General features: G+C 69.9%; 42 protein-coding genes, 1 tRNA gene and 2 pseudogenes (1 of these 45 running past the window's edge). 12 read left to right on the forward strand and 33 right to left on the reverse strand.

Annotation, left to right across the window (positions count from 1 at the left end):
- Window positions 1-416: the final stretch of a site-specific integrase gene (locus tag HH310_RS19925; protein ID WP_169177086.1), read on the forward strand. It extends 658 nt beyond the left edge of the window; the window shows 416 of its 1074 coding nt (coding positions 659-1074); the start codon falls outside the window, past its left edge; it ends in the stop codon at window positions 414-416.
- A 91-nt stretch (window positions 417-507) separates the two neighbouring features.
- Here HH310_RS19925 and HH310_RS43915 read toward each other — a convergent pair whose 3' ends face one another.
- Window positions 508-1161 carry a hypothetical protein gene (locus tag HH310_RS43915; RefSeq protein WP_248294170.1) on the reverse strand — a complete coding sequence of 218 codons (654 nt, stop codon included), beginning with the start codon at window positions 1159-1161 and terminating at the stop codon, window positions 508-510.
- A gap of 54 nt (window positions 1162-1215) precedes the next feature.
- Here HH310_RS43915 and HH310_RS45425 point away from each other — a divergent pair, with 54 nt between their 5' ends.
- Both HH310_RS45425 and HH310_RS19935 read left to right on the forward strand, forming a co-directional pair.
- Entirely contained in the window at window positions 1216-2181 is a 966-nt protein-coding gene (locus HH310_RS45425) for a restriction endonuclease (protein ID WP_312034218.1), read from the forward strand.
- 1636 nt (window positions 2182-3817) lie between these two features.
- A pseudogene (locus tag HH310_RS19935) lies at window positions 3818-6036 on the forward strand (ATP-dependent RecD-like DNA helicase).
- Between the two features lie 242 nt (window positions 6037-6278).
- On the opposite strand, the gene HH310_RS19940 reads toward HH310_RS19935, so the two are convergent.
- From HH310_RS19940 to ald, 16 genes and pseudogenes are all read right to left on the reverse strand, one after another.
- Window positions 6279-7397: a hypothetical protein gene (locus tag HH310_RS19940; protein ID WP_169177088.1), complete on the reverse strand. Its 1119-nt coding sequence runs from the start codon at window positions 7395-7397 to the stop codon at window positions 6279-6281.
- Between the two features lie 454 nt (window positions 7398-7851).
- Window positions 7852-8565 carry a hypothetical protein gene (locus HH310_RS19945; RefSeq protein WP_169177089.1) on the reverse strand — a complete coding sequence of 238 codons (714 nt, stop codon included), beginning with the start codon at window positions 8563-8565 and terminating at the stop codon, window positions 7852-7854.
- 96 nt (window positions 8566-8661) lie between these two features.
- Window positions 8662-8886, reverse strand: a complete 225-nt coding sequence (locus tag HH310_RS19950; protein ID WP_169177090.1) for a helix-turn-helix domain-containing protein — start codon at window positions 8884-8886, stop codon at window positions 8662-8664.
- 200 nt (window positions 8887-9086) lie between these two features.
- Window positions 9087-10274 (reverse strand): site-specific integrase, encoded by a 1188-nt coding sequence (locus HH310_RS19955; RefSeq protein WP_169177091.1) that lies wholly within the window; start codon window positions 10272-10274, stop codon window positions 9087-9089.
- 168 nt (window positions 10275-10442) lie between these two features.
- Window positions 10443-10519 (reverse strand) — tRNA-Pro (locus tag HH310_RS19960).
- 52 nt (window positions 10520-10571) lie between these two features.
- Window positions 10572-11954, reverse strand: a complete 1383-nt coding sequence (der, locus tag HH310_RS19965; RefSeq protein ID WP_169177092.1) for a ribosome biogenesis GTPase Der — start codon at window positions 11952-11954, stop codon at window positions 10572-10574.
- Complete coding sequence (gene cmk / locus HH310_RS19970; RefSeq protein WP_169177093.1) at window positions 11951-12625, reverse strand: (d)CMP kinase; 675 nt, start codon at window positions 12623-12625, stop codon at window positions 11951-11953. Before cmk ends, der begins: the two co-directional genes overlap by 4 nt.
- A 96-nt stretch (window positions 12626-12721) precedes the next feature.
- A complete protein-coding gene (locus tag HH310_RS19975; protein ID WP_169177094.1) occupies window positions 12722-13462 on the reverse strand; it encodes a pseudouridine synthase in 741 nt (246 codons plus the stop codon).
- Window positions 13449-14507, reverse strand: a complete 1059-nt coding sequence (gene scpB, locus HH310_RS19980; RefSeq protein ID WP_169177095.1) for an SMC-Scp complex subunit ScpB — start codon at window positions 14505-14507, stop codon at window positions 13449-13451. Before scpB ends, HH310_RS19975 begins: the two co-directional genes overlap by 14 nt.
- Window positions 14485-14598 carry a hypothetical protein gene (locus tag HH310_RS45820; RefSeq protein WP_396027530.1) on the reverse strand — a complete coding sequence of 38 codons (114 nt, stop codon included), beginning with the start codon at window positions 14596-14598 and terminating at the stop codon, window positions 14485-14487. Before HH310_RS45820 ends, scpB begins: the two co-directional genes overlap by 23 nt.
- A 117-nt stretch (window positions 14599-14715) precedes the next feature.
- Window positions 14716-15682 (reverse strand): annotated as a pseudogene (locus tag HH310_RS19985) (segregation and condensation protein A); the annotation flags it as partial.
- A 96-nt stretch (window positions 15683-15778) separates the two neighbouring features.
- Window positions 15779-16042, reverse strand: a complete 264-nt coding sequence (locus HH310_RS19990; RefSeq protein WP_169177096.1) for a hypothetical protein — start codon at window positions 16040-16042, stop codon at window positions 15779-15781.
- Between the two features lie 116 nt (window positions 16043-16158).
- The gene (locus HH310_RS19995; RefSeq protein ID WP_169177097.1) at window positions 16159-16827 is read right to left on the reverse strand and encodes a hypothetical protein; all 669 of its coding nucleotides are present in this window, start codon (window positions 16825-16827) and stop codon (window positions 16159-16161) included.
- 3 nt (window positions 16828-16830) lie between these two features.
- On the reverse strand, window positions 16831-17763 hold the full coding sequence (locus HH310_RS20000) for a ParA family protein (protein WP_169177098.1): 933 nt from the start codon (window positions 17761-17763) through the stop codon (window positions 16831-16833).
- 141 nt (window positions 17764-17904) lie between these two features.
- Window positions 17905-18870: a site-specific tyrosine recombinase XerD gene (locus HH310_RS20005; RefSeq protein WP_396027532.1), complete on the reverse strand. Its 966-nt coding sequence runs from the start codon at window positions 18868-18870 to the stop codon at window positions 17905-17907.
- A complete protein-coding gene (ald, locus tag HH310_RS20010; protein ID WP_169177099.1) occupies window positions 18813-19928 on the reverse strand; it encodes an alanine dehydrogenase in 1116 nt (371 codons plus the stop codon). Before ald ends, HH310_RS20005 begins: the two co-directional genes overlap by 58 nt.
- Window positions 19929-20090: 162 nt before the next feature.
- Here ald and HH310_RS20015 point away from each other — a divergent pair, with 162 nt between their 5' ends.
- Genes HH310_RS20015 through HH310_RS20040 form a run of 6 tightly spaced genes read left to right on the forward strand, consistent with a single transcriptional unit; the run spans window position 20091 to window position 24979 of the window.
- Window positions 20091-20879, forward strand: coding sequence for an SAM-dependent methyltransferase (locus HH310_RS20015; protein WP_169177100.1), 789 nt, complete (start codon window positions 20091-20093; stop codon window positions 20877-20879).
- Window positions 20876-21715, forward strand: a complete 840-nt coding sequence (locus HH310_RS20020; RefSeq protein WP_169177101.1) for a tetratricopeptide repeat protein — start codon at window positions 20876-20878, stop codon at window positions 21713-21715. The genes HH310_RS20015 and HH310_RS20020 overlap by 4 nt, the downstream gene beginning before the upstream one ends.
- 17 nt (window positions 21716-21732) lie before the next feature.
- On the forward strand, window positions 21733-22311 hold the full coding sequence (locus tag HH310_RS20025; protein WP_169177102.1) for a hypothetical protein: 579 nt from the start codon (window positions 21733-21735) through the stop codon (window positions 22309-22311).
- Between the two features lie 48 nt (window positions 22312-22359).
- A complete protein-coding gene (locus HH310_RS20030) occupies window positions 22360-23859 on the forward strand; it encodes a M20/M25/M40 family metallo-hydrolase (RefSeq protein WP_169177103.1) in 1500 nt (499 codons plus the stop codon).
- Between the two features lie 44 nt (window positions 23860-23903).
- The gene (locus HH310_RS20035) at window positions 23904-24581 is read left to right on the forward strand and encodes an NUDIX domain-containing protein (protein ID WP_169177104.1); all 678 of its coding nucleotides are present in this window, start codon (window positions 23904-23906) and stop codon (window positions 24579-24581) included.
- A 38-nt stretch (window positions 24582-24619) separates the two neighbouring features.
- A complete protein-coding gene (locus tag HH310_RS20040; RefSeq protein ID WP_169177105.1) occupies window positions 24620-24979 on the forward strand; it encodes a hypothetical protein in 360 nt (119 codons plus the stop codon).
- Window positions 24980-24981: 2 nt separating this feature from the next.
- Here the strand turns inward: HH310_RS20040 and HH310_RS20045 are convergent, their stop codons facing one another.
- The gene (locus tag HH310_RS20045; RefSeq protein ID WP_211192379.1) at window positions 24982-26802 is read right to left on the reverse strand and encodes a ricin-type beta-trefoil lectin domain protein; all 1821 of its coding nucleotides are present in this window, start codon (window positions 26800-26802) and stop codon (window positions 24982-24984) included.
- Between the two features lie 118 nt (window positions 26803-26920).
- On the opposite strand from HH310_RS20045, the gene HH310_RS20050 reads away from it, so the two are divergent.
- Window positions 26921-27139, forward strand: coding sequence for a hypothetical protein (locus HH310_RS20050; protein WP_169177106.1), 219 nt, complete (start codon window positions 26921-26923; stop codon window positions 27137-27139).
- 477 nt (window positions 27140-27616) lie between these two features.
- On the opposite strand, the gene HH310_RS20055 is transcribed toward HH310_RS20050, so the two are convergent.
- The 13 genes from HH310_RS20055 to HH310_RS20115 all read right to left on the reverse strand — a co-directional run bounded on the left by HH310_RS20055 (window position 27617) and on the right by HH310_RS20115 (window position 42558).
- Window positions 27617-28213, reverse strand: coding sequence for an NUDIX domain-containing protein (locus HH310_RS20055; protein WP_169177107.1), 597 nt, complete (start codon window positions 28211-28213; stop codon window positions 27617-27619).
- Window positions 28210-29898: a CTP synthase gene (locus HH310_RS20060; protein ID WP_169177108.1), complete on the reverse strand. Its 1689-nt coding sequence runs from the start codon at window positions 29896-29898 to the stop codon at window positions 28210-28212. The genes HH310_RS20055 and HH310_RS20060 overlap by 4 nt, the downstream gene beginning before the upstream one ends.
- Before the next feature lie 56 nt (window positions 29899-29954).
- Window positions 29955-32135 carry a hypothetical protein gene (locus HH310_RS20065; RefSeq protein ID WP_312034220.1) on the reverse strand — a complete coding sequence of 727 codons (2181 nt, stop codon included), beginning with the start codon at window positions 32133-32135 and terminating at the stop codon, window positions 29955-29957.
- Window positions 32132-33235 (reverse strand): glycosyltransferase family 4 protein, encoded by a 1104-nt coding sequence (locus HH310_RS20070; RefSeq protein WP_169177109.1) that lies wholly within the window; start codon window positions 33233-33235, stop codon window positions 32132-32134. The genes HH310_RS20065 and HH310_RS20070 overlap by 4 nt, the downstream gene beginning before the upstream one ends.
- A 9-nt stretch (window positions 33236-33244) precedes the next feature.
- Entirely contained in the window at window positions 33245-34804 is a 1560-nt protein-coding gene (gene murJ, locus HH310_RS20075) for a murein biosynthesis integral membrane protein MurJ (RefSeq protein WP_169177110.1), read from the reverse strand.
- The gene (locus HH310_RS20080) at window positions 34801-35631 is read right to left on the reverse strand and encodes a hypothetical protein (protein WP_169177111.1); all 831 of its coding nucleotides are present in this window, start codon (window positions 35629-35631) and stop codon (window positions 34801-34803) included. Before HH310_RS20080 ends, murJ begins: the two co-directional genes overlap by 4 nt.
- A gap of 25 nt (window positions 35632-35656) precedes the next feature.
- Entirely contained in the window at window positions 35657-36604 is a 948-nt protein-coding gene (locus HH310_RS20085) for a copper transporter (protein ID WP_169177112.1), read from the reverse strand.
- An 18-nt stretch (window positions 36605-36622) separates the two neighbouring features.
- Entirely contained in the window at window positions 36623-37801 is a 1179-nt protein-coding gene (steA, locus tag HH310_RS20090; protein WP_169177113.1) for a putative cytokinetic ring protein SteA, read from the reverse strand.
- Window positions 37802-37883: 82 nt separating this feature from the next.
- Window positions 37884-39605: a DNA repair protein RecN gene (gene recN / locus HH310_RS20095; protein WP_169177114.1), complete on the reverse strand. Its 1722-nt coding sequence runs from the start codon at window positions 39603-39605 to the stop codon at window positions 37884-37886.
- Window positions 39606-39648: 43 nt separating this feature from the next.
- Window positions 39649-40536: an NAD kinase gene (locus HH310_RS20100; protein WP_169177115.1), complete on the reverse strand. Its 888-nt coding sequence runs from the start codon at window positions 40534-40536 to the stop codon at window positions 39649-39651.
- Window positions 40533-41387, reverse strand: coding sequence for a TlyA family RNA methyltransferase (locus tag HH310_RS20105; RefSeq protein WP_169177116.1), 855 nt, complete (start codon window positions 41385-41387; stop codon window positions 40533-40535). Before HH310_RS20105 ends, HH310_RS20100 begins: the two co-directional genes overlap by 4 nt.
- A gap of 29 nt (window positions 41388-41416) precedes the next feature.
- On the reverse strand, window positions 41417-41761 hold the full coding sequence (locus HH310_RS20110; RefSeq protein ID WP_169176991.1) for a hypothetical protein: 345 nt from the start codon (window positions 41759-41761) through the stop codon (window positions 41417-41419).
- On the reverse strand, window positions 41758-42558 hold the full coding sequence (locus HH310_RS20115; RefSeq protein WP_211192381.1) for a phasin family protein: 801 nt from the start codon (window positions 42556-42558) through the stop codon (window positions 41758-41760). Before HH310_RS20115 ends, HH310_RS20110 begins: the two co-directional genes overlap by 4 nt.
- 104 nt (window positions 42559-42662) lie before the next feature.
- Between HH310_RS20115 and HH310_RS20120 the strand changes: the two genes are divergently transcribed.
- On the forward strand, window positions 42663-42998 hold the full coding sequence (locus HH310_RS20120) for an alkyl sulfatase C-terminal domain-containing protein (protein WP_169177117.1): 336 nt from the start codon (window positions 42663-42665) through the stop codon (window positions 42996-42998).
- 27 nt (window positions 42999-43025) lie between these two features.
- Here HH310_RS20120 and HH310_RS20125 read toward each other — a convergent pair whose 3' ends face one another.
- Both HH310_RS20125 and HH310_RS20130 read right to left on the reverse strand, forming a co-directional pair.
- Complete coding sequence (locus HH310_RS20125; RefSeq protein WP_169177118.1) at window positions 43026-44024, reverse strand: HAD-IIA family hydrolase; 999 nt, start codon at window positions 44022-44024, stop codon at window positions 43026-43028.
- On the reverse strand, window positions 44021-45109 hold the full coding sequence (locus HH310_RS20130; RefSeq protein WP_396027531.1) for a hypothetical protein: 1089 nt from the start codon (window positions 45107-45109) through the stop codon (window positions 44021-44023). Before HH310_RS20130 ends, HH310_RS20125 begins: the two co-directional genes overlap by 4 nt.
- Between HH310_RS20130 and HH310_RS20135 the strand changes: the two genes are divergently transcribed.
- Entirely contained in the window at window positions 45011-46912 is a 1902-nt protein-coding gene (locus HH310_RS20135) for a hypothetical protein (RefSeq protein ID WP_169177119.1), read from the forward strand. The genes HH310_RS20130 and HH310_RS20135 overlap by 99 nt on opposite strands.
- The last annotated feature ends 130 nt before the right edge of the window (window positions 46913-47042 follow it).

Genomic DNA, 47042 nt, shown 5'->3' on the forward strand with positions numbered 1-47042 from the left:
CCGACAAGCGCCATGGCGAGCTGGTCTTCACCGCACCCGATGGTGGACCGTGGGATGCCGGTAACCTCCGGCAGAGGTACTGGCGGACCGCAGTCATAGCAGCGCAAACCTGCCGCGTACATCCTCCGCAAGCTTCCGCCGACACGGCGGCGGGCCCCAGAGCGGTCTCGGACTGTCGGTGCTCGACCCGGTTGTTCTCCGCGCCACGGTTTCACGACCTACGGCACTCCCATGTCGCGTATCTGATCGCTGCGGGATGGGACTTCTATATGATCCAGCTACGGCTGGGACATGCCTCGATCAAGACGACGTTCGACATCTACGGGCATTTGCTGCCCCACGGTGAGCGTGATCGGTTACAGGCTCTGGATGAGCAACTCCCGGCCGACCCAACCGCCGCGCACGGGGCAGTCTGAGTAGGGCAATGAGCACTCATCCAAGTCCTGAATGGATCATTCACGCCCGGATGTTCACCGGCTTGGCCGATCACGAAGGCGGTTTGGCCGATTACGTGGTGGAGTCCGGGTTCGGTAACGTGCTCGGCGTTTCCGCGGGACCTGGAGGGGTTCGTTGGCTCGGCGTACAGGCTTCATCGCTCAAATCCAGCGCGAACACGCGCGTCAGGTTCGAGCAGCCCAACAGGCTCAGACGGCGTACGTGCGTCAGCAGCAAGCAATGCACCGGGCGGCTGAACAGGCGGCCAAGGCAGCTCAGCGTGCCGCAGCGGCTGACGAACGTGAACGCAAACGCCTGTACGCCGAGGCACGCGCCGCCGCGGTCGCCGCCGACAACGCGGATGTCCAGGCCCGGCTGGAGGAGCTTGAGCAACTCCTGCAGGCCACCTTGGACGTCGACGACCACATCGACTTCGCCCGGTTGAAGAAACGGATTCAGCATCCGCCGTTCGATCCTGGGCAGCTGGCCCAGCCGATCCCTGCGCCCGATTGGCAGCGCTTCGAACCCCCGGCACCAGCCGGGCTCGGAAAATTGTTCGGTGGGCAAGGCAAATATCAGCAGCAGCTGGCGGCGGCGCAAGCGCAGTTCCAGACCGCTCAAGCTCAGCACGCCGCGGCGGACGCCGACCGGCAACGCCGTCTCGCTGCCGCCTACCAGAGCTACCAGCAGCACTGCCAGCGAGTCGAAGCGCAGGCCGCCACCCACAACGCGGAGGTAGACCGGTTCGCGGCTGCGTTTGCCGCGGGCGAGCCGCAGGCCGTGGTCGACTACTTCAGCATGGTGCTAGCCAACTCGGTCTACCCGGACGATTTCCCGCAGCAGTACCGCCTGGCCTACGTCCCGGAATCGCGTCAGCTCGTCGCCGAGTACGAACTACCCACCCTTGATGTGGTGCCCGCGGTCCGGGAACACCGCTACGTCAAGACTCGTGACGAGATCACGTCCACGGCCAGGCCGGCCAAGGACATCCGCGAGCGCTACACCTCGGTGGTCACCCAGGTCACCTTGCGGACCGTGCACGAGCTGTTCGAGTCTGATCGCACCGCCCTGGTGGACACGATCGTGTTCAACGGCGTCGTGGACACCTCCGATCCGCGCACCGGCCAAGCCGTCCGGCCGTGCCTGGTCACCCTGCGCACTACCCGTGAGCAGTTCACTGCCCTCAACCTGGCCAAGGTCGATCCGGCAGCATGCCTGCAACACCTGAGCGCATCGGTGTCCAAACGACCTGAGGAACTCGCCGCTGTACGCCCGGTGCTCGAGTTCGACATGGTCGACAAACGGTTCATCGACGAGGTGGACGTCCTGGCCGACCTCGACGAACGTCCGAACCTGCTGCGTCTGACCCCGTCTGATTTCGAATCGTTGATCCAGAACCTGTTCACCAAGATGGGCTTGGACACCAAGCAAACGCGGGCGTCGCGCGACGGTGGCGTCGACTGCGTCGCGTTCGATCAGCGACCGATCTTCGGCGGCAAAGTCGTCATCCAGGCCAAACGCTACCGCCACACCGTCGACGTGTCTGCCGTGCGTGACCTGTACGGCACCTTGCAAAACGAAGGCGCGTCCAAAGGAATCCTTGTCACCACCAGCGGCTACGGCCCTACCTCGTACGAGTTCGCGTCCGGCAAACCCCTCGAACTCATCGACGGCGCGAATCTGCTGTATCTGCTCGCCGAACACGCCCAACTCAAGGCCCGTATCGACCCCACCGAACTCGACTAGCCAATTCAGGAATGGCTCAGGCAGCCCTGAAGTAGCTGAGCCGTCGTGACCACGGACAGACGACTCTCCTCTTTCAACCCCAAGGTCAGCGGGGCAGCACTGAGCTACCCAGGGCCGGGACCGCGAGCGGGTTCGGGCAGCGGGCCGGCGCTGGTGTCATCGGGTCGGGCGCGGACCGGGGTGCTCCGCCCGCGAAATCGCGACGGCCCAAGGTGTCACGCCGCGGCTTCATGGTAGAGCCGCTTATTCTTTCGATGCGGGTCGTACCGCTGTCGGGATTTGCATCACGCTTCGTGAGGGGCGCCGTCAGAGCGATGCGATGGTCGCCCGACTGTCTCGAACTTCCCTTCGGAGACTGCTTGCGGTCCGACCACATGTTGTAACGCGTGGAGGCCATCTACGCCGTGCTTGTCGCTGATATGACGTACTAGTCCGATGTACGAGCGGTATCGCAGATAAGGGAGCAGGGCCGACAGGGCGGCAGCCGCCGGGATCAGGCCCAAGACGAAAATGGACACAGGAACTAACCCTCCGTGGGTCGTTCCCGGTGCTCATCTCCGGGCGACTGCGGCCGGGTCTCAGCTTTCGAGACGCACAATGCCCATGCAGCGCGAGCGGTAAAACAAGGGTGTAGCCGCAGTCTACCTGATGCGCCACGTCTCCGAAAGCGGGTGAAACACGCGTCGAGCGATGCCCTTACGGTCGTGTTCAGGTGCTTGGGCTCTCGCCTCCTCGATCGTTTCCAGAGCGTGGTGCCAGCCGCGTACCAAGCCCACAATATCCAGGAGCCAAGCACGCTCCAAGCGTGCGTGGCCATGTCGGCATCCAACCTCGTACCAAACGGTGGGTCCGTGCCAGTCGTCGGTGAACACCCAGTTCAAGAATCCTTCGTGGCGGCGCCCACTTCGCGAGATACCCACGAATAGAAACCGCTCGCCGCCCTCGGACAGTGGAAATCTGTAGACCTCTCCCAGGCGACACCCACGGGCTGGACATCGAATCTCAAGCACCTGCATCCGTGCCTGAGTAGCGCTGGCGAGACCGCCAAGCCATGCCGCAGCGTTCTTCGACGCCTCCGCATGTTCACGCTTCTCGAGCGGTGTTGCTTCGGCTCGAAGCCTGAGCCACGCGTCGTGCTCGTCCCGACCATAGGTCATAACCAATAATGGACCCGCACCGCGGCCTCACGACAAAGGCAGGACCGCCGGGGCTATTGCAACGTGACTTCGCAGATCGCCGTCGTAGCGGCAGGGGCCGAGAGGAATCCGGCTCCCGGCCCCTCTCGTTCCCGGTTTCCCCGTCTCGATATCCGAGACCGCTGAAGGCCTTTCTGTAAGGACGCAGCCACGCCCTGGACCCACGCGACGGCACGAAGTGGCGTAGGCCTGGCGGCGCCAATCCCCCGGTGCACGATGACGAAGCGATCCCGAACGAGCCGTCGTACGGAGTGGCTGCAACGCAGGGCGCGTTAAATGTCGTCGCGCTGCCCGCCATCATGCCGTTGCGGTGAACGCGCGGAATCACACCGACGCCGCCGGACACGGTGATCAAACTGATCCGAGCTCGCCTTCGCGTCGGAACCCGAGCTCTGACACGCAGGCGACCGGCGTGCGCTGGTCTACCCGCGGCGGGGAGGATGGGTGATGTGGCTGCGGGTGTTTCGTCCCGGCCGGCACCGCAGGTGCTCGAAGCGGTGCTGGAACGGTTGACATACGTGAACGAGGAGACCGGGTACACGGTGGCCCGGGTAGCGACCGGCCGCGGGTCGGACCTGATGACCGTGGTCGGCGCCCTGCTGGGCGCACAACCGGCGAGAGCCTGCGAATGCGCGGCTGGTGGTCCTCACACGCCCAGCACGGCCGACAGTTCGAGGTGGTCTCCTACAGCACCGTGCTGCCCGCCACGATCCAGGGCATCCGCCGCTACCTGGGCTCCGGGCTGATCAAAGGGATCGGGCCGGTGTTCGCCGAACGGATCGTCGACCACTTCGGCGAAGACACCCTGCGGGTCATCGAAGAGGAAGCCGGTCGACTGGTCGAAGTGCCGGGGCTGGGCCCGAAGCGTACGGGAAAAATCACCGCGGCCTGGCAGGAGCAGAAAGCCATCAAGGAAGTGATGGTGTTCCTGCAAGGTGTCGGAGTGTCCACATCGATCGCCGTGCGGATCTACAAGAAATACGCCGAGAAGTCGATCGACGTGGTCAAGACCGAGCCGTACCGGCTGGCCTCCGACGTGTGGGGCATCGGCTTCAAGACCGCCGACACGATCGCGCAGGCCGTCGGGATCCCGCACGACAGCCCCGAACGGGTGAAAGCCGGCCTGCAATACACCCTGTCGCAGGCCACCGACAACGGCCACTGCTACCTGCCCGCCGACCAACTGATCACCGACGCCACCAAAATCCTCGACGTGCCCACCGGTCTGGCCGCCGGCTGCCTGGACGAACTGGTCACCGAGGAAGGCGTCGTCCGCGAGACCCTGCCCGGCCCGGACGGGCCGACCGCGGCGATCTACCTGATCCCGTTCCACCGGGCCGAGATGTCGCTCGCGGGCTCGCTGCTGTCGTTGTTGCGCGACCGCGACGACCGGATGCCGCACTTCGCCGCCGTGGACTGGACGAAAGCCCTGGCCTGGCTGAAAGCCCGCACCGGCACCGACCTCGCCCCCGAACAAGAGCAGGCCGTGCGGCTCGCGCTGACCGCCAAGGTCGCCGTCCTGACCGGTGGTCCCGGCTGCGGAAAGAGCTTCACCGTCCGCTCGATCGTCGAGCTCGCCGCCGCGAAGAAGGCGAAGATCCTGCTGGTCGCCCCGACAGGGAGGGCCGCGAAACGCCTCGCCGAACTCACAGGCCAGCCCGCGGCCACCGTGCACCGGCTGCTCAAGCTGCAACCCGGCGGCGAGGCCAGCTACGACCGGGACAACCCCCTCGATGTCGACCTGCTCGTGGTCGACGAAGCCTCCATGCTCGACCTGATCCTGGCCAACAAACTCGTCAAGGCCGTCCCGCCCGGCGCACACCTGCTGCTGGTCGGCGACGTCGACCAACTTCCCTCGGTCGGCGCCGGGGAGGTGCTGCGCGACCTGCTCGCCGCTGACACCATTCCCCGCGTACGCCTGACCAAAGTGTTCCGTCAGGCCGCCGACTCGGGCGTGGTCAGCAACGCCCACCGAATCAACGCCGGAAAACCGCCGATCCTGGACGGCATGCGCGACTTCTTCCTGTTCGCCTGCGACGACACCGAAGCCGCAGCCGACCTCACCGTCGATGTCGCCTGCAACCGCATCACCGCGAAATTCGGCCTCGACCCCCGCCGCGACATCCAAGTGCTGGCCCCGATGCACCGCGGCCCCGCCGGAGCCGGCGCGCTCAACACCCTGCTGCAGCAGCGACTCACCCCGCCCCATGACGGCTTGCCTGAACGCCGGGCCGGCGGGCGGGTGTTCCGCGTCGGCGACAAGGTCACCCAGATCCGCAACAACTACGACAAAGGCCAGAACGGAGTCTTCAACGGCACCCTCGGCGTCATCACCGCCCTCGACCCCGACGAGCAAACCCTGACGGTCCGCACCGACGAGGACGAGAGCATCGACTACGACTTCGACGAACTCGACGAGCTGGCCCATGCCTACGCGATGACCATCCACCGCTCGCAAGGCTCCGAATACCCCGCCGTGGTCATCCCGATCACCACCAGCGCCTGGATGATGCTGCAACGCAACCTGCTCTACACCGCCATCACCCGCGCCAAAAAGCTCGTCGTGCTGGTCGGCTCCCGCCGAGCGCTGGGCGCCGCCATCCGCACCGTCAGCGCCGGCCGCCGCCACACCGCCCTCACCCACCGCCTCGCCAGATAGGACACCAGACGCGCACCGATCCATGCGCCGCTCGCGCCTCGGCGACCCCTCGCTGGCGGCAAAGCACGACCCGCGGCCGAGCTACCGTCGCTACACGATCGCGGCGTGCAAGGCCACCTCGGCGCCCTGCGCAACACCGGCACCGTCTTGGACGTCGATCGTGACGCGTCTCGGCCTGCGAGCAATGGTCATCGGCAACGGTTACATCAACCTCGGCCGCCGTGATCGCCCCTGTTGGCCGCCTAACTGCCTTGTGGCCGGCCTGTCCGCGGCGCGGATACATCGACTGTGTACGGGTGGACGTGCGCATCTGAAAGGTTAACCGGCCGAAACCATTCCTCTACCCGCATGTTCGTCACACGCATCCTGGAAGTGAAGTCTTCGTCGTCTTCGAAGCCGTCGAGCTCCCTGCGGTACAAAAACTCGTGGTCCAAGTCATCGAACGCAGCGTCTTCAAACGCGCTGTACAGATCGCCGATCGTGTCGGCATCAAGCAAGTCGTGCATCTCGAGGAACGCGCGCGCCCGCTCGACGAGAACGTGCAAAGCGAGCGCTTCGGCGACAGAGGCCGGCGACGCCCAGTGCGGCTGAGTGAGCCGCCCGGTCACCACGATCGTGACAATGAGGAAGTTGCGGGTAAATCGAAGGTCGTAGCGGTGCGCGAACCTGTCCGGTAAGCCACCCAACACGAAGTAAGCGTGGTCGCCGTCGGTGGGGGTGTCATTGCCGCTGTCACGCAACGTCTCAATATCTTCGAACAACTCGTCGACAAGTAGCGTCGCCGCAAAGATCAGCGCCCCGGCGGCTAAACGCGCCTCGTCTGACTGACCATCCACGCCGTCGAACACCTCACGATTGAACGCGCGCATCTGCTCAGCATGTCGCATCGTCCACCCGCGCCAGTCAATCTCGCCCTCCGAACGAGCCGGGTCAGCCAAACCCCGCTGCTTGTGCCTGTGCCAAATCGCCCGTTCGGCCGGGTCAGCCGGCGGAAGCTCGGCGTCGTCCGGTACTTGAAGGCCAACCTCGGCAAAGCGCTCGTCCAACGCCACTTCGCATTTGACCAGTCGCCAGTCAGCGAGTAGCTCAGAGCGTTTTAGGACGCTGACCACGACCTCACGCGCCGCCGCCTCGGCAACCGGCAGCGAGTCAGCCTCGATTACCAGAAGTACCGAAGCGCCTTCAGGGTGGGCACCGACCCAATACCGGTCCAGCACCACGTCGACGCCCTCGGGCCCGTCGACGGCATCGATCTCGTCCAAGATCCGGCTCAGCAGCGACGCAGCACCTTCGACTTGCAGCGGGTCCATCTTCGGGCCGCCGCTCGACAACCCCAGAACGACAGAAACTCCATACTCCACGGGCCGAGCATACGAGTCCGCCGATGATAAGGCCTCCCCGTGAGCTGGTATCCGGTCGGCTTCCTCATTCGCGAGCGGTGCGGCCCCGAAGCTTCCCCTTCACGCCAGGCAGGGGGCACAACCATAATCGATAAGCATCCTAGGAACCTGGGCTGAAACCATTTCGTCAAGTGTTTGGGATCCACCAACGCTGCAACCACAATGAAGTCGCGAACACCGCGCCGACTAAATCCATCAGGAGACATCGATGGGACGCTTCCCCCTGACCCCCACACTGCCAGTGTGGTGCGCAGGGCTGGCTGCGCTCGGGGAACGAGTGGCTCGACAAGCATAGCCATGCCCGCCCAACGAGACGATGCGCTGACTTGTTCTGCGGAAGACCAGTAAGCCGCCAGGCCGCAGCGCTCCACGCGAGCGATCGAGGGCGCGCGGCTGGAAGCCTTCTTGGGTCTGGCTAGCACTCGGCTAGAAATGAATGGATATCTGTCTCAGACGTCGCTTCAAACCACAAGAGCTGACGGTCATCGGCGGCGCGTGGTTGCTCTGTGCCATCAGCACCGGCATTCAAGCCACTCAGCTTGGCGTCATAGAGCCACTCATGATCGAGGTCCTCGAACGCCGCGTCTTCAAACGCTGCGTACAGGTCGTGCGCCTGACGCCCGTCGAGACATCCGTGATCGCTCAGGAGCTCCTGAGCGCGTCGCACAACGATATGTAAAGCGAGCGCCTCGGCAAGGCAGGCCGGCGGTTTCCAGTGTGGCGCCGCCATTCTCCCGGTGACCATGACGGTCGCGACAAGAAACTTCCGGGCGAAGCGGCCGTCGTAGCGGTCCGCGAAACCTGGCGGCAGCTCGGCAAGCGCAAGGAAGTGCGAATCGTCATCTGCGACGACTCCGCCGTCCCGCGCCAAGGTCGCGATGTCCTCCATCACCTCATCGATGAATATCTTTGACGCGACGACCAGCGAGCCGGCAGCGAGCGCAGCGGTCTGATCGTCATTCCCGCCGTCGCCGGCGAAATCGACCGCATCAAAGGCTCGAAGCGACGCCGCGTACCCGGTCACCCGCTCACACCAAACGCCCTCCTCCCCCACGCCTTCGTCAGCGCCGGCCGCTTCCAAGCCGGGAAGTCGGCCAGCCTCCGCCGACGATTTAAACGCATTACTCACCCTGTGCTCCCTTCTTGCCCAGCAGGCCGCGCTTTTCCCTCGGCGTTTGACCCATGCCAATTCTCACCCGATCGTTGACCGTGATCACCGTGCCGGTCACTCACCCGCCTCGGAAACGGCGACGTCGAGCAGCGTAAGCAGGCCCTCGACCGGCACGACATAGCTCTTGCCGATCCGCAGCACGTTCACCGGAAACGTTCCTTTCTTGACCATCCCATAGGCCCTCGTCCGCCCGATCCGCAAAACCGAGGCAGCAGTCTCGACGTCCGTCGCCAATCCCAATCGTCGAACCTCATCGATCGTCCACACGCGTTTGGGCATCGCTTGCTCCTCACGCCAATTCATCAACTCCGAAGCGAGCGCGGCCGTAGAAGCTACCGCCAATCCAGCCCACCACAACGTGAGACCGCGTAACAGTTGACAGGGGGTGACAGGGGGTGACGCGCCCCGTCATCACCCGGCGGAACCCGGCACCACCACGGCTCCCGGCCAAGCAGCGCCCGCACGCCATCCGAGCCAACCTAAGCCCGTCGCGGCGCCACGTTCCGACCGCCGAATACCCTGCGCGCCAAACCGCCTACGCCGCTTTCATCCGTCAGCGCGACGTCCATCAACTCGGCCGCTTTGCGCTCGCTCTCCGGCAACACGTGGGTATAGACCTCGCGCGTCGTCCGCGAGTCGGCATGCCCGAGCCGCTTCTGCATGACATGTTCAGGAACACCCGCGTCCGCGCCCGTGGTCGCCGACGTGTGCCGGGCGTCGTGCAGCACGATGACCGGCACACCAGCGGCGTTGCACGCGCCTTCCCACTGATCGGTGAAGTAGCGCGGATAGTAGGGCTCGCCGTCCTCACGGGGGAACACATAACCCCGGTCGTGATACAGGAGACCTACCTCGGCCTTCTCCTCGTCCTGGCGCGCTTTGTGCTCCCGCAGAACCTGCACCATCGCCGGCCCGATCGCGACAGCGCGCCGGCTCTTGCCCTTGGGTGACTTCTCGAGCACTTTGTTGCCGCAGATCGTCCGCTGGAGATGGATGTAGACGATGCCGTTGTCGAGATCGACCTTCGACCACCGCAGACCAGCGATCTCACCACGCCGGGTCCCCGCCACAACAGCAAGTGCCCACGCCGCGTACAAACGGGACTCACGGTGGAACTTGAGGAACTGCTTCGACTCCTTCGGCGTCCACACGCCCTTACGGCCGTGGCTATCGCGCTCCGCCGGCCGCGGCTGCCGTATCGGGCCGAGATCAATACCCAGGTCCTTGAACGCCTTCTGCAGCACCCGGTGCACCGTTCGCACCGTTGTCGGCGATAACGACTTCTTGTTAGCGCCGCCCTCTCTCAGCAGCGTCTTGTACATGTCCTGGATGACCCGCTTGTCGAGGCTGTACAGCTGCCGCCCACCGATGTGCGGGATGACATACATCCGGACGATGTTGCGGTAGCTGTCGAGTGTGGTCTCTTCGACGTCGAGTTCGCGCTCGGAAAGCCAGCCGGTGAGTTCGGCCGCGACGCTGCCGTCCGCGCCAATGCTGGCCTCGCCGTACGCCTTGCGCGCTTCGGTTTCCGCTTTCTCCGCCGCGGTTTCGCTGGGAAACCCTCGTCGCTTGTGCTGGCGCCGTTTCCCGTCGTCTGCGACGGGCAGGTCGATCACGAAGTACCAGTTGGTCTTGCCGTTACTGAGTTGGTACGAGCTGACGGTCATCGAGCACCCCCGTGGTCACACGATCCTGCAGGTGTCATCCACGGTAACCATCGATGTGACCACGCCCGTGACCACAAGATCCACTACAGCGATCTTGGCCCAGCGATGCCAGCCAATGAAAAAGGCCGCCGACCTGGACTTTCGTCCCAGTCGACGGCCTGAAAAAGCTGGTCGGGCTGACAGGATTTGAACCTGCGACCCCTTGACCCCCAGTCAAGTGCGCTACCAAGCTGCGCTACAGCCCGAAACCGCCCAGAGCCGAAACCCCGCGCAGCAACCCCCACAGCTTACAACCACCTACCCATGGGCCTTTCCTCGACCCCCCGGGCCCGTCTTCTTCCGGGGCTTCACCGATACCTCGATCGGCGACCCCTCGAACCCGAACTCCTCGCGCAGCTTCCGCTCGACGAACCGCTGATACCCCGCGTCCAGCGGCCCGGTCGTGAACAGCACAAACCTCGGCGGCGCCACCCCAGCCTGCGTCGCGAACAAAACCCGCGGCGCCCGCCCACCCCGTACGGGATGAGGGGTTGCCTGGGTCAAGGCCGTGAGCCACTGGTTCAAAGCCCCCGTCGGCACCCGCTGCTCCCACGACGCGAGCGCCCGCCGCAAAGCCGGCGCCAACTTGTCGACAGCCCGGCCCGTCTTGGCGGAGATGTTCACCCGGATGGCCCACGGGATGCGCTTCAACTCACGGTCGATCTCCTTCTCCAGGTAAACCCGGCGGTCGTCGGACATCAGGTCCCACTTGTTGAAGGCGATCACGAGCGCCCGGCCGGCCTCCACCACCTGGGTGAGCACGCGCTGGTCCTGCTCGGAGATGGTCTCGGCCGCATCGAGCAATACCACCGCCACTTCGGCAGCTTCCACCGCCCCGGCCGTGCGCAACGAGGCGTAATACTCGGTGCCCGACGCCTGGTTGACCCGCTTGCGCAGGCCGGCGGTGTCGACGAACTGCCACACCTCGCCGTCCATCTCGACGAGGCTGTCGACCGGGTCGACGGTGGTGCCGGCGACCGAGTCGACGACGGCGCGCTCCTCCTTGGACACCTTGTTCAGCAGCGAGGACTTGCCGACGTTCGGGCGGCCGACCAAGGCCACCCGTCGGGGCCCGCGCGGGCCCCCTTCAATGACAGGCGGCGTCGGCGGGAGGGCGGACAGAATGTCGTCGAGCAGATCGCCGGAGCCGCGGCCGTGCAGCGCCGAGATCGGGTGCGGTTCGCCCAACCCCAGCGACCACAACCCGACCGCTTCGAGCTCGAGGTTCTGATTGTCCGCTTTGTTCGCGACCAGAATGACCGGTTTGTGCGAGCGGCGCAGCATCTTGACGGCCGCCTCGTCCACGTCCGTGGCGCCGACGGTCACGTCGACGACGAAGATGACGACGTCGGCCGTCTGCACGGCGATCTCGGCCTGCGCGGCGATCGCGGCGGCACGGTCGCGCGCATCGGGCTCCCAGCCACCGGTGTCCACGACCGTGAAGCGGCGCCCGTTCCACTGCGCGTCGTAGGGCACCCGGTCGCGCGTCACCCCGGGTACGTCCTCCACGACCGCCTGGCGGCGGCCGATGATGCGGTTGACCAGCGTCGACTTGCCGACGTTGGGGCGGCCGACGACGGCGACGACGGGAACGGGAGCCGAAGGCGAGTCGAGAACAAGCTCGACCGGAAGCTCGCTCACTGTCGCACCTGCAGAAGCCCCAGCACGTACGCCACGACCTCGTCGATGCCCATGCCGGTGGTGTCGACCTCGATCGCGTCGCCGGCCTGGCGCAGCGGGTCGGTCGCGCGGGACGAGTCGAGCCGGTCGCGCCGGGCCAGGTCGGCCTCGGTGGCGGCGACGTCGGTGGCGTCCTCCTGGCTGCGGCGCTGGGCGCGCGCGGCGGGCGAAGCGGTCAAGAACACCTTCAGGTCGGCGTCGGGGGCGACCACCGAGGCGATGTCGCGGCCCTCCACGACGATGCGCGGGTGCGACGAGATGATGTCCTGCTGCAGCGCGACGAGGTGCTTGCGGACGGCCGGGACCGCGGCGACGGCGGACACCGCGCCGGTGACCTCGGGTCCGCGGATCGGGCCGTCGACGTCCACGCCGTTGGCCGTGAAATGCGGCGCGGCCGGGTCGGTGCCGATGACCAGCTCGGTCTCCACCGCGATCTTCGCGATCGACTCCTGATCGGTCAGGTCGGCGCCGGCCTGCAGCACCGCCCAGGTGACCGCGCGGTACATCGCTCCGGTATCCAGGTAGACACCCTCGAGGGCGGTCGCGAGACGCCGGGACACGGTGGACTTGCCCGAGCCGGACGGCCCGTCCACGGCCACCACGCACGTGCCTGGCCGTACTTCTTCCGCCACCGTTACTCCTTCGTTCGCCACCCGACTCGTCCCCCTTATTGTGCCCGTCGCCAATGCCAACGACGAACTAGGGTATGTTACCGACCGGTAGCCGGGTTACTCCTCCTCGGCCTCCTTGAACAGGGCGGCCACCTCGGCGTTCGACAGGTGCCGGAAGCCGCCCTGACGCAGGTTGCCCAGCCGGATCGGGCCCACCGACGTGCGGACCAGGCGCGTCACCGGGTGGCCGACCGCCTCCATCATGCGGCGCACGATGTGCTTGCGGCCCTCGTGCAGCACGATCTCGACGTGTGCGGACTTGCCGATCGCGTCGACCAGGCGGAACTTGTCGGCGCGCGCCGGGCCGTCCTCCAGCTCGACGCCGGCGAGCAACTGCCGGCCGACGTTGCGGGCGAGCGGGCCGTTGGTGACCTCGGCCAGGTACGTCTTCGAAATCCCGTACCGGGGATGGGTCAGTTTGTTGGTGAGGTCGCCGTCGTTGGTGATCAGCAGCAGGCCCTCGCTGTCCGCGTCGAGCCGGCCCACATGGTAGAGACGCTGCTGGAACTGGCCGAGGAAGTCGGCGAGCTCGGTGCGGCCCTTCTCGTCGTCGAGTGTGGAGACGACGCCGCGCGGCTTGTTCATCGCGATATAGACGAGCTTGGTGTTGGTGACCACCCGCGAGCCGTCGACCATGATCACCGCGGTGGCGGGATCGACCTTGTCGCCGAGCTTGGCGACCTTGCCGTTGACCGTCACGCGCCGGCGGAAGATCAGGTCTTCGCAGGCGCGGCGGGATCCAACACCGGCGGCCGCCAGCACTTTCTGGAGGCGTTCGGCGGTGTCAGCCTGAGGCATCGAGTACTTCTTCCACGTCGTCGGGCAGGAACGGAGCCAGCGGCGGGAGCTGGTCGATCGAGTTCAGCCCGAGTTTTTCCAGGAAGAGCGGGGTCGTCCTATACAGGTATGCCCCGGTCTCGCCCTCGGTGCCGCTCTCTTCGATCAGGCCGCGGGTAGCAAGCGTACGCATGACGCCGTCGCAGTTCACACCTCGGATGGCGGAAATGCGTGATCGGGTCACCGGTTGCTTGTAAGCCACGACGGCCAATGTCTCCAGCGCCGCCTGGGTCAGCCGCACGGACTGCCCGTCGAGAACGAACCGTTCCACATATGCCGCGTATTCCGGCCGCGTGTACAGACGCCAGCCGCCGGCCACCCTACGCAGGTCAAACCCGTGCCCGGCCGCCGTGTACCGCGCCGAGATGTCGTCCAGCGCGGACGCCACCCGCTCGGTCGGCTGCTCCAAGATCTCCGCCAGCTGCATCTCGCCCACCGGCTCGTCCACCACCAGCAAGATCGCTTCGAGCGCCGCCGCCAGCTCCGCGTCGTCCTCCAACCCCGGAAGATCAACTTCTTCAGATGTACGCGACGCCGGGTCCCCAACCGCACGTTCGGAGTCCCGGGCTCTGGATGCTTGCCCAGGGAGCACCACTGCCGAGGCAGCCTCCCCCAAGTCGGAAGTCATGGCATCCCCGTCAAAGGGGATATCGACCTCGTCGTCGTCGCTCACGTCATCGTCGGCGGCCGCGTCGAAGACGTCGCCCGCGTCGTCGCCGTCCGCCGGGAGCGGCTCATCAACGGCCTCACCGTCGTCGTCATCCTCGACGTCCGCGACCGCCTCGGGCACCGGAAGCTCCGGCCCCACCCGCACATCGGTGGGCTCCTGCTCCGCTTCGTCGGCCGGAGCGTCCACCACCGCAGGCTCGCCCTGCTGCTCGTCGCGGGCGGCCCGCTCGGCGGCCTCCTGGTAGGCACGATCCGGCTCGCGCGTCGGCCGTTCCCACGGTGGCACCCAGGCCGCCGCCTGCGCCGCCAGGGAATCAGGCTGTTCCTCGTTGCTCACGATCGTTCCTCCACCGCGGGGTCGCCCCCGTCGTCCTCTTCCCCGCCGGAGCCGAGCGACGCCTCATCGCCGCCGTCGAGTGACACCTCATCGCCGAGCATCACCCCGCCATCGAGCGACTCATCGTCGCCCGGCAATTCGTCGATCGCCGACACATCGTCGCTGTCGGGCGTCTCGTCGGCGTCCGCCGCGTCGCCGTCCTCCGGCGCCGGCTTCGTTCCCTCGTAGTCGTCGATGTCCAGTTCGGCGTCGGCCGCGTCGCCGCCGACCCAGCGGACCGTCAGCTCGTCCAGCGACACCGGCTGCTCGAACTCGACCAAGCCCTCCCGATAGAGCTCCAGCAACGCCAGGAAGCGGGCCACCACCTCGAGGGTGCTGTCACAGTCGGCGACCAGCAGGCTGAACGTGGCGTGGCCGGCGCGCCGCAGCCGCTCGCGCAGCAGATTCGCATGCTCGCGGACGCTGACCCGCACCTGGTGGATGTGCGCGATGGACACCTGCGGCGGGCCGGGCTTGGGCGCGAACTGCTTGAGGGCCAGCTTGAACAGCCGTTCCGGGCCCACGCCGAGCACCAGGTCGGGCAGGGCCTCGGCGTACCGGGGCTCCATCGACACCGCCCGCGGCCAGCGCTTGGCGCCGGTGCCCTCGAGGTCGGCGAGGTAGGCGGCGGCCTCCTTGTACGCCTTGTACTGCAGGAGGCGGGCGAAGAGCAGGTCGCGGGCCTCGAGCAGGGCGAGGTCTTCCTCGTCCTCGACGTCGGCCGCCGGCAGCAGCCGCGCCGCCTTGAGATCGAGCAGGGTGGCCGCGACCAGCAGGAACTCGCTGGCCTCGCCGAGGTCCCAATCGTCGCCCATGGCGCGGATGTAGGCGATGAAGTCGTCGGTGACCTGGTGCAGCGCCACCTCGGTCACGTCGAGCTTGTGCTTGCCGATGAGCTGCAGCAGCAGATCGAACGGCCCGGTGAAGTTCTCCAGCCGCACGGTGAACTTGCCGGAGTCGGCCTCGGCCGCGACGTCCGATCCGGAGCCGGCCTCGGCCTCGACAGCGACGGCCGACCCGGAGTCGGCCTCCGGACCCGCCGGAACCGGCTGCGCCGAGGCATCGGCGGAAGGGCCGTCGGGCGAGGACGACTGCGGGCTGACGGACTCTTCGGGCACGTGCTGACCGTAGACCAAGGGTCCGACAAGTTGCTCGCTGCTCACCCCGTCACTCCCGTCACTCCTGGTGGTCAACGCCCGAGCGGACCTGGGGTGACTGGCGACGGCGCAAGATCAAGCTGCCAGGGCCAGATCGGTACGTTCCGGCCCGTACACGGTCAGAACGACCCCTCGTGCCCACCTCATCCGGGGCGCCGCGGTCTCGGGGCATTCCCCGTACGCGGCGGCCAGCGAGGCAACGCAACCGCGGCTGCCCCCGCACACGTGGATGGCATGCGCGATCGCGGCGGCCACGTCGCCTGCCGACGGGCTGGAACCGGACGGAAGGTCGCTGGCGAACAGGGCGGCGGCGCGGGCGGCGACTAACTGGGTCCTCATCGCGATCAACTCCGATCGATGGCTTCTCTGGCCTTCAGAGTGCACCCGCCCGGCAAGCCCGCGCCTCCGGGATTCCACCCGAGGGGTGAATAGGGGATAGGGGGTACCCCCCCCGGTCAGACTCTCGCCCAGAGATTGACCACCAGCAGGCCGATGAAGTTGAGGATGCGCAGCAGGAACGGCGACCCGAGCGGGAACAGCGAGATGACCAGCAGCACGACCACGCCGACGTTCTTGTGCTCGAACCACAGCCGCATCCACTGCATGCCGTTCCCGGGGCGGCGCAACGCGTAGTAGAGCACCCCGAACCCGTCCAGCGGCGGGATCGGGATCAGCTCCAGGATCCCGAAGCAGAGCAGCCCCACCGCGAACGAGAGCAGGATCTGCTGGCCCGCCGCCCCGTCCACGCCGTGCAGCACGATCTGCGGCTCGGCCAGGAACCCGAAGGGATAGGCCAGCACGTACGCCAGGAAGAAGAGCTGGGCGAGCACGAGGCACACCACCGGACCGGACAGGAACACCGCCACGGCCCGGCCGCGGCCCCGGTATTGGGGGATGTCGTCGACGCTGAGCATCTTGCCCCAGCCCATGCCGGCGACGGCGGCCGCGACCGCGCCGAACGGGTCGATGTCCTCACGGAGCCGGGGCATCACCGAGTCGTAGCGGTCGGCGAGGCCGAAACGCTTGGCGGTGTACCGGATCGCGATCGCCCGGAGCACGATGCCGAGCAGGAAGCTGGCGACCAGGGCCACGAACGAGACCGGATGGACGAGCGCGAAGAGCACCGGTCAGCCGCGTTCGGCCTTGGCGGCGATGACCTCGCGGGCGAGCTGCCGGTAGTTGCGGGCGCCGGACGACGCCGGGTCGAGGCTGGTGATCGGCGAGCCGGCCACCGTGGACTCGGGGAACTTCACGGTCTTGGTGATGACCGTCTGGTAGACCTTGTCGCCGAACGCCTCCACCACGCGCTGCAGCACCTGGCGGCAGTGGGTGGTGCGGGAGTCGTACATGGTGGCGAGGATGCCCTCGAGCTCGAGGTCGAAATTGAGCCGCTCGCGCACCTTGTCGATGGTGTCGAGCAGCAGGGCGACGCCGCGCAGCGAGAAGAACTCGCATTCCAGCGGGATGAGCACGCCGTGCGCGACGGTGAGCGCGTTGATCGCGAGCAGGCCGAGCGAGGGCTGGCAGTCGATCAGGATGAAGTCGTACTCGTTGCGCACCGACCGCAGCACCCGGGCCAGCGCCATCTCGCGCGCGACCTCGTTGACCAGCTGGATCTCGGCGGCGGAGAGGTCGATGTTGGCGGGCAGCAGGTGCAGGCCGGCGACGTCGGTCTTGATGACGACGTCCTCGGTGGTGACGTCGTCCTGCATCAGCAGGTTGTAGACGCTGAGGTCGAGGTTGTGCGGGTTCACCCCGAGGCCGACCGAGCAGGCGCCCTGCGGATCGAAGTCGACGAGCAGCACCTTGCGGCCGTACTCGGCCAGAGCCGCGCCCAGGTTGATGGTGGTCGTCGTCTTTCCGACACCACCCTTCTGGTTCGCCAGGGCGATGATCCGCGCCGGGCCGTGCCGGTGGGTCGGCATGGGCTCGGGGATCGGACGGCGCATCGTGTAGGCCGTGGGATCGGCCGGTCCGAGGTCGGCGCCGAGGTCCAGCGAGCCTTGCTGCTCCCGGAGCGCGGACGTCCATGCCTCAGCACGTCTTCCGTTGTCCGACACAGTCCTCGCCCCCTCCCGACCCGAAGAAACCGAGCCGATGCCCGGCCGTAACACCCGGAGCCGATGCCCGACTGTACGCCACCCCGGCCGCCCGTCCGGGGTCAGCCGTTCGGCGTGTCGCCATCTATGGGTGCGCAGCGTCTAACGAGCGCGCGGGTGCGCGGTCGCGTACACCTCGCGGAGCCGGTCCACGGTGACCAGCGTGTACACCTGCGTGGTCGTGACCGAGGCGTGCCCGAGCAATTCCTGCACGACCCGGACGTCGGCGCCACCGTCGAGCAGGTGCGTGGCGTACGAGTGCCGCAACGTGTGCGGGCTCACCGCGTGCGGCCCGTCCACCGGCAGGTCGGCGGCCCGTGCGGCGCGGTGCAGGATGGTCCACGCGCTCTGCCGGGAGAGCCGTCCGCCGCGCGCGTTGAGGAAGACGGCCGGTGTCCCGCGGCCCTTCTCGGCGAGGGCGGGGCGACCGCGTACGAGATAGGCGTCCAACGCGGCTTTCGCGTAATCACCCACCGGGACCAGACGGGTGCGTCCGCCCTTGCCGTGCAGCGTGGCCGAGGGATCGACGGCCAGGTCGAGGTCGTCGATGGCGGCGCCGACCGCCTCGGAGATGCGCGCCCCGGTGCCGTAGAGGAACTCCAGCAACGCCTTGTCGCGCAGGCCCAGCGGGGTGTCGTCGGCGACCGCGAGCAACCGGGTCACCTGGTCGACGTCGAGGGCCTTGGGCAGGCGCTTGGGTGGCGCCGGCGGTTTGACCCCGGCCGCGACGTCGGTGCCCACCAGGCCCTCCCGGGTGGCGAACCGGTGCAGGCCGCGGACCGCGCTGATCGCCCGTGCCGCGGACGACGACGCGAGCCCGGACGAGCGCAGGTCGGCCAGGTGCCGGGTGATCTCCGAGGCACGCACCGCGGCGAGATCGTCGATCCCGGCCGCGGCGAGCGCCTCGGCGTAGCGCTGCAGATCCCTGCGGTACGACGCGAGGGTGTTGCCGGAGAGCCCACGCTCGACGCTGAGGTGGTCGAGGTAGGCGGTGACGGCGCGGTCGAGGGTCAGTTGAGCACCTCGGCGAGGGAAAGGGTCCGCATGCCGTGCGCCTCCGCGACCGATCCGTAGGTGACGTGCCCGTCGTGCGTGTTCAGTCCGAGCGCGAGCGCGGGGTCGGCCCGCAACGCGTCGCGCCAGCCCAGGTTCGCCAGTTCGAGAGCGTACGGCAGGGTGACGTTGGTGAGCGCGTAGGTGCTCGTGTGCGGTACCGCACCCGGCATGTTCGCCACGCAGTAGAACATCGAGCCGTGCACCTGGTAGACGGGGTCGGCGTGGGTGGTGGGCCGCGAGTCCTCGAAGCATCCGCCCTGGTCGATCGAGATGTCGACGAGCACGCTGCCGCGTTTCATCCGGCGCACCAGATCGTTGGAGACCAGGTTCGGCGCCTTCGCCCCGGGCACCAGGACCGCGCCGATCACCAGGTCGGCGTCGAGGACGGCCTTCTCGATCTCGTACGCGTTGGAGGCGATCGTCTGCAGATGGCCGCGGTAGTCGGCGTCGGCGGCGCGCAGCCGGGCGATGTTGCGGTCCAGGACCAGCACCTCGGCCTGCATGCCGAGCGCGATCGCGGCCGCGTTCATCCCGGAGACGCCGGCGCCGATCACCACCACCTTCGCGGCGTAGACACCGGGCACGCCACCCATCAGCACGCCGCGGCCCCCGCCGGAGCGCATCAGGTGGTACGCCCCGACCTGCGGCGCGAGCCGGCCGGCGACCTCGGACATCGGGGCCAGCAGCGGCAGCGAGCGGTCCGCGAGCTCGACGGTCTCGTACGCGATGCCGGTGACCTTGCGGTCCAGGAGCGCGTCGGTGCACTCCTTGGACGCGGCCAGATGGAGGTACGTGAACAGGACCTGACCGGGCCGCATCCGCGGGTACTCCTCCGCGATCGGCTCCTTGACCTTGAGGATCAGGTCGGCGGCCGCCCAGACCTCGTCGGCGGTCGGCAGGATCGTGGCGCCGGCGGCGACGTAGTCACTGTCCGTGATCGAGGAGCCGAGGCCCGCTCCGGACTGTACGAGGACCTCATGTCCCGAGCGCCGGAACTCGAAGACCCCCGCGGGTGTGATGGCCACCCTGAATTCGTTGTTCTTGATCTCGCTGGGAATGCCGACCTTCACAGCCGACACCGTCCTTTCTCAACGCTGAGTGACGTTCCCAGGCGACTCTTGGCCGCCATTGCCGCAGCGTACCCCCGCGACCTGGCGAAATGTCCGCTTGCTCACCTTTGTTCATGACAGTGGATCTATGAGCGATGTAGACGGTGCGCTAACGTTCCCTGCATGGCAGTTGATCTCAACACGTCGGTGCCGCACTCGGCGCGCATCTACGACCATCTGCTGGGCGGCAAGGACAACTTCGAAGCCGACCGCAGCGCCGCCGCCGAGATCGTCAAGGCGTCCCCGAGCATCCCGATCTCCATGCGCGCCAACCGGCGCTACATGGCCCGGGTCGTGCGCTACCTGGCCGCCGAGCGCGGGATCCGGCAGTTCCTCGACATCGGCACCGGGCTGCCGACCTCGCCGAACCTGCACGAGGTGGTGCAGGGCGTCGACCCGGCGACCCGCATCGTTTATGTCGACAACGACCCGATCGTCCTGGTCCACGCGCGGGCGCTGCTGACCTCGACGCCGGAGGGCTCGACCGCGTACGTGGACGCGGACCTGCGCGACCCCGTCGCGATCCTGAACTCCGCCGAGGTGCGCGAGAGCCTCGACGTGTCCGAGCCGGTGTCGATCAGCCTGATCGCGGTGCTGCAGTTCATCCCGGACGAGGACGAGGTGCACAAGATCCTGGACACGTTGCTGGAGCCGTTCCCGTCCGGCAGCACCCTGGCGATCTCCACGGTGACCGCGCACAACGAGCAGGCCGTGGCCGGCGCCGCCGCCTACCGGTCGCGCGGCATCCACGCCGTGGCCCGCACCGACGACGAGGTCACCGCCCTGTTCCGCGGCCTGGACCTGGTCGATCCGGGCGTCACGCTGGTGCACCGGTGGCGGCCCGGCCCCGAGGACGAGGGCGTCGAGGACTTCCACGTCCAGATGTCCGGCGGCGTGGCCGTCAAGCAATGAGCGAGGAGCCGGCCGCCGTCGCCGCGGCCCGTGACGCCGCCGACGCCGAACGCTACGACGAGGCGATCGCGTTGTTCCGCGGCCACCTCGACCGCAACCCCGAGGACGCGCGGGCCTGGCACGGGCTCGCCGGCGCTTTGTCCGGCTCCGACCGCAAGCGGGAGGCGCTGGAGGCGGCGAACCGGGCGACGGCGCTGGCTCCGGAGAACGCGGACGCGCACCGCATGCGGGCGATGGCGCTGGTGTCCCTCAAGCGCTTCCCCGAGGCCGAGCAGGCCGCGAAGCGCTCGATCCAGCTCGACGGGCACCACCCGGAGGCGCACGCGCTGCTCGGCGAGGCCCTCAAGAACCAGCGCCGCAACAGTGGCAACGACGCGATCCGGGCGGCGCTGGCCCTGGACCCGGTCAACCCGGTGGCGCGCGCGACGGCCGAGCGGTGGGGTGTCTCGGCACGCAAACCCGGTTTCCTCACGATGCGCCTGCCCCCCGAGCGTCTGGCCTGGTTCGTGTACGCCCAGCGAGCCGCCATCCCGCCCGCGGTGGTGCTCGGCGTTCTGTTCCTGCTGCTGGCCGGCGGCCCGAGCGACGCGGTGCTGGTGGGCACGACGGTGGCGCTGATCGCGTTCGCGGTGCTGCTCTCGTACGGGATCCGCCTGGCCGTCCCGCATCCGCTGGGCTGGCGGGCCCCGGCCGCGATGAGCATCGGCGGCGGCGTGGTGACGCTGGCCGCGATGCTGGCGATCGGCGCCCCCTGGAAGCCGATGCTGTCCGCGGCCGGCCTCACCGTCGTGATCGAACTGATCACTTGGTACACGACCCGGCCCGCCTCGACCTGAACCGGTAAGGTTCCCCGATGATCAACTCGGGGGAAGCCGGCTGGGACCCACCGTTACCGCGCAAGCCGGGCGCTCTGCTCGCCGTCATCGCGCTGGTCCTCATGATCGCGGCGACCGGTTTCGGGGTGTACGAGCTCAACGACGCGCTGGGCAAGAAATACGAGCCGAAGGCCGACGGATGCATGGCCACCGACCTCGGCGCACTGTCCACATTGACTACTGACGCCAAGCCGGACATCGTGCGCGACGAGACCTCCGCGAGTGTCTGCCGCATCCAGTTCGTACGGGCGGACGGCACCCCCACCGCGTTCGGCCTCGTGACGCTCGACTACACGGGGAGCCGGCTGGCCTCGCGGCTGCAGCTGGCGTCGCACGAGGGTGACGAGCAGTGGACCACCGTCGCCGGCCTGGGCGAGGAGGCCTGGCAGTCGTTCACGCCGGACGAGTGCTCCTTCCAGGTCGCCGTCCGCGACGTCAACACCGTGCTGCGGGTCGAGCTCTCGGGCATCCCGGGCGAGCAGCTCTGCAGCGCGTCGAACGCCGACGCGCAGAAGGCGCTGACCGCGACCGCCAAGGCCACGCTCGCGAGACTATGAGCCGACTGATATGACTATTTAGACGTTGATCAATGTAATGCTCGCCGCATGCGAGCACTCTCCCTCTTCGGAACCGCCGTCCTGGCCGCCGGCATCGTCGCCGTGCCGGCCACGGCGGCATACGCCGCGGCACCGGACATCCCGGTCGCCAACGTCAAGGCGCACCTGGCGCAGTTGCAGAGCATCGCCACCGCGAACGGCGGCAACCGCGCGCACGGCCGTCCCGGCTATCTGGCCTCGGTCACCTACGTCCGGAACCTGCTGAACCAGGCCGGTTTCACGACCCAGCAGCAGTCGTTCACCTACAACGGCGCGACCGGCTACAACCTCATCGCCGACTGGCCGGGCGGCGACACCGCGGACACCCTCATGGTCGGCGGCCATCTCGACAGCGTGACCGCCGGTCCGGGCATCAACGACAACGGCTCCGGCTCGGCGGCCAACCTCGAGGTCGCGCTCGCCGTCGCGCGGGCCGGCCTGCAGCCCCAGCGCCACCTGCGGTTCGCCTGGTGGGGCGCGGAGGAGCTCGGGTTGCGCGGCTCCACGGCGTACGTCAATTCGTTGAGCGCGGCGCAGCGCTCGGCCATCACCGGGTATCTGAACTTCGACATGGTCGGCTCGCCGAATCCCGGCTACTTCCTCTACGACGGCGACAACTCCGACGGCACGGGTGCCGGTCCGGGGCCGGCCGGCTCGGCGCAGATCGAGCAGACCCTCGCCGCGTACTTCACCTCGATCGGCGTGCCCACCCGCGGCACCGACTTCGACGGCCGCAGCGACTACGGCCCGTTCATCGCGGCGGGCATCCCGGCCGGCGGCATCTTCACCGGGGCCGAGGGCCGCAAGACCGCGGCGCAGGTGACGTTGTGGGGCGGCACGGCGTCCACCTTCGACCCCTGCTACCACGCCTTGTGCGACACCACCGCGAACATCAACGACACCGCTCTGAACCGCAACAGCGACGCCATCGCGTACGCCGTCTGGACGCTCGCCGGCACCGGCGGCACCAACCCCGGCACACCGGTATGGTCGGACGACTTCGAGACGGCGACCGGCTGGACCAGAGGCACCGGCGACACCGCCACCTCGGGGTTGTTCGAGCGCGGTGACCCGGCCGCCACCAGCTCGGGCATCGCCACCCAGCTCGGCACCGCCGCGAGCGGCACCTTCGACCTGGTGACCGGCGCGACCGCGGGATCCAGCGCGGGCGCGAACGACGTCGACGGCGGCATCACCTCACTGCGCTCCCCCGCGATCACGCTGCCGTCCGGCACGCTCACGCTGAGCTTCTCCTGGTACCTCGCGCACCTGAACAACGCGACCAGCGCCGATTACCTCCGCGTGCGGGTGACCGCCGGCTCGACCACCACCACGCTGTTCAGCCAGGCCGGCGCGGCGAGCGACCGGGCCGCCGCGTGGCAGACCGCAACCATAAACCTTTCCCCGTACGCCGGTCAGACCGTGACCCTGCTCGTGGAGGCGGCCGACGCCGGCACCGCCTCGCTGGTGGAGGCCGCCGTCGACAACGTCCGCATCACTCGGGCGTGAGCACGTAGACGCCCGCTCGCCCCGCCGGTGTACGGTCGCTGGCCGTGAACTCCCCCATCCCCGGCGTCGACGTACCGGATGCTCGCGGCCGTGTCGGCCTGGACCGCACCGGCCGCGAGCTCACCGGCAACCCCGGCGTCGTGATCCGCGACGTGGAACTGATCGCCTCCGCCTGGCACGTGCTGCGCCGCACCACCTACGACTACCGCCGCCGCGACGGCAGCTGGACCCGAGAGCAGCGCGAGACGTACGACCGCGGCGACGGCGCCACCATCCTGCTCTACGACCCGCTGCGGCGCACCGTCCTGCTCACCCGCCAATTCCGGTTCCCCGTGTACGCCAACGGCCACCGCGACGGCATGCTCATCGAGACGGCCGCCGGACTGCTCGACGACCAGGACCCGGCGAGCGCGATCCGCCGCGAGGCCACCGAGGAGCTGGGCGTCACGGTCGGCGAGCTGGAGCATGTCTTCGACGCGTACATGAGCCCCGGCTCGGTCACCGAGCGGCTGCACTTCTACGCCGCCCCCTACTCGGCCGACTCGCGCACCGGCGACGGCGGCGGCCTGGCCGACGAGGGCGAGGACATCGAGGCCGTCGAGCTGGCCTTCGAGGAGGCCCTGGACTGGATCGACGACGGCCGCATCGCCGACGCGAAGACCATCATGCTGCTGCAGTGGGCGGCGCTGCGCGGACCGTTCCGCGCACATGAACAGGATTGAACCCGGCGTCATCACCCGCCGGCCGATAACCTGATCATGTGAAGCTGAACCTCAAGCTCAGCAAGCGCCCGATGATGATCGCGGCCGTCGCCGTCCTGGCCATGGGCGCGGTCATGGTCAGCCGCTCGTCCCACGACGACTCCGCCGGCAGCCTCGACGACGCGGCGAACCGCGCCTGCAGCGACTTCGCCGCGGGCTATCCCCAGGCCCGCACGAAGACCGCGCGCCTCGCCCTCGCCGACCGGGTGACCGCCTCCTCCGGGCGTACCGGCAACCGGCAGATCTCGCAGCGCGCGGTCGACGTGGGCCGCACCGCCGACGACGGCAGCACGGCGTGGCGGGACAGCGCCGAGGCACTGACCACCGCCTGCCGTGCTGCCGGCTGGCAGGCCGCGTAGGACTACGGCGCGGTCCACTTCTGGTTCGCGGCTCCGGTGCACGTCCAGATCTGCAGCCGCGCGCCGTTGGCCGTGTTGTTGTTCGTCACGTCCAGGCATTTCCCGCTGCCCACGTTGATCAGGTCACGGCCGGACGTGTACGTCCATCGCTGGTTCGGCCCGGCGAAACAGTCCCAGAGCTGCACCGCCGCGCCGTCCGCGGTGCTGTTGCCCGTCACGTCCAGGCACTTGCCGAGCCCGCGGACGGTGCCGTCGGTGCCCAGCGTCCACGTCTGGTTCGGGCCCGCGGTGCACGACCACATCTGCGGCGGGTTGCCGTTCGCCGTGGAGCCGTTCGTGACATCGAGGCACTTGCCGCCGAGCCCGCTGATCGGACCGGTGCGGCCGGTCGGCGGGTTGGTGGTGCCGCCGCCGTCGCCGGGCCAGGTGAACGTCGCCATCGAACCGGCCGGCATGGTGTAGCCGAACGACGAGCCGCCGTACGCGACGCGGAAGCTCTGCGTGCCGCCGGTGTTCACCGCGACCAGCGCGATGGTGCCGTCCGGGTTGCGGAAGGCCACGTTCTCGATACCGCCCTGACCGTAGTTCGTGGAGTCGACCCGGACCGCGCCCGGCTGCACGAACTTGCTCAGATGCCCGAGCACGTAGTACTCGGCGTTGTAGGTCACCGATCCGCCGTTGACCGTGACCACCCCGGTGCAGTTGGTGCAGCTGCCGATGACCGGCCCATGCTGCGCGTTGAGCGCCATGTTCCAGGTGGTGACCGTCCGGGCCCAGTTCCGGGTGGTGCCGATGGCCAGGTTGCGGCCCTGCCACCACAGGCTGTCGGCGAACGTGTTCGCGGACTCGGTGCCGCTGCACTCGGTGAAGAAGATCTCCTTGCCCGGCTGGGCGTTGCGCACCACCGACTGCCCGCCCGGGTTGCCGCCGTAGCAGTGCCACGCCGAGCCGGCCACGTTCGCGCCGGCCCCGTTGTTCACGGTCTGCGGGTACGACGTCTCGTCCCAGTTGTGGTCATATCCCAGGATCTTGGTGGTCAGACCCGCCGCGCGCAGCTTGGGCGCGAGCGTGTTGATGATGCTGACCTGCTGCTGGGCGCTCATCCGCATGCCCGGATAGGCGGGCGGCGAGAAGTTCGGCTCGTTCTGCACGCTCAGGTATCCGATCGGCACCCCGGCTGCCTGGTACGCCTGCACGAACTTGACGAGATAGTCCGAGTAGACGCCGATGTTGGCGTCACGCAGCGACCCGCCGATGAGCGAGTTGCTGTCCTTCATCCAGGCCGGGGCGCTCCACGGCGTGGCCATCACGGTGAGCCGCGGGTTCAGCGAGCGCGCCTGGTTCACCAGGGGCACGATGTACGACGTGTCCCGGGCGATGGAGAACCGCGACAGGCTCGGATCCGCACCGCCGTCGTCGTAGGTGTAGAAGTCGCGGGAGAAGTCGGTGGCGCCGATCGGCTGCCGCAGCCAGCTCAGCCCGATGCCGGTGCCGGACGTGCCGAACAGGTTGCTCATGATGGTGTTGCGCTGTGACGAGTTGGTGATGTTCCAGGCGGCCGCGTCGGTGAGCGAGGCGCCGAACCCGACCATCGACTGGTAGGTCACGTTCGGGTTGACCGTGATGGTCGACCCGCCGCCACCGCCGTCGAACACGACGCCGGCCTGGGGTTTGAGCAGATTGTTGCGGTCCGGAGTGGTGAGCCAGACCGCGGCGGTGGTGGCCGCGAGGGATGGGGTGGCGGTGGCGACGACCGCGGCGCCGGCCACCACTGTCGCGGTGGCCGCCAAGACGGCGAGACGGGGTTTCCACAGATCGATCACAGTGCTCCTCGGGGAGTGTCCGCCGGCGCGCCTCATCGGGGGAAGGCGGCCTAACAGATAGGAGACTTTAAATATAAGCTGGCCGCCGCGTGGGTCAAGCCGCGACGTCCGCCCGGGGGTGGGAACGGTCACGGTCACCCGCGATCACGCGACGCGGCTGATGTCGCTCGTCTTCGAGACACCCGAGGGCAAAACCATCCCGGTCGTGCTCTCCACCGCCGAGATCAGGACCGTGGCCGACGTGCTCGAGAGCATCGCCGAACCCGAGCTGAGCGCGGACGCCCTCAAGAGGTCGGTGATCGCCGCCATCGGGCGCGACCCGTTCGCCCAGGCCTAGACGAGTAAGTCCTGACCGTGGGGATTTTGTGAACCTTGGAGAGTTGCGCCCACATACGAGCCATAACTCTCCAAGGTTCACATTCGGCCGGAACAATCCGCCGGGCGAAAGCCGCGTTACATGACAAAAGTATTCTCTACAATGGACGCGGGTCTCACATCGCGGACGGTCGGTCCATGATGCGGGCACGGGTCTCAGCAGGCGGTCACCCGTCTCACGGAATGGAAACGCCGCGCGGCCGCGCGCCGAGCCCGCCCGTCCAGCGGCCCATCTGATCTGTAAAATATCGGGAAATATCGGATATGCGAGACGGGGTGGCGGGGGCTGGCGGAGCGACGGCGATCAAATCGCTGATCGCTTACGGTCGCTGACTCGCCTTCGGCTGCTGACTCGCCTGCGGCTGCTGACTCGCCTGCGGCCACTGACTCGGCAAGGGCCGCCCCGCGCAGCCGTGCTCGGCCGCGCGGGGCCCTGCGGTCAGGGCAGTGGGAAGTCGGCCGGGCGCAGCGTGGCCCAGCCCTCGTCGCGGGCGCGGGACGCGGCCAGCAGGCCGCCCACCGCGGCGGCGTTGGTGATCTCGCCGCGGAAGACCATGGCGACGGCCTCGTGCAGGTCGAACCAGGCGATCTCCAGGTCGGCCTCCTCGTCGGTGCGGGAGAAGCGTTCCGCGTCCGGGACCGGCGACAACGAGCGGGCCAGGAAGATCCGGATCGACTCCTGGGTGAAGCCCGGCGACGTGTGCAGGTCGATCAGCAGGTCGAAGCGGCCGGCCCGCAGGTCGGCCTCCTCGGCCAGCTCCCGCTCGGCGGTGCGGACCAGCTCTTCGCCGGCCACGTCGCGCAGGCCCGCGGGCAGCTCCCACAATCGGGTGCCGACCGCGTGCCGGTACTGCCGGATCAGCACCACCCGGTCCACGTCGTCGAGGGCGACCACCCCGACCGCGCCCTTGGCGACCACCACGTCCCGGCCCACCGTACGGCCGTCGGACATCGTCACCTGGTCGGTGCGGACCGTGAAGATCGGCCCCTGGTAGCGGGGCGTGCTGGACACCGTCTCGTGCGTGAAAGCCGTCATAGGGCCGCTTCCACCTCGACCGGCAGCTCGTCGGCCGCCGCGTACTCGACGGCCGCCCGCACCAGGCCGTCGAAGAGGGGATGTGCCCGGGTCGGGCGGCTCTTCAGCTCCGGGTGCGCCTGGGTGGCCACGAAGTACGGGTGGGTGTCGCGGTCCAGCTCGATGAACTCGACCAGCCGCCCGTCCGGCGACGTGCCGGAGAAGACCAGCCCGGACTGGGCCAGCTTGTCCCGATAGTCGTTGTTCACCTCGTAGCGGTGCCGGTGCCGCTCGGAGATCTCGGTCTCGCCGTACACCTCGGCGATCACCGACCCCTCCTTGAGCACCGCCGGGTACGCGCCCAGCCGCATCGTGCCGCCCAGGTCGCCCTTGCCGGCCACGATGTCCTCCTGATCGGCCATCGTGGAGATGACCGGGTACGGCGCGCGCTCGTCGAACTCAAGCGAATTGGCGCCGGTCAGACCCGCCAGGTTCCGGGCCGCGTCGATCGTCATGCACTGCAGGCCCAGGCAGATTCCCAGAATCGGGATCAGATGCTCACGTGCGTACCGGGAAGTGTTGATCTTGCCTTCGATGCCGCGGACGCCGAACCCGCCGGGGATCACGATGCCGTCGACGCCCTTGAGAGCGGCCGCCGCACCCGCCTGGGTCTCGCAGTCGTCGCTGGGCACCCAGCGCAGCGCCACCTTGACGTTGTTCGCGAAACCGGCGGCGCGGATCGCCTCGGACACGGACAGGTACGCGTCCGGCAGGTCCACATACTTGCCGACCAGCGCGATCGTGATCGTGCGCTTCGGGTGGTGCACCCGGTGCAGGAGATCGTCCCAGGTGGACCAATCCACATCACGGAACGAAAGACCCAGGCGGCGTACGACGTACGCGTCGAGCCCCTCGCGATGCAGCACCTTGGGGATGTCGTAGATGCTCGGGGCGTCCGGCGCCGCGACCACGGCCTCGCGGTCGACGTCGCAGTACAGCGCCAGCTTGTGCTTGAGCTTCTCCGGGATCTCCCGGTCGCTGCGGCAGACCAGCGCGTCCGGCTGGATACCGATGTTGCGCAGCGCGGCGACCGAGTGCTGGGTGGGCTTGGTCTTCAGCTCGCCGGACGGGGCAAGATACGGGACCAGCGACACGTGCAGGTAGAACACGCGGTCGCGACCGACCTCGTGGCGTACCTGACGAATCGCCTCGAGAAACGGTAACGACTCCATGTCTCCGACGGTGCCGCCGACCTCGGTGATCACCACATCCGGGACCCGACCCGATTCGTCCGGGTCGGCCATCGCGAAGATGCGTTCCTTGATCTCGTTGGTGACGTGCGGGATGACCTGCACGGTGTCGCCGAGATATTCGCCGCGGCGCTCCTTGGCGATGACCGCCGAGTAGATCTGGCCGGTCGTCACGTTCGCCTTGCCGGACAGCGCGCGGTCCAGGAAGCGCTCGTAGTGCCCGACGTCGAGATCCGTTTCCGCGCCGTCCTCGGTGACGAACACCTCACCGTGCTGGAAGGGGTTCATCGTGCCGGGATCGACGTTCAGGTAGGGATCGAGCTTCTGCATGACGACCCGCAGTCCGCGCGCGGTCAGAAGGTTGCCGAGGCTGGAGGCGGTGAGGCCCTTGCCCAGCGAGGAGGCGACGCCCCCGGTGACGAAAATGTGCCGCGTGTCGCGCACTGATGAGGCCAAGGCCTTGCTCCCGTGGTCGTCTGATCGGACGTGCAGACTGGGCCTGAATAAACGCCCTATCCACGGGAGTCCACCGTAACACTTCCACCCCCGGCATCTCGTCCGGGCTGGTGGCGGCGCGTGTCACGTTCCTGCTCACCCTCCGGCCTCGTACGGTCGGCGGAGTGCAACAAAACGCGCAGCGCCGTCAGCACCGCGACCGGGACCGCGACCGCGGCGGCCGCCCCGGCGACGGTCAGCGCCGTGCCGCCGAGCACCCCGGCCAGCAGCGTCGCCACCGTGGTGCCGGCACCGGCCGCGCGCAGCGCCGGATGCAGTCCGAAGACCCGGTTCAGCCCGCCCCACGGGGAGAACTGGCAGAACGCCAGCATCAGCACCCCGATGATGGCCAGCAGCGTCAGCGGGCTGCCGAGCAGCGCCTGCCCGTTGGCCGCGGCCGCGCGCTGCATGGCCGGCCCGGCGGTGCCGTTGCCCAGCTCGTTGAGGAACCGGCCGAGGCCGCCCTGTTCGAGCGCGGGACGGCGCAGGTCGAGCACGGCGAAGCCGATGGTGACCGCGAGACCGGCCAGCGCGGACCAGGCGAAGCGCGGGAAGGTGAGCCAGCCACCGCCGCTGATCGCCGCGGCCACGCACACGCCGGCCGTGACCGCGATGGCGCCGACCGGGTCGGCGCCCAGGTACGGGCTGCCGATCATGATCACGCCGATGCCGCCGAGCAGCACTACGACCACCGGCCGCCACTGCCGGCGCACCCACTGCCCGACCCACCCGGCCGCGACCAGCAGCCCGCACACGAACACGCCCAGCCCGACCCCGCCGACCCCGGCGTAGCGGGCGCCCTGGATCGCCGAGTACCCCGCCACCCCGTTGAACTGCAGTTGCGCCCCGGTCAGCAGGTCGGCCCCGACCACGATGACGCCGATCGCCGCGGTCGCGCCCAGCGGCCACAGCGTGCGGTGGTAGCGCGGCGCGGCCCGGATCGCCGCCGTGCCGATCAGGATCAGCGCGAACGTGACCAGCCCGAACACCCAGGCCGGATGTTTGGCCCGCCACCACGGCGAGGCGTCGGCGAGCAGCGCGGCCGGAATGGCCAGCGCGGCCGCGATCAGCGCCATCTCGAACACCTCGACCACGCGCCGGGGCGGCAGCGCGGGACCGGTCGGCCCGGCATGCCGGCGGGCGCGCGCCATCACCGGCACGATCAGCACGAACAGCAGCAGTTCGAGCGCGGCGAGCACGGTGAAGAAGATCGCGGCCACCGAGAACTGCGCGGAGGCGCGCTGGTCGGCGTTGTGGTCGCCCTGCACGGCGGCGGCGACCGAGTGCGGTTTGCCCGGCACGATGGTGGCGGCCCGGCCGGCGAACAGTTTCTCCGGCAGTGGGCGGCCCAGCGCGGCCAGCACGGTCGGGGCCAGGTCGATCAGCTGCAGGTAGCCGTCGCGGCCGGTGCCGGCCGAGGTGAGCCAGCCGCCGTCCCAGCCCTCCCCCTCGGCGATCGCCAGGTGCAGCCGGGAGGTGCGGTCGGTGTCGGAGACCCCGGCGATCAGCATCAGCGACCGCGGCGGGCGGGCCGCGAGCACCCGGGCCAGCGTGGCGTCGGCCTTCTCGACCTGCGCCTCCCGGGCCGCGCCGGAGCCGGTGATGGTGCCGAGGTCGACCATGCTGAGCAGGCAGTCGGACAGGTCCTTGGCCGGGTTCGCGGGCAGCTCGGCATGGTATTTGTCGACCCGGCCGACCGGGCGGGCCGCCGCGATCGCCGCGCCCGGGCCGATCGCCGTGGTGCACCGCACCGAGTCGGCGAGCGCACCGGGCACCGCACCGTAGGGCAGCCGGTTCGCGTTGTCGGCCACCACCGTGCGCTGGTCGGTGAGGTTCGCGCCGATCGCGTCCGGCTGGGTGAGCGCCGGTTGCACCGGATCGCAGGTGGTGGTTCCGGGCCGTCGCGGCCACGCCGCGTAGTTGCCGGCGCCGAGCGTGAGCCACCCGTCCGAGGGACAGGTGACCCGCATCGCCGACTTGACCGACAGCCAGCCGATCGAGCCCTTGGTGGCCTCCGCCCACAGCGCCGGGGTGCGGTGCGGGTCGAGATCGTCCCAGCGCAACCCGGCCGCCCCGGCCACGATCACGTAGTCGACCCGGTCGGTCGGGGCGGCGCTGGCCGGACGGAACGCGAACCCCGCCACGCTGGCCACCACCGCGGCCAGGATCAGCGGAACGGCGATCCAGCGGTCTTTCACCCGTGCTCCGTCACTTCGGCGTATGCCGCGCGTACCAGGGCCACCGTGCCGGCCTCGTCCGGCCAGGTGGCCGCCTGCCGGGGACCGCGCGCCGCGTAGTCGGAGCGCATCCCCGCGTCGCCGAGCAGCTCGCGGACGGCGTGGTCGAGCGCGTCCACGTCGCCCGGCGGGATCAGCAGGGCGGCGTCGTCGACCAGGCCGGGGATCCCGCCCACCGCGGTGGCGATCAACGGTACGCCCGCGGCCAGCGCCTCCTGGGTGAACAGCTGGCGGGCCTCCCAGTCGCTGGTGACCACCGCGAGGTCGGCGGCGCTGAGCAGATCGGGCACGTCGGAGCGGCGGCCGAGCAGGTGGATCGGGGCGTGCTTCTCGGAGGCCAGCTGGGCGATCGTCATGTAGCTCGGCCCGGAACCGGCGATCGCCACGAACGGGACCGGCGTCATGTCACGCCACCGGGCGGACGCCTCGACCAGCACGTCGTATCGCTTCTGCGGGTGTAACCGGCCGACCGAGAGGATCAGCGGGACGTCCGGGCGCATGTGGAACTCGGCGCGGATCGCGGCCCGGCTGCGCTTGGGCGGGGCGAGCACCGGCGCCGCGACCGGGCCGAGCCGGGCCTTGCGGGCGCCGAGCGCGGTGGCCCGTTCGACGAGGTCCTCGGACGCGCCCAGGGTCAGCGCCGCGGTCCGGGCGACGATGCGTTCCACCAGGGCCGACGCCTGCCCGCGCAGCCCCTTGGCGATCACCGCGTTGTGCCAGGTCACGACCAGTGGGACGCCGCTGCGGGCGATCCCGGCCACGAATCCGGCGCGCAGCCCGTGCGCGTGCACCACGTCGAGGGCCCGGCTGGACAGCGCGGCGCGGAGCTGCCGGATCGCACCGGCGTCCTGTGCGCCCGGGTTCGCCGGGATCTCCACCGGGACGAAGACGGCGCCGTCCGCGGCGAAGCCGAACAGCTCGTCGGTCTCGGCCGGGCCGCAGACCAGCACCTCGCAGCCGGCCGCCCGCAGACCCCGCGCGAGCGAGGCGACGTGCTGACCGATGCCGCCGGTGCTGGACGCCAAAACCAGCGCCACCGAGCCGCGCCATCCCTCGTCCACGTCTCTCCCTCACTCTCCCCGGCGGCGCAGCCGCCGGCTCACCGCCGCCGCCAGCGGTGCCATGTCGCGCTTGTCCAACGCGTACGCCACCGCCAGGTAGACGGCCGCGACCACCACGCCGCCGAGCACCCCTTGCACGAGGGCCGCGAACACCGTCGGAGTGGCACCGGCCAGGTGACCGAGACCGTCCACCGCGAGCCAGCCGGCGAGCGCGGCGATCCCCGCGGCCACGATACCGACGGCGAGCGCGCGGCCGAGTCCCGCCAGCGCTGCGGGCCCGGCGTTGCGGCGTACCGCGAGGATCAGGAGCAGGCCGATTACGCTCATCCCGGCGGTGTTGGCGAGGCCGAGCCCGAGGACCTGATAACGGTCGTCGAGGCCGGACATCCCCAGCGCCGCCGCTGCCGCGACCAGCCAGCCGGTCGCCGTCGCCGCGGCGGCTGCCGCGGTCGCCCCGCGTGCGTACAACGCTCTCGACAGCAGTGCGAACAAGGCGTACCCGAAAAGGCCCGGGGCGAATCCGACAATTCCGGAAGAGGCTGGTTTGGCGTTGATCAGGTACGCCGTGGGGGCGGCCAGCGCGATCAAGGCGGCCACCCCGAGGCCGGCGGCGAGCGACACCGACCGGGCGGTGCTGGACAACGCGGCGTGGAAGTCCCCGTCCCGCGCCGCCGCCAGGGTCGGGTACACCGCGGTGGCTAGTGGGACCGCCAGCACGGCCCAGGGCAGCAGGAACACGGTTTGCGCCGCGTTGTAGAGGGTCAGGCCGCTGTCCACCGCCAGCAGGATCACCACGGCCGTCATGACCTGTTGCGAGCCGACCGTGACAGCGCCGGCCCACCCGAGGCGTACGGCCTGGCGGCCCTCGTCGCCCGGGAACCGTAACGCGGGCCGCAGCCTCAGGCGGAGTCGCCGCAGCGGGATGAGCAGGCAGAATGCGAGCACGACGACGCCGAGGGTGGTGCCCACCGACAGGATCAGCTGCCCCCCGGTCGATAAACCGGAAAAATCCGTCTTTGCCCCGTCGACCACCGCGTACGAGAGATAAGCGACCATCACCGTCACGGAGGACAGCAACGGCGCGATCACCGGCCACGCGAACCGGTGGTGCGCCTGCAGCACGCCGGTCAGCACGATCCCGATCCCGTACAGCGGCAGCTGCGGCGCGAACACCCGCAACATCTCCGCCGCGACGTCACGGTGCGCGTCCGGCACGTTCAACAGGCTGGTGATCGGCCCCGCCAGCAACCACACCAGCACGGCCAGCGGCACCAGCAGCACGAGCACCCAGGTGAGCAGCGCGGACGCGACCGCCGACACCCGTTCCTTGTCACCGCCCGCGACGTGCCCGGCGAGCAGCGGCACCACCAGGCTGGCCAGCGCGCCGCCGGCGACCAGCTCGAACACGATGTTCGGGATGGTGTTCGCGGCGTTGTAGACGTTCGCCAGCCCGTCGTGCCCGACCGTGTGCAGGAAGACGAAGGTGCGCCCGAACCCGGCGATGCGGGAGACGACGGTCAGAACCGTGATGAGCGCCGCGGCGCCGGCGATGGTCGCCCGCTGGCTCATGCGGGCCGGCGGCCCAGCTCGTCCCACCGGCGCAGCCACGGCGTGTCCTGGATGACCTGGGTGAAGCTGACCTTTTCGCTGGCCGCGGTCAGGGCACCGAGCGCGGCCAGCGCGGCGATCCGGCCGGCCGGTCCGCTGCGGGCGACGAGAGCGACCCCGAGCAGCGCGCCCAGCGCGTTCGCGCCGGCGTCGCCGAGCATGATCTCCTCGCCGAGGTCGTCGGCGACCAGCGCGGATGACGCGCCGAGCGCCCCCGCCGCCAGCCCGCCGCCACGACCGGCGGTCAGCGGCACCCCGATCACGGCGCCCGCCTTGATCGCCCGGCCCGGCCGCAGGTCGAGCAGGTTGACCAGGTTGGCCATCCCGGCGATCACCCCGGCGCCGACCAGCACGTCCGCGGCGCCACGCACGCCGGAGCGGCGGCTGCCCACCAGCGCGCTCGCGACGAGCCCGGCCGCGCCGACCCCGGCGATCTTCACGAGGCCGCTGGTCACCCGGCCCTCGCGCAGCGCGCCGAGATGGCCCTTGAAGCCCTTCGCGGCCTTCTGCGAAGGCCGGTTGCCGACCACGTCGTCGTAGAGGCCGACCGCCCCGGACACGACACCCGCGGTCATCGCCGCCGCGGCCGCCCGCGCGCTCGGCGCGCCCAGCGCGGCACCGACGCTCGCGCCCGCCGCCAGGGCCGGGCCGCCGGCCAGGCTGACCGTCTTGCCGTGGAAGTTCACGCGGTCGAGACGAGCCGAATGCGGATCGCGGCGGATCCAGGTCAGAGCGGCGCGTGCGACGCCCGCTCCGGCACCGAACGCCCGGAAGACTCCTGTGGCCATGGCTGGGAAGTTTAGAGACCGGCCGCTACGGCGCGGTCTTCGGCACCATCGAGGTCGAGCCCGCAGCGAGCCCGTATTGACCGACCTTGTTCTGGATGAAGCGCTCGACGGCGGTCATCCCGGTCGCCAGCTGTCCGTTGACGGTGCTCGCGTTGTCCACCGTGGAGATGTCCTTGGAGAGGCTCGGGTCGCCGCGCACCGCGGAGATGAGGTTGCCGTCGCCGACGCCGTCGCCGGCCACCACCTCCGGCCGCTTGTTGGTGCCGGCCCCGAGGAACTGGGTGGTCAGCGTAACCGCGTTCTGGCTCTTCTTCGCCGCGTCCTTGTCGATCGCGGGCGCCCCGGAGATCACCACGGTGCCGTCCGCGAGGCCGGCCGCCTTGTCGTCGGTCGAGATGTAGCCCGCCTTCGAGTACGCCGTGAGGATCGAGGTCACGTCGGCCGGCGTCGCCTGAACCGCGCCCGGCCGCTGCAGTAACGCGAGCGCGAGCTGCGCACTGGCCGTCTCCACCCCGTCGCTGTTCACCGGCAGCCCCTCGATCGGGACACTCGGCTCGGACGACTGCCCGGCCAGGTCGAGCAGCTCGAACGAGTTGTTCGGGTCGAGGAACTTCTCGTTGATCGTCACCTTCGCGGTGATCGTCGCCCCGGCCAGTTTCAGCATCGAGATCACGCCATCGGCGTACACATCGGTGTCGGGCAGCGCCAGCACGACGAGCTTCTGCCCGGTCAGCTTGCCGGCGAGAAGAGCCGGGGCGATCTCGGTAGCGAAGCCCTGGCTGCGGTTGATCTCGTCGCGGTACTGCGAGATCTGGTCGCGCTTGTTGCTGTTGTCCTTGTTCAGCGCGACGATCTGGCTCTGGAGACTGTCCGCCACCGGTCCGTTCAGCGCCGCCGTGCCCACCACGAGGCCGATGGCGAGCGCCAGGAAGACCGCGGTGAGTGACACCACGTGGTACCGGAAATTGATCACGACAGGCCCCGTCGATCGTCAGAAAAGCTGCCCGAGCTGGAAGACAAGATTGTCCCACCACTCGGAGACCACGGTGAGGTACGCCTTACCGACCGTGGACACGGCGACGGCGGAGGCCATCGCGAACAGCGCGGACAGCACCAGCAGCAACAGCGCCGAGCCGGAGATGTTCTGCTTGTACAGCCGGCTCACGCCCTTGGCGTCGACGAGCTTTCCCCCGACCTTCAGCCGGGTGAGGAACGTCGAGGCCATGCCGCCGCGGCCCTTGTCCAGGAACTCGACCAGGTTGGCGTGCGTGCCGACCGCGACGATCAGGGTGGCGCCCTTGTCGTCGGCGAGCAGCATCGCCAGGTCCTCGCTGGTGGCGGCGGCCGGGAAGGTGAGGGCGTCGACGTCGAGCCCGGCGACCCGCTCCAGGCCGGGGGCACGGCCGTCGGGGTACGCGTGCACGACCACCTCGGCGCCGCACCGCAGCACGTCGTCGGTCACCGAGTCCATGTCGCCGATGATCATGTCGGGTGTGTACCCGGACTCGACCAGCGCGTCGGCGCCGCCGTCGACGCCGATCAGCACCGGCTTGTACTCGCGGATGTACGGCCGCAGGACGTCCAGGTCTTCCTTGTAGTCGTAGCCGCGGACCACGATCAGCACGTGCCGGCCGGCGATACGGGTCCGCACCTCGGGCACGCCGACGCCGTCGAGCAGCAGGTCGCGTTCCTGCTTCAGGTAATCCATGGTGTTCGCGGCGAACGCCTCGAGCTGCACGGACAGGCCCTCACGCGCGTCCGCCATCGAGGTGGCCACCGAGTCGGCGTCCTGGCGTACGCCGCCGGCCACCGCCTCGCCGTCGAGCAGCACCGTGTCGTCGACGATGCTGATCGTGTCGCCCTCGTGCAGCCGCTCGAAGACCTCCTCACCGAGGTTGTCGACGAGCAGGACGCCGTTCTTGACCAGCACCTCGGGGCCGAGGTTCGGATACCGGCCGGAGATCGACGGCTTCGCGTTGAGCACGGCCGCCACCCCGACCGCGACCAGCGCGTCGGCGGCCACCCGGTCGATGTCCACGTGGTCGATCACGGCGATGTCACCGGGGCGCAGCCGACCGGTCAGACGCTTGGTCCGACGGTCTAGGCGCGCGACACCGGTGATCGCGTCGGGATCGACGGCGCGGACACGGCGCAAGGTGGGGATACGCATCAACGTCATCCTGACACGCCGACGCACGCGCCTCACGCGCGACATGCGCATTCTCCCCAACAAACGGGGCAAACCACGCAGGTCAACCCCTCTTTTCCCGGCCGGCCACGGCCAGCAACTCCTCCGCGTGCGCGATCCCCAGGTCGGAATCGGGCAGCCCGGCCAGCATGCGGGACAGCTCCCGCGCCCGCTCGGTCTCCTCCACGATCCGCACGCCGCTGGTGGTGATCGCGCCGCCGGTGTCCTTCTGGACCACGAGATGGCGGTCGGCGAACGCGGCGACCTGCGGCAGGTGGGTCACCACCAGCACCTGGTGCGTGCGGGCCAGCCGGGCCAGCCGGCGGCCGATCTCGACCGCGGCCTGGCCGCCCACGCCGGCGTCCACCTCGTCGAAGACCAGGGTGGGCGGGCCACCCGCCCCGGCGAAGACCACCTCGATCGCGAGCATCACCCGGGACAGCTCACCGCCGGACGCACCCTTCTGCAGCGGCAGCGACGGCGCGCCCGGGTGCGCGACCAGGCGCAGCTCGACCTCGTCGGCGCCGTCCGGCCCGAGACCGTCGTCGGCGGTGCGCGGCACCACCGCGACCTCGACGGTGGCGTGCGGCATCGCGAGGCCCGCCAGCTCGACGCTGACCGCCTCGGAGAACCGGCCGGCGGCCTCGACCCGGGCCGCGGTGAGCCGCGCGGCCAGCTCGCCGACCTGCGTGGCCAGCCGCTGCCGTTCCTTGTCGAGCTCGTCGAGCAGCTCGTCGGACGAGTCCAGCGCGGCCAGCCTGGTCTGCGCGTTCTCCGCCCAGGCGATCACGCCCTCGACGTCGTCAGCGTATTTCCGGGTGAGCGTGCGCAGCTCGGCCCGCCGCTCGTAGATCTGCTCCAGCCGGGCCGGGTCGGCGTCCAGCGAGCTCAGATACGTGCTCAGCTCGGCGGAGACGTCGGCGACCAGGGTGGCCGCCTCCTCGACGCGGGCGGCCAGCTCGCCCAGCGCCGGATCCACCGCGGCCTGCGCCTCCAGCGTGCGGCGGGCGGTGCCGAGCAGCTGCGTCGCGTCCGGCGTCTCGTCGGTGACCTCCACCCCGGCGGCGAGGGCCTGCGCGGCCAGCGACGCGGCCACCCGCAGCCCCTCGGCATGCTCCAGCCGCTGCACCTCGGCGCGCAGGTCGTCGTCCTCACCGGGCTGCGGGTCGACGCGGGTGATCTCGTCGAGACCCAGTTTCAGCAGGTCGGCCTCTTGCGAACGGGCCCGCGCGTTACGCCGGCGGTCGGCCAGATCGTCGACCACGGCACGCCATCGCCCGTACGCCTCGCGGTATGTCTCCAGCAGCTTCTCGTGCTCCGGGCCGGCGAACCGGTCAAGAGCGCCGCGCTGCTCGGCCGGGCGCAGCAGCCGCAACTGGTCGGACTGCCCGTGCACGGCGAGGACCTGCTCGCCCACCTCGGCCAGCATCGCCACCGGCATGCTGCGGCCGCCCACGTGCGCGCGGGACCGGCCCTCGATCGTCACGGTGCGGCTGAGCAGCACCGAACCGTCCTCGTCCACCTCGGCGCCGGCCTCGGTGATGCGGGCGTGCACCGCCCCGGCCAGCCGGCCGGTCAGCCGCAGCCGGCCCTCCACCACCGCACGGCCCGGGTCGGCACGCACCCGGCCGGCGTCGGCCCGGCCGCCGAACAGCAGCCCGAGACCCGTCACCACCATGGTCTTTCCGGCACCGGTCTCACCGGTGATGACGTTCATGCCCGACGTCAGCCTCAACGTGGTGTCATCGATGACGCCGAGCCCGGTGATGCGCAACTCCTCCAGCACACGGCGAACAGTATCGGTACCCACCGACAATCGCCCAGCGCGATCATCGTCGATTGCCGCGCCACCCCTCCACCGGAAGCGCGAACTTGGCCACCAGAACATCGGTGAACGGCCGCGGCGTGAGCCGGACGAGGCGTACCGGAAGATCCCCCCGCTCGACCGTGACCTTCGCCCCCGGCGGCAGGTCCCACGTGCGGCGGCCGTCGCAGCACATCACCGCGAACGACGTGTACGGGTCGACGGTCAGCGTGAACGACGACGACGGCCCGGTCACCAGCGGCTTCGAGAACAGGGCGTGCGCGCTGATCGGCACCAGCAGCAGCGCCTCCACCTCGGGCCACACCACCGGTCCCCCGGCCGAGAACGCGTACGCCGTCGAGCCCGTCGGTGTAGCGCACACCACACCGTCGGCCCCGTAGCGGGCCAGCGGCCGGCCGTCCACATCGACGAGCAGCTCGAGCATCTGCGCCCGCTGCCCCTTCTCGACGCTCACCTCGTTGAGCGCCCACGACTGCGCGATGAGCCGTCCGTCGTACTCCGCCCGGACGTCCAGCGTCATCCGTTCGTCCACCTTGTACGAACCGTCGACGATGTCCTTGACCGCCTGGTCGATGTGCTCGCTCTCGGCCTCGGCCAGGAAGCCGACCTTGCCGAGGTTGATGCCGAGCAACGGCGCCTTCACCGGACGGGCCAGCTCGGCCGCGCGCAGGAACGTGCCGTCCCCGCCCAGCGCCAGCACGATCTCGACGCCGTCCGCCGCGTGCGGGCCGTCGACCCGGGCCACCTCGGGCGGCAGCTCGAGATCCGCGCCCTCCTCGGCGATCACGCGCACCTCGAACCCGGCCGCCACCAGATCCCGCGCGACGTCCCGGGCGTGCTGCGTGCTCTGCCGGCGCCCGGTGTGCGTGACCAGCAGGGCCGAGCGCGTCATCTGTCCTCCAAGGCTTTCGGCTGGTCTTCCGGCTCGCCAGAAGCTACCCGCGTACCCGGTCCGGCGGCGACCACTCGCTCGACCTCGTCACGATCGGCGGCCTCGGCGTCCCGCCGGAACCAGACGAAGAACTCCACGTTGCCGCTCGGACCCGGCAGCGGGCTCGCGGTGACCCCGGCCACCCCCAGACCCAGCGTGGCACCGGCGGCGGCGACGTCCAGCACGGCCTCGGCGCGCAACCGCCAGTCCCGCACCACGCCGCCCGATCCGACCCGCTCCTTGCCGACCTCGAACTGCGGTTTCACCATCAGCGCGAGATCACCGTCGGGCGCGGTGCAGGCGGCGAGCGCGGGCAGCACCAGACGCAGCGAGATGAACGACAGGTCGGCCACGGTGAGATCGACGGTCCCGCCGATGACGTCCGGCGTGAGCGTACGCACGTTGGTGCGCTCCAGCACGACCACGCGATCGTCGGTGCGGATCGGCCACGCGAGCTGCCCGTAGCCGACGTCGACCGCGACCACCTGGGCGGCGCCCGCACGCAGCAGCACGTCGGTGAAGCCGCCGGTGGAGGCGCCCGCGTCCAGGCAGCGCCGTCCCGCGACGGGCAGTTCCGGGAAGGCCGCCAGCGCCCCGGCCAGCTTGTGCCCGCCCCGCGACACGTACTCGGTGGCCGGATCCGCGCCGGTGACCAGCACCGGATCGGCCGGGTCGATCATCGCGGCGACCTTACGGGCCACGATTCCCTTCACCTGGACGCGACCGGCCTCGACCAGCGACGCGGCCTGTTCGCGGGACCGGGCGAGCTTGCGCCTGACCAGCTCGGCATCAAGGCGCGCACGACGAGCCATGAAACGTCAAATCCTCTTCCCGTACGGCGTCACCGATCGATCCCGGCCAACGTCTCCTGAAGCACCTGATGCGCGGCCTCGTACTCGGCGATCTGCTCGCCGGGCGCGAGCCGCGCGGCGTTCGCCAGCGACTGCAGCACCGCGTCGACCGCCGGATGCCCCGTCCCGTCCGCCGGCTCGTCTCCCACGTGAACCGGGGCGGGTTCCGGGGTGCCTCCGGCGCTTTCCGCGACCGGCCGCCGCGCTCCACCACCGGCGGGCGGCCGCGCTCCACCACCGGCGGGCGGCTGCGGGCCCGCGCCGAGCGGCGGCTGCGGGCGGAATCCGCCCGGCGGGGGGCCCGGGCGCGGGCCTTGCTGCTGCGGGAACGTCATGCGGTCTCCTCCGGCCTGCCCGGCTCGGCCTTCTTGGCCGGCGCCTTCTTAGCGGCGGTCTTCTTCGCCGGCGGTAACGCTGTCCCGGCGGCGGCGTCGCGGACGGCCGCGGTCGGGGCCTCGGCCGTTCCCGCCGGGACGCCGCCGGTGGTTGCCTCGGCCGTGCCGGGCGCCGCCTTCGCGACCGCCTTCTTCGCGACCGCCTTCTTGGCGGCCTTCTTCGCCGGTCCTAGGAACGCCGCCTTGGCGACGGTCTTGCCGGTCGCCTTGGGCGCCGCCTTCTTGGCCGGTGCCGCCGCGGTGGCCGACGTGGCGGACGCGGGCGGGGTTGCCGACTTGGCCGGCGCCGCCGAGGTGGCCGCCGAGGGCATCGCGTTCGGGGTGGCCTTCTTCGCCACCTTCTTCGCGGCGAGCTTGCGCGGCAGCGGCGCCGGCTGGTCGAGCCGGGTGCCGCCGGTGCCCGGCTGGCCGGACTCGTCGTCGATCGCGAGCCGATCCTTGGCCTCGCGCAGCTGACGCTCCAGATCCCGGACCCGGGCGTTCAGCTCGTCGACCTCCTGGACCGTCGCGAGGCCGACCACGCCCAGGGCACGGTCCACCTCGTGCCGGACGATGTTGGTCAGTGCCTCGCGGTTGGCCGTCCCCGCCGACGTCAGGTCGTCGACCAGGCCCTGCAGCTGCGCCGCCGTGGCCCCGCCCCGGCTGGCGAGATCACCGACGACCTTCTGAGCGCGCTTGCGCGGCGCCTCGGTCAGACCGAGCGCCATCTCCAGATACGCCCGCCATGCGTCCGCCATGTTCCGCTCCTCTCGCGGCTTGTCGTGTGCCACGCTACCGGGCGGTTCCCGGGAGTCCGTACGGTACGGTGCGATACGCGGGCGGGTGTCGTGAAGGGGTTGTGATGGCGACGGTGGACGAGTGCCGGCAGGCGCTGCATGATCTGGCCGCGCGGCTCGACGCGCACGTCGAGGCCCAGGGCAAGCTCGACCTGGACCGCACGGTGGCGCTCCGCCTCACCGACCTCGGCGCGGCGTTCCACTGCCGCCTGACCGGGGGCCGGCTCGTCGACATCACCGACGGCGACGACCCGAAAGCCAAGATCGCTCTGATCACGACAAGCGACAACCTGGTCGCCATGGTGGCCGGCAAGCTCGACCTGACCCGCGCGATCGCCACCCGTCAGGCCTCGATCAAGGCGAACCCGTTCGACCTGCTGAAGCTGCGCAAGCTCATGTGATCGAGCCGATCGCCAGCCGCGACTCGCTCAGATTCCCCAGCTCTTGAGCAGGCTCCTCGCCTCGTCGCCGTCCGCGTGCAGGTCGGCGACGCCGGTCCAGGTCGCGGCGCACAGCAGACGCAGCGCGGTGATCGGGTCTCCGTTGCCGCTGAGCGTGGCCGCGTCGCCGTCGCGGGTCACGTGCCAGCCGCCGGCCGCGTCGGCGTCCAGCGACAGGCGGGCCTCGTCCGCCGGGCGGAACAAACCACCCAGATCCCTTGCCACGTACGCCGGTCGGCGCTCCGGCGGGGCGTGCAGTAGCTCGGCCGCGTCGCTGACTCCGGTCAGCACCAGCAAGCTGTCCATTCCGGCGCCGACCGCGCCCTGGATGTCGGTGTCCAGCCGGTCGCCCACCACCAGCGGTTTCGTGGCGTCGTGCTGGGCCGCGGCCGTGCCGAACAGTCCCGGTTCCGGCTTGCCGACGACCAGGTCCGGGTCGCGGTCGAGCGCGGTTCGCAGCACGGCCACCAGCGAGCCGTTGCCGGGCAGCGGGCCGCGCGGGCTGGGCAGGGTGCGGTCGGTGTTGGTGGCGACCCAGATCGCCCCGGCCCGCACGGACAGCGCGGCCTCGGCGAGGATCCGCCAGCCGACCTCCGGGCCATAGCCCTGCACGACCGCGGCGGGGCTGTCGTCGAGCCGTTCCACCGGGGTGAGGCCGACGTCGCGTACCTCTGCTCGCAACGCCTCCGCACCGACCACCAGGACCGGCGCGCCCGGCGGAAGTTTCTCCGCGAGCACGGCCGCCGCCGCACCGGCCGAGGTGAGGACCTCGTCGGGTGCCGCGGGTACGCCCATGCCGGTAAGCAGGGCGGCGACGTCCGGCGCGCGGCGCGAGGCGTTGTTCGTCGCGTACGCCACCGGGGTGCCCTCGGACCGCAGCCGCTCGACGGCCTGGACCGCGCCCGGAATCGGCTTGTCGATCAGGTAGATGACGCCGTCCAGGTCGAAGATGACCAGGTCGTGGGCTGCGGCGAGGGTGTCGGTCATCCCCGCGGCCGCTTCGGCTCGTCCTCGTCGTCGCGGTCTTCCGCTTTGCCGCCGGCCTTATCGGTGGCGGTCTTGGCGGCTACGTCCTCGGGGCGATCGTCGTCCTCATCGTCGCCGTTGACGTTGAAGTCGTCGTCGTCCTCATCGTCCTCAACGACGTCGAGATCATCGTCGTCTTCGTCGTCCTGGACGACGTCGAGGTCGTCGTCGTCCTCATCGTCGTCGTCCTCGAACTCGTCCGCCTCGGCGCGCTCGTCCCCGGCGCGCTCGTCGTCGTCCTCGAACTCGTCCTCGTCGTCTTCATCTTCGTCGTCAACGTCGAGGTCGTCGTCATCCTCGTCGTCGTACTCGTCCCGCGCCGCCCGGCCGGACTCGCCTTCGCCGGCCTCCGCGTCGTCGTCCTCGTCGCTTTCCTCATCGCCCTCGAGGGTGACGCCGTCGAGTTCGAGGAGCCGCTCGGCCGCGTCGGTGAGCTGGTCCTCGTCGACCGCGGCAGCCCGCGCGAACCACTCCCGGGCCTCGTCGCGGCGCCCGGCCGCGAGCAGCGCGTCGGCGTACGCGTAACGCAGCCGGGCCGCCCACTCGGCGTCCTCGTCGCCGGTCAGCTCGCGCACCTGCAGCATCGCCACCGCGGCGTCGTGCTGCCCGAGGTCACCGCGCGCACCGGCGGCCACGATGAGCAGCTCGATCGCGCCGGCCTTGTCCATCTTCTCGACGTCGGCGCCACGATAAAGGTCGATGGCCCGCTCCGGCCGGCCCAGCGCGCGCTCACAGTCGGCAAGCTCGGCCAGGTGGGTCTGCCGCCCGGTCATCCGGTGATAGGTCCGCAGCTCGGCGATCGCCGTGGTCCAGTCCCCCGCGGCATACGCGGCAAGACCGACAGCTTCCCGTACGACAGCGATCCGTGACGCCAGACGACGCGCCGCGATCGCGTGCTGCAGTGCGAGCTCGGCGTCCTCGTCGATGATCTGTCCGGCGGCGACGAGGTGCCGGGCGACGCTCTCGGCCTGGTCCCGGGCCAGCGAGACGAGCTCGCCGCGCACCTCCGGGTCGAGATCCGCCGCGGCGATGTCCTCGGGAATCACCGGAGCCTGGAACGACGGCGTCGTCTGCTCGTCGCCCTGCTCCCGCTCGGCGCGGTCATCCCGGAAGCCCCGGTCATCCCGACGGAAGCCGCCGCGGTCACCCTCGGACCGATCCCGGTAGGACTGGTCACCCTGCGGACGGTCCCCGTAGGACCGATCCCCCTGCGGACGGTCGCGGTAGGGGCGGTCGCCTTGCGGACGGTCGCCCTGCGGACGGTCGTTGTAGGACCGGTCACCCTGTGGACGGTCCCGGAAGCCACCGCGGTCGCCTTGCGGACGGTCGCGGTAGCCACCGCGGTCACCCTGGGGACGATCGCGGTAACCCCCGCGGTCACCACCCTGCGGACGGTCACGGAACGGCCGGTCGCCCTGCGGGCGGTCGCGATAGGGCCGGTCGCCCTGGGGACGGTCGCGGAACCCGCCGCGGTCGCCCTGCGGACGATCCCGGAACGGCCGGTCGCCCTGTGGGCGATCGTTGTAGGGCCGGTCGCCCTGCGGACGGTCCCGGAAGCCGCCACGGTCGCCCTGCGGACGGTCCCGGAAGCCACCGCGATCACCCTGGGGACGATCGCGGAAGCCCCCGCGGTCACCACCCTGCGGACGGTCACGAAACGGCCGGTCACCCTGCGGCCGGTCGCCTTGCGGACGGTCGCGGAAGGAGCGTTCACCCTGCGGGCGATCGCCGAACGGCCGGTCACCCTGCGGGCGATCGCGATACGGCCGGTCGCCCTGCGGACGGTCACGGAAGCCACCACGGTCACCCTGCGGACGGTCGCCCTGCGGCCTGTCCCGGAACCCGCCGCGGTCACCCTGCGGGCGGTCCCGGTAGGGCCGGTCGCCTACCGAACGGTCACGATCCGAGCTGCGGAACCCACCCCGGTCGCCGTAGCTACCGCCGCTGCGGAACCCACCACGATCACCAGTGCTGCCGCCACTACGGAATCCGCCGCGGTCGCCGGAGCCACCGCCACTACGGAACCCGCCACGGTCGCCAGAACTGCCACCGCTGCGGAAACCGCCACGGTCGCCAGAACTGCCGCCACTACGGAAACCGCCACGGTCGCCGGAGCCACCACGGTCGCGGTCGCCGCCACGGAACCCGCCGCGGTCCTGGAAGCCACCGCGGTCGCTGGAGCCACCGCGGAAGCCACCCTGCGGACGGTCACGGTCTTGGTAGCCGCTGCGGTCACGGTCGCCGGAGCCGCCGCGGTCCTGGTAAGGGCCCCGGTCTCGATCGCCGCGAATGCCTCGGTCGCCGCCGGCGAATCCGCGGTCGCTGCGACCCTGGTATCCACCGCGGTCCCGGTCACCGCCCCGGAAGCCACCCTGCGGACGGTCGCCGCGGAAGCCGCCCTGCGAGCGGTCGCCACCCTGCGGACGGTCGCTACGGAAGCCGCCACGGTCACGGTCGCCGCCCCGGAACCCGCCCCGATCGCCGGAGCCGCCACGATCGCGGTCGCCACCTCGGAACCCGCCGCGGTCGCCGGAGCCGCCACGATCGCGGTCGCCGCCCCGGAAGCCGCCCGAGCCGCCGCCGCTGCGGAACCCGCCGCGGTCGCCGGAGCCACCGCGGTCCCGGTCGCCCCGGTAGCCGCCGCCACTTGGGCGGTCCCCGCCGCGATAGCCGCCGCGGTCGTCTCGGTTGTCGCCGCCGCGGCTGTCACCGCGGCCCTGGTAGCCGCCGCGGTCGCGGTCGCCGCCGGAGGATCGGTCACCTCGGGAGGACGAGTCGCCCCCATCACGTCCGCGGCCGCCCTGGCGGTCGTCGTCGCGGTCGCGGGAGCCGCCGTCGTGCGGTCCTGAAGTCACGGATCAATCCTTCCGATACGGCTGGCCCTCTGAACGGCGGGCGCGGCCACAACACTCAAGCTACTCGGGGGCCGACATAGAAAAGCAGCCGAGGGCCGACCCCTCATAGGGGTGGCCCTCGGCT

The organism is Actinoplanes sp. TBRC 11911 (assembly GCF_012933445.1).
Classification (GTDB): Bacteria; Actinomycetota; Actinomycetes; order Mycobacteriales; family Micromonosporaceae; genus Actinoplanes.

Bases quoted from the DNA above. Each gene is read 5' to 3' on its own strand.
- steA (WP_169177113.1), bottom strand. From the start codon at position 37,801: ATGCGTATCCCCACCTTGCGCCGTGTCCGCGCCGTCGATCCCGACGCG.
- HH310_RS19955 (WP_169177091.1), bottom strand. From the start codon at position 10,274: ATGACCGTCAGCTCGTACCAACTCAGTAACGGCAAGACCAACTGGTAC.
- HH310_RS20105 (WP_169177116.1), bottom strand. From the start codon at position 41,387: ATGGCTCGTCGTGCGCGCCTTGATGCCGAGCTGGTCAGGCGCAAGCTC.
- murJ (WP_169177110.1), bottom strand. From the start codon at position 34,804: ATGAGCCAGCGGGCGACCATCGCCGGCGCCGCGGCGCTCATCACGGTT.
- HH310_RS20055 (WP_169177107.1), bottom strand. From the start codon at position 28,213: ATGACGGCTTTCACGCACGAGACGGTGTCCAGCACGCCCCGCTACCAG.
- HH310_RS20030 (WP_169177103.1), top strand. From the start codon at position 22,360: ATGCGAGCACTCTCCCTCTTCGGAACCGCCGTCCTGGCCGCCGGCATC.
- HH310_RS20110 (WP_169176991.1), bottom strand. From the start codon at position 41,761: ATGACGTTCCCGCAGCAGCAAGGCCCGCGCCCGGGCCCCCCGCCGGGC.
- HH310_RS20025 (WP_169177102.1), top strand. From the start codon at position 21,733: ATGATCAACTCGGGGGAAGCCGGCTGGGACCCACCGTTACCGCGCAAG.
- HH310_RS20080 (WP_169177111.1), bottom strand. From the start codon at position 35,631: ATGGCCACAGGAGTCTTCCGGGCGTTCGGTGCCGGAGCGGGCGTCGCA.
- HH310_RS19975 (WP_169177094.1), bottom strand. From the start codon at position 13,462: ATGCCTCAGGCTGACACCGCCGAACGCCTCCAGAAAGTGCTGGCGGCC.
- HH310_RS19990 (WP_169177096.1), bottom strand. From the start codon at position 16,042: ATGAGGACCCAGTTAGTCGCCGCCCGCGCCGCCGCCCTGTTCGCCAGC.
- HH310_RS20120 (WP_169177117.1), top strand. From the start codon at position 42,663: ATGGCGACGGTGGACGAGTGCCGGCAGGCGCTGCATGATCTGGCCGCG.
- HH310_RS19950 (WP_169177090.1), bottom strand. From the start codon at position 8,886: ATGCCCAAACGCGTGTGGACGATCGATGAGGTTCGACGATTGGGATTG.
- HH310_RS20115 (WP_211192381.1), bottom strand. From the start codon at position 42,558: ATGGCGGACGCATGGCGGGCGTATCTGGAGATGGCGCTCGGTCTGACC.
- HH310_RS20125 (WP_169177118.1), bottom strand. From the start codon at position 44,024: ATGACCGACACCCTCGCCGCAGCCCACGACCTGGTCATCTTCGACCTG.
- HH310_RS20020 (WP_169177101.1), top strand. From the start codon at position 20,876: ATGAGCGAGGAGCCGGCCGCCGTCGCCGCGGCCCGTGACGCCGCCGAC.
- HH310_RS20015 (WP_169177100.1), top strand. From the start codon at position 20,091: ATGGCAGTTGATCTCAACACGTCGGTGCCGCACTCGGCGCGCATCTAC.
- HH310_RS45820 (WP_396027530.1), bottom strand. From the start codon at position 14,598: ATGAGGTGTCACTCGACGGCGGCGATGAGGCGTCGCTCGGCTCCGGCG.
- HH310_RS20100 (WP_169177115.1), bottom strand. From the start codon at position 40,536: ATGACGCGCTCGGCCCTGCTGGTCACGCACACCGGGCGCCGGCAGAGC.